This is a genomic window from Pseudorhodoferax sp. LjRoot39 (assembly GCF_964253035.1).
Taxonomy (GTDB): Bacteria; Pseudomonadota; Gammaproteobacteria; order Burkholderiales; family Burkholderiaceae_C; genus Pseudorhodoferax.
Window position 1 is genome coordinate 834,149 of sequence record NZ_CAXUQL020000001.1, and the last position, 54,662, is coordinate 888,810.

56 protein-coding genes, 1 tRNA gene, 1 rRNA gene and 3 pseudogenes (2 of these 61 running past the window's edge) are annotated in these 54,662 nt (G+C 65.6%); 27 read left to right on the top strand and 34 right to left on the bottom strand.

From position 1 onward, the window contains the following. The 6 genes from ACSQ4M_RS03915 to ACSQ4M_RS03940 all read right to left on the bottom strand — a co-directional run. A tRNA-Ile gene (locus tag ACSQ4M_RS03915) sits at positions 1–31 on the bottom strand (it extends 46 nt beyond the left edge of the window). Between the two features lie 99 nt (positions 32–130). Continuing rightward, positions 131–1,661, bottom strand: a 16S ribosomal RNA gene (locus tag ACSQ4M_RS03920). 465 nt (positions 1,662–2,126) lie between these two features. Then, a complete protein-coding gene (locus tag ACSQ4M_RS03925; protein WP_436188359.1) occupies positions 2,127–2,255 on the bottom strand; it encodes a hypothetical protein in 129 nt (42 codons plus the stop codon). Between the two features lie 89 nt (positions 2,256–2,344). Next, on the bottom strand, positions 2,345–3,376 hold the full coding sequence (locus ACSQ4M_RS03930; RefSeq protein WP_436188360.1) for an AraC family transcriptional regulator ligand-binding domain-containing protein: 1,032 nt from the start codon (positions 3,374–3,376) through the stop codon (positions 2,345–2,347). A 5-nt stretch (positions 3,377–3,381) separates the two neighbouring features. After that, a complete protein-coding gene (locus ACSQ4M_RS03935; protein WP_436188361.1) occupies positions 3,382–4,128 on the bottom strand; it encodes an enoyl-CoA hydratase/isomerase family protein in 747 nt (248 codons plus the stop codon). A gap of 31 nt (positions 4,129–4,159) precedes the next feature. Further along, entirely contained in the window at positions 4,160–5,143 is a 984-nt protein-coding gene (locus ACSQ4M_RS03940; RefSeq protein WP_436188362.1) for a Bug family tripartite tricarboxylate transporter substrate binding protein, read from the bottom strand. A 168-nt stretch (positions 5,144–5,311) separates the two neighbouring features. On the opposite strand from ACSQ4M_RS03940, the gene ACSQ4M_RS03945 reads away from it, so the two are divergent. Beyond that, positions 5,312–5,542 (top strand): DUF2061 domain-containing protein, encoded by a 231-nt coding sequence (locus ACSQ4M_RS03945; RefSeq protein ID WP_436188363.1) that lies wholly within the window; start codon positions 5,312–5,314, stop codon positions 5,540–5,542. Here ACSQ4M_RS03945 and ACSQ4M_RS03950 read toward each other — a convergent pair. From ACSQ4M_RS03950 to ACSQ4M_RS03980, 7 genes and pseudogenes are all read right to left on the bottom strand, one after another. Beyond that, complete coding sequence (locus ACSQ4M_RS03950; protein ID WP_436188364.1) at positions 5,511–7,100, bottom strand: class I adenylate-forming enzyme family protein; 1,590 nt, start codon at positions 7,098–7,100, stop codon at positions 5,511–5,513. The genes ACSQ4M_RS03945 and ACSQ4M_RS03950 overlap by 32 nt on opposite strands. Continuing rightward, positions 7,097–7,753, bottom strand: a pseudogene (locus tag ACSQ4M_RS03955) (ATP-binding cassette domain-containing protein). The gene ACSQ4M_RS03950 and the pseudogene ACSQ4M_RS03955 overlap by 4 nt, the downstream one beginning before the upstream one ends. Positions 7,754–7,762: 9 nt before the next feature. Further along, positions 7,763–8,515 carry an ABC transporter ATP-binding protein gene (locus ACSQ4M_RS03960; RefSeq protein WP_436188365.1) on the bottom strand — a complete coding sequence of 251 codons (753 nt, stop codon included), beginning with the start codon at positions 8,513–8,515 and terminating at the stop codon, positions 7,763–7,765. Further along, on the bottom strand, positions 8,512–9,492 hold the full coding sequence (locus tag ACSQ4M_RS03965; protein ID WP_436188366.1) for a branched-chain amino acid ABC transporter permease: 981 nt from the start codon (positions 9,490–9,492) through the stop codon (positions 8,512–8,514). The genes ACSQ4M_RS03960 and ACSQ4M_RS03965 overlap by 4 nt, the downstream gene beginning before the upstream one ends. Further along, positions 9,492–10,388, bottom strand: a complete 897-nt coding sequence (locus ACSQ4M_RS03970; protein ID WP_056667237.1) for a branched-chain amino acid ABC transporter permease — start codon at positions 10,386–10,388, stop codon at positions 9,492–9,494. Before ACSQ4M_RS03970 ends, ACSQ4M_RS03965 begins: the two co-directional genes overlap by 1 nt. 83 nt (positions 10,389–10,471) lie before the next feature. Then, complete coding sequence (locus ACSQ4M_RS03975; protein ID WP_436188367.1) at positions 10,472–11,779, bottom strand: ABC transporter substrate-binding protein; 1,308 nt, start codon at positions 11,777–11,779, stop codon at positions 10,472–10,474. Positions 11,780–11,833: 54 nt separating this feature from the next. Next, positions 11,834–12,673 carry a FadR/GntR family transcriptional regulator gene (locus tag ACSQ4M_RS03980; protein WP_436188368.1) on the bottom strand — a complete coding sequence of 280 codons (840 nt, stop codon included), beginning with the start codon at positions 12,671–12,673 and terminating at the stop codon, positions 11,834–11,836. A 261-nt stretch (positions 12,674–12,934) separates the two neighbouring features. Here ACSQ4M_RS03980 and ACSQ4M_RS03985 point away from each other — a divergent pair, with 261 nt between their 5' ends. From ACSQ4M_RS03985 to ACSQ4M_RS04010, 6 genes are all read left to right on the top strand, one after another. Continuing rightward, positions 12,935–15,271, top strand: coding sequence for an NADP-dependent malic enzyme (locus ACSQ4M_RS03985; protein WP_436188369.1), 2,337 nt, complete (start codon positions 12,935–12,937; stop codon positions 15,269–15,271). A 193-nt stretch (positions 15,272–15,464) separates the two neighbouring features. After that, positions 15,465–15,863 carry a ribonuclease domain-containing protein gene (locus ACSQ4M_RS03990; RefSeq protein ID WP_436188370.1) on the top strand — a complete coding sequence of 133 codons (399 nt, stop codon included), beginning with the start codon at positions 15,465–15,467 and terminating at the stop codon, positions 15,861–15,863. Positions 15,864–15,904: 41 nt separating this feature from the next. Beyond that, a complete protein-coding gene (locus ACSQ4M_RS03995; protein ID WP_369802150.1) occupies positions 15,905–16,327 on the top strand; it encodes a barstar family protein in 423 nt (140 codons plus the stop codon). A gap of 56 nt (positions 16,328–16,383) precedes the next feature. Then, positions 16,384–16,542, top strand: a complete 159-nt coding sequence (locus tag ACSQ4M_RS04000) for a hypothetical protein (protein ID WP_436188371.1) — start codon at positions 16,384–16,386, stop codon at positions 16,540–16,542. A gap of 227 nt (positions 16,543–16,769) precedes the next feature. Continuing rightward, a complete protein-coding gene (locus ACSQ4M_RS04005; protein WP_003056225.1) occupies positions 16,770–17,969 on the top strand; it encodes a tyrosine-type recombinase/integrase in 1,200 nt (399 codons plus the stop codon). Continuing rightward, positions 17,966–19,102 carry a PDDEXK nuclease domain-containing protein gene (locus ACSQ4M_RS04010; RefSeq protein ID WP_003056224.1) on the top strand — a complete coding sequence of 379 codons (1,137 nt, stop codon included), beginning with the start codon at positions 17,966–17,968 and terminating at the stop codon, positions 19,100–19,102. Before ACSQ4M_RS04005 ends, ACSQ4M_RS04010 begins: the two co-directional genes overlap by 4 nt. 45 nt (positions 19,103–19,147) lie before the next feature. On the opposite strand, the gene ACSQ4M_RS04015 is transcribed toward ACSQ4M_RS04010, so the two are convergent. Continuing rightward, on the bottom strand, positions 19,148–19,936 hold the full coding sequence (locus ACSQ4M_RS04015) for a hypothetical protein (protein ID WP_003056223.1): 789 nt from the start codon (positions 19,934–19,936) through the stop codon (positions 19,148–19,150). Between the two features lie 6 nt (positions 19,937–19,942). Beyond that, complete coding sequence (locus tag ACSQ4M_RS04020) at positions 19,943–20,845, bottom strand: WYL domain-containing protein (protein WP_012204593.1); 903 nt, start codon at positions 20,843–20,845, stop codon at positions 19,943–19,945. 89 nt (positions 20,846–20,934) lie between these two features. Here ACSQ4M_RS04020 and ACSQ4M_RS04025 point away from each other — a divergent pair, with 89 nt between their 5' ends. The 5 genes from ACSQ4M_RS04025 (at position 20,935) to ACSQ4M_RS04045 (ending at position 26,565) form a co-directional block, all read left to right on the top strand. After that, complete coding sequence (locus tag ACSQ4M_RS04025; protein WP_003056221.1) at positions 20,935–22,128, top strand: hypothetical protein; 1,194 nt, start codon at positions 20,935–20,937, stop codon at positions 22,126–22,128. Beyond that, positions 22,125–24,380 carry a Mov34/MPN/PAD-1 family protein gene (locus ACSQ4M_RS04030; RefSeq protein ID WP_003056220.1) on the top strand — a complete coding sequence of 752 codons (2,256 nt, stop codon included), beginning with the start codon at positions 22,125–22,127 and terminating at the stop codon, positions 24,378–24,380. Before ACSQ4M_RS04025 ends, ACSQ4M_RS04030 begins: the two co-directional genes overlap by 4 nt. A gap of 45 nt (positions 24,381–24,425) precedes the next feature. Further along, positions 24,426–25,496 (top strand): hypothetical protein, encoded by a 1,071-nt coding sequence (locus tag ACSQ4M_RS04035; RefSeq protein WP_003056219.1) that lies wholly within the window; start codon positions 24,426–24,428, stop codon positions 25,494–25,496. 376 nt (positions 25,497–25,872) lie between these two features. Continuing rightward, complete coding sequence (locus ACSQ4M_RS04040) at positions 25,873–26,223, top strand: DUF2958 domain-containing protein (protein ID WP_003056217.1); 351 nt, start codon at positions 25,873–25,875, stop codon at positions 26,221–26,223. A gap of 63 nt (positions 26,224–26,286) precedes the next feature. Continuing rightward, the gene (locus ACSQ4M_RS04045) at positions 26,287–26,565 is read left to right on the top strand and encodes a hypothetical protein (RefSeq protein ID WP_003056215.1); all 279 of its coding nucleotides are present in this window, start codon (positions 26,287–26,289) and stop codon (positions 26,563–26,565) included. Between the two features lie 142 nt (positions 26,566–26,707). Here ACSQ4M_RS04045 and ACSQ4M_RS04050 read toward each other — a convergent pair whose 3' ends face one another. Together ACSQ4M_RS04050 and ACSQ4M_RS04055 are read right to left on the bottom strand one after the other, a co-directional pair. Continuing rightward, complete coding sequence (locus ACSQ4M_RS04050; protein WP_003056213.1) at positions 26,708–27,007, bottom strand: hypothetical protein; 300 nt, start codon at positions 27,005–27,007, stop codon at positions 26,708–26,710. Positions 27,008–27,154: 147 nt separating this feature from the next. Then, a complete protein-coding gene (locus ACSQ4M_RS04055; RefSeq protein WP_012204589.1) occupies positions 27,155–27,418 on the bottom strand; it encodes a hypothetical protein in 264 nt (87 codons plus the stop codon). Between the two features lie 525 nt (positions 27,419–27,943). Between ACSQ4M_RS04055 and ACSQ4M_RS04060 the strand changes: the two genes are divergently transcribed. Next, complete coding sequence (locus tag ACSQ4M_RS04060) at positions 27,944–28,771, top strand: DUF932 domain-containing protein (RefSeq protein WP_003056211.1); 828 nt, start codon at positions 27,944–27,946, stop codon at positions 28,769–28,771. A 75-nt stretch (positions 28,772–28,846) separates the two neighbouring features. Then, positions 28,847–29,899: pseudogene (locus ACSQ4M_RS04065) on the top strand (ParB/RepB/Spo0J family partition protein); the annotation flags it as partial. Positions 29,900–30,038: 139 nt separating this feature from the next. Here ACSQ4M_RS04065 and ACSQ4M_RS04070 read toward each other — a convergent pair. Genes ACSQ4M_RS04070 through istA form a run of 3 tightly spaced genes read right to left on the bottom strand, consistent with a single transcriptional unit; the run spans position 30,039 to position 32,587 of the window. Then, positions 30,039–30,251, bottom strand: coding sequence for a hypothetical protein (locus tag ACSQ4M_RS04070; protein ID WP_436188372.1), 213 nt, complete (start codon positions 30,249–30,251; stop codon positions 30,039–30,041). Between the two features lie 7 nt (positions 30,252–30,258). Continuing rightward, entirely contained in the window at positions 30,259–31,071 is an 813-nt protein-coding gene (gene istB, locus ACSQ4M_RS04075; protein ID WP_272646333.1) for an IS21-like element helper ATPase IstB, read from the bottom strand. Next, positions 31,064–32,587 carry an IS21 family transposase gene (gene istA / locus ACSQ4M_RS04080; protein WP_436188373.1) on the bottom strand — a complete coding sequence of 508 codons (1,524 nt, stop codon included), beginning with the start codon at positions 32,585–32,587 and terminating at the stop codon, positions 31,064–31,066. Before istA ends, istB begins: the two co-directional genes overlap by 8 nt. 265 nt (positions 32,588–32,852) lie before the next feature. Between istA and ACSQ4M_RS04085 the strand changes: the two genes are divergently transcribed. From ACSQ4M_RS04085 to ACSQ4M_RS04095, 3 genes and pseudogenes are all read left to right on the top strand, one after another. Then, the gene (locus ACSQ4M_RS04085; protein WP_266009013.1) at positions 32,853–33,185 is read left to right on the top strand and encodes a hypothetical protein; all 333 of its coding nucleotides are present in this window, start codon (positions 32,853–32,855) and stop codon (positions 33,183–33,185) included. Between the two features lie 185 nt (positions 33,186–33,370). Next, positions 33,371–34,516 (top strand): annotated as a pseudogene (locus ACSQ4M_RS04090) (chromosome partitioning protein ParB); the annotation flags it as partial. 62 nt (positions 34,517–34,578) lie between these two features. Further along, entirely contained in the window at positions 34,579–34,788 is a 210-nt protein-coding gene (locus ACSQ4M_RS04095) for a hypothetical protein (protein WP_003056207.1), read from the top strand. 130 nt (positions 34,789–34,918) lie between these two features. Here ACSQ4M_RS04095 and ACSQ4M_RS04100 read toward each other — a convergent pair whose 3' ends face one another. Next, positions 34,919–35,437 carry a GNAT family N-acetyltransferase gene (locus tag ACSQ4M_RS04100; RefSeq protein ID WP_011517543.1) on the bottom strand — a complete coding sequence of 173 codons (519 nt, stop codon included), beginning with the start codon at positions 35,435–35,437 and terminating at the stop codon, positions 34,919–34,921. A gap of 821 nt (positions 35,438–36,258) precedes the next feature. Between ACSQ4M_RS04100 and ACSQ4M_RS04105 the strand changes: the two genes are divergently transcribed. Further along, complete coding sequence (locus ACSQ4M_RS04105; RefSeq protein WP_003056203.1) at positions 36,259–36,573, top strand: DUF736 domain-containing protein; 315 nt, start codon at positions 36,259–36,261, stop codon at positions 36,571–36,573. A gap of 353 nt (positions 36,574–36,926) precedes the next feature. Here the strand turns inward: ACSQ4M_RS04105 and ACSQ4M_RS04110 are convergent, their stop codons facing one another. Further along, complete coding sequence (locus ACSQ4M_RS04110) at positions 36,927–37,220, bottom strand: helix-turn-helix domain-containing protein (RefSeq protein ID WP_003056202.1); 294 nt, start codon at positions 37,218–37,220, stop codon at positions 36,927–36,929. Positions 37,221–37,443: 223 nt separating this feature from the next. Here ACSQ4M_RS04110 and ACSQ4M_RS04115 point away from each other — a divergent pair, with 223 nt between their 5' ends. From ACSQ4M_RS04115 to ACSQ4M_RS04155, 9 genes are all read left to right on the top strand, one after another. After that, complete coding sequence (locus ACSQ4M_RS04115) at positions 37,444–37,791, top strand: DUF2958 domain-containing protein (protein WP_003056199.1); 348 nt, start codon at positions 37,444–37,446, stop codon at positions 37,789–37,791. 342 nt (positions 37,792–38,133) lie between these two features. Next, complete coding sequence (locus ACSQ4M_RS04120) at positions 38,134–38,883, top strand: DUF2285 domain-containing protein (protein ID WP_003056196.1); 750 nt, start codon at positions 38,134–38,136, stop codon at positions 38,881–38,883. Positions 38,884–38,966: 83 nt separating this feature from the next. Beyond that, positions 38,967–39,248, top strand: a complete 282-nt coding sequence (locus ACSQ4M_RS04125; protein ID WP_003056193.1) for a helix-turn-helix transcriptional regulator — start codon at positions 38,967–38,969, stop codon at positions 39,246–39,248. A gap of 26 nt (positions 39,249–39,274) precedes the next feature. Beyond that, complete coding sequence (locus ACSQ4M_RS04130) at positions 39,275–40,132, top strand: replication initiator protein A (protein ID WP_023127255.1); 858 nt, start codon at positions 39,275–39,277, stop codon at positions 40,130–40,132. 253 nt (positions 40,133–40,385) lie between these two features. Further along, on the top strand, positions 40,386–41,024 hold the full coding sequence (gene parA / locus ACSQ4M_RS04135; RefSeq protein ID WP_003056189.1) for a ParA family partition ATPase: 639 nt from the start codon (positions 40,386–40,388) through the stop codon (positions 41,022–41,024). Beyond that, entirely contained in the window at positions 41,021–41,284 is a 264-nt protein-coding gene (locus tag ACSQ4M_RS04140) for a hypothetical protein (protein WP_003056186.1), read from the top strand. The genes parA and ACSQ4M_RS04140 overlap by 4 nt, the downstream gene beginning before the upstream one ends. Next, positions 41,281–41,805 (top strand): DUF2840 domain-containing protein, encoded by a 525-nt coding sequence (locus tag ACSQ4M_RS04145; protein WP_003056183.1) that lies wholly within the window; start codon positions 41,281–41,283, stop codon positions 41,803–41,805. Before ACSQ4M_RS04140 ends, ACSQ4M_RS04145 begins: the two co-directional genes overlap by 4 nt. Then, complete coding sequence (locus ACSQ4M_RS04150) at positions 41,802–42,389, top strand: S26 family signal peptidase (RefSeq protein ID WP_003056174.1); 588 nt, start codon at positions 41,802–41,804, stop codon at positions 42,387–42,389. The genes ACSQ4M_RS04145 and ACSQ4M_RS04150 overlap by 4 nt, the downstream gene beginning before the upstream one ends. Positions 42,390–42,837: 448 nt before the next feature. Next, positions 42,838–44,820, top strand: coding sequence for a relaxase/mobilization nuclease domain-containing protein (locus tag ACSQ4M_RS04155; protein ID WP_035884628.1), 1,983 nt, complete (start codon positions 42,838–42,840; stop codon positions 44,818–44,820). On the opposite strand, the gene ACSQ4M_RS04160 is transcribed toward ACSQ4M_RS04155, so the two are convergent. The 12 genes from ACSQ4M_RS04160 to ACSQ4M_RS04215 form a co-directional block, all read right to left on the bottom strand. Continuing rightward, positions 44,813–45,118, bottom strand: coding sequence for a hypothetical protein (locus tag ACSQ4M_RS04160; RefSeq protein WP_017405997.1), 306 nt, complete (start codon positions 45,116–45,118; stop codon positions 44,813–44,815). The two genes, ACSQ4M_RS04155 and ACSQ4M_RS04160, sit on opposite strands and share 8 nt — an antisense overlap. Positions 45,119–45,127: 9 nt before the next feature. Further along, a complete protein-coding gene (locus ACSQ4M_RS04165) occupies positions 45,128–46,123 on the bottom strand; it encodes a branched-chain amino acid ABC transporter permease (RefSeq protein ID WP_227472656.1) in 996 nt (331 codons plus the stop codon). Between the two features lie 11 nt (positions 46,124–46,134). Then, the gene (locus tag ACSQ4M_RS04170) at positions 46,135–47,007 is read right to left on the bottom strand and encodes a branched-chain amino acid ABC transporter permease (protein WP_016452539.1); all 873 of its coding nucleotides are present in this window, start codon (positions 47,005–47,007) and stop codon (positions 46,135–46,137) included. A gap of 20 nt (positions 47,008–47,027) precedes the next feature. After that, positions 47,028–47,744, bottom strand: coding sequence for an ABC transporter ATP-binding protein (locus tag ACSQ4M_RS04175; RefSeq protein ID WP_026062538.1), 717 nt, complete (start codon positions 47,742–47,744; stop codon positions 47,028–47,030). Then, positions 47,741–48,508 (bottom strand): ABC transporter ATP-binding protein, encoded by a 768-nt coding sequence (locus tag ACSQ4M_RS04180; RefSeq protein WP_017405994.1) that lies wholly within the window; start codon positions 48,506–48,508, stop codon positions 47,741–47,743. The genes ACSQ4M_RS04175 and ACSQ4M_RS04180 overlap by 4 nt, the downstream gene beginning before the upstream one ends. Before the next feature lie 16 nt (positions 48,509–48,524). Next, positions 48,525–49,715 (bottom strand): ABC transporter substrate-binding protein, encoded by a 1,191-nt coding sequence (locus ACSQ4M_RS04185; RefSeq protein ID WP_017405993.1) that lies wholly within the window; start codon positions 49,713–49,715, stop codon positions 48,525–48,527. A gap of 60 nt (positions 49,716–49,775) precedes the next feature. Further along, a complete protein-coding gene (locus tag ACSQ4M_RS04190; RefSeq protein ID WP_017405992.1) occupies positions 49,776–50,384 on the bottom strand; it encodes a 2-hydroxychromene-2-carboxylate isomerase in 609 nt (202 codons plus the stop codon). Between the two features lie 45 nt (positions 50,385–50,429). Then, positions 50,430–51,152: a glutathione binding-like protein gene (locus ACSQ4M_RS04195; RefSeq protein ID WP_017405991.1), complete on the bottom strand. Its 723-nt coding sequence runs from the start codon at positions 51,150–51,152 to the stop codon at positions 50,430–50,432. Between the two features lie 147 nt (positions 51,153–51,299). Further along, entirely contained in the window at positions 51,300–52,082 is a 783-nt protein-coding gene (locus ACSQ4M_RS04200) for an SDR family NAD(P)-dependent oxidoreductase (RefSeq protein WP_026062537.1), read from the bottom strand. A gap of 29 nt (positions 52,083–52,111) precedes the next feature. Further along, the gene (locus ACSQ4M_RS04205) at positions 52,112–52,912 is read right to left on the bottom strand and encodes an enoyl-CoA hydratase/isomerase family protein (RefSeq protein WP_017405989.1); all 801 of its coding nucleotides are present in this window, start codon (positions 52,910–52,912) and stop codon (positions 52,112–52,114) included. Continuing rightward, entirely contained in the window at positions 52,909–54,090 is a 1,182-nt protein-coding gene (locus ACSQ4M_RS04210) for a thiolase family protein (RefSeq protein ID WP_017405988.1), read from the bottom strand. Before ACSQ4M_RS04210 ends, ACSQ4M_RS04205 begins: the two co-directional genes overlap by 4 nt. A gap of 44 nt (positions 54,091–54,134) precedes the next feature. Next, positions 54,135–54,662, bottom strand: partial view of a long-chain fatty acid--CoA ligase gene (locus ACSQ4M_RS04215; RefSeq protein ID WP_017405987.1) — the end only. It continues 1,140 nt past the right edge of the window; only the last 528 of its 1,668 coding nucleotides appear in the window; its start codon lies beyond the right edge, outside the window — the gene reads right to left on this strand; it ends in the stop codon at positions 54,135–54,137.

Genomic DNA, 54,662 nt, shown 5'->3' on the forward strand with positions numbered 1-54,662 from the left:
ACGGTGCTCTAACCAACTGAGCTACAGACCCAAGCCGGTCGCGTAAAGCCAGGCATCTCTACCCAACCGTTGGCGACAACCTTCCAACAACCGATAAGTGTGAGCGTTTGAGCTTCGTTGCAGTTTCCAGAAAGGAGGTGATCCAGCCGCACCTTCCGATACGGCTACCTTGTTACGACTTCACCCCAGTCACGAACCCTGCCGTGGTAATCGCCCTCCTTGCGGTTAGGCTAACTACTTCTGGCAGAACCCGCTCCCATGGTGTGACGGGCGGTGTGTACAAGACCCGGGAACGTATTCACCGTGACATTCTGATCCACGATTACTAGCGATTCCGACTTCACGCAGTCGAGTTGCAGACTGCGATCCGGACTACGACTGGTTTTATGGGATTAGCTCCCCCTCGCGGGTTGGCAACCCTTTGTACCAGCCATTGTATGACGTGTGTAGCCCCACCTATAAGGGCCATGAGGACTTGACGTCATCCCCACCTTCCTCCGGTTTATCACCGGCAGTCCCATTAGAGTGCCCTTTCGTAGCAACTAATGGCAAGGGTTGCGCTCGTTGCGGGACTTAACCCAACATCTCACGACACGAGCTGACGACAGCCATGCAGCACCTGTGTTATGGCTCTCTTTCGAGCACTCCTTCATCTCTAAAGGATTCCATACATGTCAAAGGTGGGTAAGGTTTTTCGCGTTGCATCGAATTAAACCACATCATCCACCGCTTGTGCGGGTCCCCGTCAATTCCTTTGAGTTTCAACCTTGCGGCCGTACTCCCCAGGCGGTCAACTTCACGCGTTAGCTTCGTTACTGAGTCAGTTAAGACCCAACAACCAGTTGACATCGTTTAGGGCGTGGACTACCAGGGTATCTAATCCTGTTTGCTCCCCACGCTTTCGTGCATGAGCGTCAGTGCAGGCCCAGGGGATTGCCTTCGCCATCGGTGTTCCTCCGCATATCTACGCATTTCACTGCTACACGCGGAATTCCATCCCCCTCTGCCGCACTCCAGCAATGCAGTCACAAATGCAGTTCCCAGGTTAAGCCCGGGGATTTCACATCTGTCTTGCATTACCGCCTGCGCACGCTTTACGCCCAGTAATTCCGATTAACGCTCGCACCCTACGTATTACCGCGGCTGCTGGCACGTAGTTAGCCGGTGCTTATTCTTACGGTACCGTCATTAGCTCTCTGTATTAGAGAAAACCGTTTCGTTCCGTACAAAAGCAGTTTACAACCCGAAGGCCTTCATCCTGCACGCGGCATTGCTGGATCAGGCTTGCGCCCATTGTCCAAAATTCCCCACTGCTGCCTCCCGTAGGAGTCTGGACCGTGTCTCAGTTCCAGTGTGGCTGGTCGTCCTCTCAGACCAGCTACAGATCGTCGGCTTGGTGAGCCTTTACCCCACCAACTACCTAATCTGATATCGGCCGCTCCAATCGCGCGAGGTCTTGCGATCCCCCGCTTTCATCCATAGATCGTATGCGGTATTAGCACAGCTTTCGCTGCGTTATCCCCCACGACTGGGCACGTTCCGATATATTACTCACCCGTTCGCCACTCGCCACCAGGATTGCTCCCGTGCTGCCGTTCGACTTGCATGTGTAAGGCATGCCGCCAGCGTTCAATCTGAGCCAGGATCAAACTCTATAGTTCGATCTTGTTAACTTCGCTCAATCTCTTGAGCAACTCAATAAAAACGGAATTGAAGTGAATCCACTTCCATTCTCATGAGCATTTGAGTGCATGCACTCGTTCCGAAGAACTTGGCAACTTCACACCAAACGCCCACGCTTATCGGCTGTATGTTTTTAAAGACCTACCGCAGCAACACCAGTCTCTCGACTGACCTGCTTGACTCGCCGTGATCAGCGAAGCCTTAGATTATGACACGTTTTTAAAAGACCGGTCAACTTTTTTCGCTTTTCTTTTTCAACCTGCCAAGCCGCTTGACTGGACAGGCAGATCACAGTGTTTGAAGCAGTGATCAGCGAAGCCCACGACTATACAACAGATTTTTCCTCTTGCAAGCAGATGCGGAAAAATTGCTTCCGCACAGAGTGCGCCGCAACAGACAAGACAAGAGTGCAGGAGTGAGATCCGGCTTGTCCTTCTGCTCCATCACCATCCTCGTTCGAGGCCGTTGTCGAGCATGGGCACACGATCCACGCCCCAGAAGACTTCGCCGCGGATGTCCTGGCGGATGGAGCCGCCCTTGTGCGGCTGGCCCAGGCCCGGCACTCCCTTCATGACGCTGCGCTCGTGGCGGCTTCGGCGGCGCGTTCGACCAAGGCAGGTAGCGACTGGCCAATTGCGCCATGCGGGTTGAGCGCACCGGTTCAAGGCCGCGCGATGTACGCCTGCCGGTACTCGCCGGGCGCCACGCCGGTCCATTGCTTGAAGGCGCGCTGGAAGGTGCTGGACTCCGAGAAGCCCAGCCGCTCGGCGATCTCGGGCAGCGTGAGTTCGGGCCGCGCGAGGTACTCGATGGCCGCGTCGCGGCGCAGGCCTTCCTTGATGCCGCGGTAGCCCCGGCCTTCCTCGTGCAGCCGGCGACGCAGGGTCTGCGGCGTCATCGCGAGTTCACGGCCGATGTCTTCCAGCGAAGGCATCTCGCCGGCCAGGTGGCCGCGCAGGATGCGGCGGATGCGCTCCGTGATGCTGGACGACTCGCGGTAGCGCACCAGCAGGTTGGCAGGAGCGTGCAGCAGGAATTCGGTCAGGCCTTCTTCGGTCTGCACCACGGGCAGTTCGAGCCAGCGCGCATCCACGTACCAGCCCGCGCCGCCCGGCGTCTCACGCACGGGCGCGCGCAGCACTTCCCCGGCGTCGGGAAACTCGGCCGCCACCACGGCCGGGTACTCCAGGCCCAGCAGCGGCAAGCGCCGCGCCACGAGCCAGGAGGCCAGGCCGTAGGCAAAGAAGATGAAGGTGCGCTGCGCATAGGCCAGCGCCAGATCGACCGGCACGCGCGGCGCCACGCTGAGGTGGGCCACGCCGTCCTGCACGACGAGCCGCGGCACCAGGTCGCGCAGCAACAGACGGTAGTGGCGCAGGCCCAGCGCCAGCGCACCACCCAACGTGCGGCCGCCCAGCATCAGGCGGCAGCCCAGCGTGAAGCTGCCCAGCGGCAAGGGCGTGGGGCACAGCCCCCAGAGCTCGTCGCGCAGGGTGTGGCGCAGGCCGGCCAGCAGGCGCGCGTACTGGTCGCGCGTCACGCGGGACAGCGGCGAGCCGAGCAGCGCCGATGAAATGCCGGCGCACGCGAGCAGACCGTCCACATCGACGGCGCGTCGGCGCGCACCGAGAAGCACGCGGTGCACGTGCGCGATGGAGATGGTGTGCTGGGTGAAGCCCGGCGGCGCGGCCATGCGGTTCAGCCGCCGCTGAACTGCGGCGCGCGCTTCGCGGCCCAGGCCGCACGGCCCTCCTGCAGGTCGGCCGAATGCGCGGCGCGCGCAATGTCGCGCTGCAGCGCGTCCCTGTCGAGGGTGCCGCGTGCGATGTGGTTCAGGTGCTTCTTCATGCCGAGCATGGCCAACGGCGCCATGGCCTCCAGGCGCTGCGTCAAGACATCGGCCTCGGCGGCGAGCGCCTCGGGCGCGACCAGCTGGGTCAGGAAGCCGATCGCGCGCATCTCCTCGGCCCCAATGCGCTCGGCCGTCAGGAACAGGCGCTTGGCCTGGTCCAGGCCGAGCCGGCTCACATAGCGCTCCAGCCCGCGCGGATAGAAGTGCAGACCCAGCCGCGCGGCCGGCATGAACATGTCGATTCCCAGCACGCCGAGCCGGAAATCGCAGGCCAGCGCGAGGTCGGTGGCACCACCGTAGACGCCGCCCTGCAGCAGCGCGAGCGTGACCGGGCGCGCGTCTTCGAGGGCGTTCGCCAGTTCCTCGAAGGCCTGGGGCTTCTGCGCGTCCATCTGGCCGATGTCAAAGCCGCTGCAGAAGTAACGGCCCGTGGACGCCAGGCGCAGCACCAGCAACTCGGGCCGAGCGTTGACGGTGGCGATGTGCGCGGCCAGCACGTCCAGGTCCTGCGGCTCCAGCCGGTTGGCCTGCTCGGGGCGGCGCAAGGTGATGGTGGCGCTGGCGCCGGTGATCTCCAGAAGGGGCGTATCCATGGGGCGCGCATGTTCGCACAGTGCCCCCCGGCTACGCGCCCTCGGGCTTGATCTGCGCGCGCGCGATCACCGGCTTCCAGCGCGCCTGCTCGCTCTTGATGAACGCGCCGAACTCCGCTGCGCTGCTGCCCACGGCCAGCGCGGTGTCGGCCGAGAGCTTGTCCTTGACGATGCTGCCCCTGGCCGCACGCACTGCCTCGGCCTCGAGCTTGGCGATGTGGTCGCGCGGCCACTTCGCCGGCGCCAACAGGCCGTACCACTGCGTCATCTCGAAGCCGGGATAGCCCTGTGATGCCACCGTGGGCACATCGGGCAGCTGCGGCAGCCGCTCGGTGGTGCCGGTGGCGATGCAGCGCAGTCGGCCCGCCTTGATGAAAGGCAGCAGCGCGGGCGCGCCGACCGAGGCCGCCTGCAGCCGGCCCGACATCAGGTCGGTCAGCATGGGCCCGGTGCCGCGGTAGGGCACGTGCACGACGAAGGTTCCGCTCACCATCTTGAGGTACTCGAAGGCCAGGTGGCCCGCACTGCCGTTGCCGGCCGAGCCGTAGTTGAGCTGGCCTGGCTTGGTCTTGGCGTAGGCCACGAACTCCTTCAGGTCCCGGGCCGGCAGGTCGGGGTGGACCACGTACAGACTCGGCACCTTGGACACCAGCGTGACGGGCACGAAGTCGCGCGCGGCGTCATACGGCAGCTTGCTGAAGATGTAAGGGTTCACGGCCAAGGTGCCGATATGGCCCAGGATCAGCGTGTGGCCGTCCTCGCTGGCGGCGACCTCCTGCATCGCGATGTTGCCGGCCGCGCCGGGCTTGTTGTCCACGAATACGTTCTGGCCGATGGTCTTGGCCATCTCGCCCGCGACCGAGCGCGCCACGATCTCCGAGCTGCCGCCTGGCGCGAACGGCACGACCAGGCGCAACGGCTTGCTGGGCCAGGCGGGTTGGGCCTGGGCGACCCAAGGCAATGCGGCGCCGAGCGCGAGCAGCTGGCGGCGGGAAGGGTGGACGGTGTGAGGCATGGCGGCATTGCTGGAACAGGGGAGCGACATGGTCGTGCGCCTGCCGGCTCGGCGCGTCGGGGTTTTCCTGGCTTTCTGGCTATGAGCGCTTTAGGCGAAACCGATTGGCGTTGCGAATCGCTCGCATCTACGATCCATGCATCGTCGCTTTTCCCTCAGGAGCCCACCATGGCCGCTTTCGCCCGCAACAACCTCCCGACCTTGAAGAAGACCGGCAGCTACTACGTGATGCACATCCTGGTGGCAGCCGCCGTTGCGTACGCGGTCACGGGCAACCTGCTCATGTCCCTCACACTGAGCCTCTTGGAGCCCACCGTCCAGGCCTTCGCCTTCTTCTTCCACGAGAAGGCCTGGCAGCGCATCGCGCTCAGGCGATCTGCTCCCGCAGCAGCCGCTTGAGCAGCTTGCCACCGGCGTTGCGCGGCAACGGCGTGTCGGACCAGGTGATGGTCTCGGGCACCTTGTAGTCAGTCAGGCGCGCGCGGCAATGGGCGCGCACGGCCTCGTCGTCGCGGGGCAGATCGGGCGCGTAGAGGAAGGCGTGTACGCGCTCGCCCAGCACCGGGCAGGGCCGCCCGACGATGGCGGCCTCGACCACGCCGGGCAGCGCCACCAGGCAGTGCTCGACCTCGACCGAGTAGATCTTGAAGCCACCGCGGTTGAGCATGTCCTTCTTGCGGTCGAACAGGCGCACGAAGCCATCGGCATCGACGCTGCCCAGGTCGCCCGAATGCCAGTAGCCGGCAGTGAAGTTGGCGGCCGTGGCCTCGGGGTTGTCCCAGTAGCCGGGCACGACCATGGGGCCGCCGATCCAGAGCTCGCCGCTCTCGCCGGGCGGCAGTTCGCGGCCCTCGTCGTCCACCACGCGCACCTGGGCGCAGGGCAGGGGGATGCCCACGCTGTCGGCATGTGCACGCGTAAGGCCCGTGGGCATCATGGTGGTGGGCGAAGTGGTCTCGGTCGCGCCGTAGGCGTTGAGCAGCGTGAGGCCGGGCAGGCGCTCGGCCATGGCGTCGATGGCCGAGACCGGCATGGGCGCACCGCCGTAGCCGCCGATGCGCCAGCTGGCGAGCCGCGCCGCGTCGAAGGCCGGCTGCAGCAGGCACAACTGGTACATGGCCGGCACCATGAGCGTGTGTGTCACACGTTCGGCTTCGAGCAGTTGCAGGAAGGCCGGGGCCTTGAACTCGGACAGCATCACCACCGCGCCGCCGACGTGGACCATGGCGGCAATGATGGCGATCAGGCCGGTGACATGGCTGGCCGGCACGGCCAGCGCCGAACGGTCGCCCGCACGCAGGCCCATGCACAGCTCGTAGTGGCGCACCGAGTGCGCGACATTGAGGTGCGTGAGCATGGCGCCCTTGGGGCGGCCCGTGGTGCCCGAGGTGTAGAGGATCAGGGCGGTGTCCTGCTCGCGGACGGGCGCGGCCGCCGTGACCTCGCCGCGCAGCCCGGCCAGCGGCAGCGCGCCAGGAGCTTCGCCGACGACCAGGCGCAGCCGCAGGCTGGGCACCTCGTCGGGCGAGGGAATGCGCTCGGCCAGCGCCGCATCGAACACGATGGCGCAGGCACTGCACTGCTGCAGCATGAAGGCCAGGCCAGGCCGCTGCTCGCGTTCGCCGATGGGCACGGCGATCGCGCCCAGGCGCTGCACGGCGAACAGCACGGACATGAACTCCGGCCGGTTGCCCATGAACAGCACGACGCGTTCGCCGGCTTGCACGCCCTGCGCGGCCAGGCCGCCCGCGATGCGCGCGACCTCGGCGTCGAGCGCTCCGTAGCTCCAGCGCTGGCCGTCGTGGACCACGGCGTCCTGGTCGGGGTGCAGGGCCACGGCGCGCGCCAGCAGCGCATGCATGCTGGGCGGTCGTTCGACAAAGCAGCGCACGACGCGGTCGCCGTAGACGGCCTCCTCGCGCATGGGCGGAAGTTCAACGCTGTGCCAGGTCGTCATGCCGCCACCTCCGCCACCGCGTTCGCTCCGCGCTCGATGACCACCTCCGCATCCACCAGCTTGCGCGAGTGGTTGAGGTCCGACTGCGCGATCAGCACCGACAGCGCACCGCCGCGCAACCCGGCGATGACCTCGCCCAGCCGCATCGACAGCGCGGGCGCCACGCCCTCGAAGGGCTCGTCCAGCAGCAGCAGCCGCGTGCCCACGCCCAGCGCGCGCGCCAGCGCCACCAGCTTCTGCTGGCCGCCCGAGAGCAGCAGCGCGCGCCGCGCACGCATCTCGGCCAGTTCGGGCAGCACGCCGTAGACGAAGTCCAGCCGCGCGCGCGTGTCGCGCAGGCCGGTGGCCCACAGCGGCACGAGGATGTTCTCCTCCACGCTGAGCTCGGGCACCAGGCCGCGGTCTTCGGGCATGTAGCCGATGCCCATGGCCGCGCGCGCGTGGCGCGGCACCGTGGCCAGGTCCTGGCCCTCGAAGCTGATGCGGCCCTACGAGGGCGTGAGGTGACCCATGACCGTGCGCAGCAGCGTGGTCTTGCCCGCGCCATTGCGGCCGATCAGGCCGACCATGGACTGCGCGGGCACGGCCAGCCGCAGGCTGCGCAGCACCTGGACCGAGCCGATGGAGACGTGGACGGAGTCGACGGTGAGCATGGTCTTCTCCTAGTGCAAGGTGCCGGTGACATAGCGGCGCACATCGTCGGCCGCCAGCGCCACGGCCGGCCGGTCGTCGGCGATGATGCGGCCCGCGTAGAAGGCCACCACACGGTGGGCGTAGCGCTCGACGATGTCCATGTCGTGCTCCACGAACAGCACGGTCATGGCCTCCTGGCCCAGCGCGGTCATGATGGTGTCCATCATCGGAAACTTCTCCTCGGCGGCCACGCCGCTGGTGGGCTCGTCCAGCAGCAAGAGGCGCGGCTGGCCGGTCAGCGCCATGGCGATGTCGAGCAGCTTGCGCACGCCACCCGGCAGCTCGGCCACGCGGCGTTCGCGGTGCTCGGTGAGCCCGAAGCGCTGCAGCAGCGCTTCGGCACGCGCCACGGCGTCGGCGCCGCGCGCGGACTGCCAGAACGACAGGCGCCGGCCGTGACAGGCCGTGGCCACAAGCATGTTCTCCAGCACCGAGAGTTCGGCGAATAGCTGCGGGATCTGGAACGAGCGCGCCACGCCCAGGTGGGTGATGGCGCGCGGGTCCAGCCGCGTGATGTCGCGCCCGCCCAGCTCGATGCTGCCGGTGTCGGGCTTGAGGTAGCCCGTCACCATGTTCACGAAGGTGGTCTTGCCGGCGCCATTGCTGCCGATCAGGCTCACGCGCTGGCCGGCCAGGATGTCGATGCTGAGGCTGCTGGCCGCCACCACGGCGCCGAAGCGCTTCTCGATGGCGCGGGCGCGCAAGAGGATGTCCTGGCTCATTTCTTCTTCGTCCACAAAGAGCCGATGCCGCCCGGCAGGAAGCGGATCATCAGCAACAGGAACAGACCCAGCGAGAGCTGCCAGGTGTTGGGAAAGTACAGGTTGGAGAACGAGCGCACCACCTCCAGCAGCGTGGAGGCCACGAACACCGCCAGCACGCTTTGCGAGCCGGCCAGGATGGCGACGAACACGAACTCGCCCGAGGTCGTCCAGTAGCTGAAGTTGGGGTCGATGTGACCCAGCGACATGACGGTCAGCGCGCCGCCGCAGCCGCCCGCGAAGGCCGCCATGCCGAAGTTCAGCGCCACGGCCTGGCGCACCGAGCCGCCCAGGTACTCCACGCGCAGCTCGTTCTCGCGCACGGCCTGGGCGATCAGGCCGCGCGTGGAGTCGAAGTACACGCGCGCCAGCAGCGCCAGCACGCCCGACACCACGACGGTGACGCCGTACAGCGCGTAGGCCACGCGCTCGTCCGACAGGCTCTGGCCCAGCAGCGTGGGCCGGCCCATGTTGAAGCCGTCCGAGCCGCCCAGGCTGTTGGTCTTGACCAGCACGCCGTAGCAGACCATCGAGAGGGCCAGCGTGAGCATCGCGAAGAAGATGCCGCGGTAGCGCGCCAAGAGCGGCGCGAACGGCAGCGCCACCAGCATGGCCGCCAGGCCGCCGACCAGCGTGAGCAACAGCGCGTCGGTGATGCCCAGCTGGTTGAAGCACAGCGCACCGGCATAGCCGCCGACGGAGAACACCAGGCCCTGGCCGAAGGACACCACGCCGCTGCGCATCAGCAGCAGGATGCCCAGCGAGACCAGGCCATGTGAGGCCGCCATGGTCAAGAGGAACACCAGCCAGCGCGGCAGGAAGGCGCCGACGCCGACCAGCGCCACCAGCAGGGCGAGTCCGCCCCAGAGCACGGTGCGGCCACGCGGGTCGCTGGCTGGCCGCGCGGTGGCGGGGATGGGAAGGGCAGCGCTCTTCATCAGATCTTCCTCGCTTGAATCCGCTGGAACAGGCCCTCGGGCCGGAACACCAGCACCAGCGCCATGACCACGTAGATGGCGAACAGCTCCACCTGGGGCGCCAGGTGCACGGCGGCGGCGCGGGCCAGGCCGACGATCAGCGCGCCGATGGCCGCGCCCTCGATGCTGCCCAGCCCGCCGATGATGACCACGGCGAACGAGACGATGATCACGCCGACCGAGATGCCGGGCTGCACCGAGATCAGCGGTGCCGTGAAGGCCCCGCCGATGCAGGCCAGGAAGATGCCGACCGCAAACGCCAGCATGTACACGCGCGAGACGTTGACACCCATGCTGGAGGCCACCTCCTCGCTGTGGATCACGGCCAGCACGATCTTGCCCTGGCGCGTGCGGTTCAGTCCCCACCAAACCGCCACGCCGACCACCACCGCGAGCAGCATCAGCATGAAGTCGTAGCCCACGTAGATCTGCTCGCCGATCTCGATGTTGCCGAACATGGCGTAGGGCTCGGACACGTAGTAGGGGTTGGCGCCCCAGATCAGCTTGGTGATGTCTTCCAGCATCAGGAACAGCGCGTAGGTGACGAGCACCAGCAGCACCTCGTCGCGGCCGTAGAAGAAGCGCAGCAGGCCGCGCTCGGTCAGCGGTGCGACCAGCGCGGCCACGGCGACGGCCGCCAGCAGCATGGCCACCAGCGACCATTCCGGCGCCAGCTTGAGCGTGGCGAACCAGCCGACGAAGCTGGCCGCCGCGTAGGCGCCCAGCGCGTAGAAGCTGCCGTGCGCGATGTTGAGGATCTTGAGCACGCCGAACACGAGCGTGAGCCCGAGCGCGACGATGAACAGCCAGGAGGCATAGCTCAGGCCGTCGACGAGGATGGTGATGGCGGTGGTCATGGCCACTCCGGTGAAAGGGAGACGGGCGCCGGCCAGCCCGCGCTGCGGGCCGGCCGGGGGCGGCAGTCGGCTAGCGCCGACTGTCACTCACACTTGGCGCCGGCCATGCCGCCCTTGATCCAGTCCTCGGACTTCACGCCGGCCGGCGGATTCACGCACTCGGCCGGGAAGCGCTGGATGTCTTCCAGCACGACCATCTTCTTGCCCGCATCAAAGCGCGTCTTGCCGATGGCAGTGGGCTGCGTCGCCTGGTGGCCGTCGCCCAGGGTCATGCGGATGCGGCCACCGGGCGCGTCCCACTCGCTACCCTTGAGCGCTGCGGCCAGTTGCTCGGACGTGGGCTTCTTGCCGCCGTTGGCCGCCATGGCCTTCTCGGCCGCGAGCTTCAGGCCCATCAGTGCCTGGGCCATGCGGTACGGGGCCTGGGCCGGGTAGGTGTTGTAGCCCTTCTCGTACAGGCTCCACCACCAGTCGTTGAGCGGGCTCTTGGGCGCCAGCAGCCCGTAGGCGCCGCGCGCACCCAGGATGGTGCCGTCGGGCATCTTGTCGCCCAGCGGCGTCAGCACGTGGTCGGCGGCCGACAGCACCACCTGCGAACGCTTGAACAGGCCACGCGGGCCGGACTGCAGCACAAAGGCCTGCAGATCGCCGCCCCACAGGCTGGAGTGCGTGACGTCGGCGCGCTTGGAGGTCAGCGCCGAGATTTCGGTGCCGTACTGGCCGGCGCCGAACTTGGGCAGCAGGTCTTCGCCGACCTTGGCCTGCGGGTACAGCTGCGACATGGCGGCCTTGAAGTCGGCGCGCGAGTCGTGGCCCCAGGCGTAGTCCTGGTTGATCAGGTTGTAGCTCTCTGCCTTGATGTTGCGCGCCTTGAGGTAGCGCGCCAGCGCCACGTTGTCCATGGTGCCGTGCGAGGCGGTACGGAACACGTAGCTGTACTTGGCGTCCTCGAACACGCGCGGCGTGCCGCAGTCGTACAGGATCAGGAACTTCTTGAGCTCCTCGGCGACGGGCGCCACGGCCAGGCAGTCGCCCGAGCTCACGTAGCCGACCACGGCGTCGACCTTCTCGCGGTCGTACAGGTTGCGCAGCTCCTGCACCTGCTTGGTGGCGCCGCCGTTCTCATCGACGTAGACAGCCTCGATCTTCATGCCGCCGAAGCCGGGCTTGTTGTAGGGTGCCGGTGCCTCGCCCTTGTTGAAGGCCTCGACCAGCACCTTGGCGCCGTTGACGGCGGGAATGCCGAAGCTCTCGGCCGCCTGGCCCGAGAGGAAGCTGACGATGCCGACCTTGAACGTCTCCTGCGCCTGGGCCGCGGCGGCCAGGGCCGTGAGCGCGAACACGCCGACGAGGCGGGCGCCGCGTGAAACCATCTTCTTCTGAACCTGCATGGCTTGTCTCCTGCTTGTGGTGATGGAACGGGAACGGAAAGGAAGGCAGAGCGCTCAGGGCGGCGGCGCGATGGGGGCGGCCATGTCCAGGCCGGTCATCTCGAAGCCCTTCTTGAAATCGACCATGTGCTTGCGCGTCCACTCGGCCGCAGCGGGGCCGTCGCTGCGCTGCAGCGCGTCCAGGATGCCGCGGTGCGCGGCCAGGTTGCGCGCCTTGGACTGCGGCAGCCGCTGGTGGATCTGCAGCAGCGTGGGGTTGTAGAGCAGGCTGATGGGCTCGCGCGCCAGCATCAGCGGGCGGTTGCGGCTGGCGCGGCCGACCAGGGCATGGAACTCCACGTCGAGTTCGACCAGGCGCTGGTCGTCTTCCAGCGTGTTCGTGTCCTGGGCCTGCAGCGCGGCCGTCGCTTCGGTGTTGCGCGCGAGTTCTTCGAGGTCGGCTGGCTCCGCGTGCTCGGCCGCCAGCTGCGAGGCCAGCGGCTCCAGCGTCACGGCCACCTGCCAGAGTTCGGCGAAGGTGGTCTGCTGCAGCATCAACAGGCGCGCGGTGCGCGGCGCCAGGTCGTACAGGCCGGGCAGGGCGACGAACAGCCGGCGGCCCTCGCGGCGCTGCAGCAGGCCTTCCTGCTCGACTTGGCGGATCGCCTCGCGCACGGTGGAGCGGTGCACGCCGAAGCGCTCGGCCAGGCTTTGCTCGGTCGGCAGCGGCATGCCGGGGCGCAGCTGGCCCGACAGGATGGAGCGCTCGATCTCGACGGACACCTGCTTGTACGCCGGCGCCAGCTGCAGCCGGCTGAACATGGAGGCGTCCTCGCGCAGCCGGGCCGGCGCGCTGCCTCTTCTGTCGGACGCTGCTTCGGCCTCGCGGCGCGGCGCACGGGTGCTGCCAGTCAAGCCAGGTCTCCTCGCTCCGCCGGGGGCGGATTTTGTTTGTCGGACAATCGGATTGTTGGCATTCGCACGCGCGCAAACCAGCGGGTTTTCCCGCGCCGTCGGTGGTCCGATTCGCATCTGAAAAGTCACAACTGCGTGACCCTTGCATGCCGTTCGTGGGCCTTTTTGCGAGGTCTACAATCGCGCTCCCCTTGAACACGTCAGGCGGGTTTTGCCGGGCGAACGAGGTCCGCACAGCTCGCCGCCAGAGGAGACGCCAGCATGGCCAGCCCTTCGAATCCGGTGAGCACCGAAGACAAACGCGCCGAGCTGCGCCGCGCAGCGCTCGAGTACCACGAGTTCCCCACGCCGGGCAAGATCTCGGTCACGGCGACCAAGCAGCTCACCAACCAGCGCGACCTGGCGCTGGCCTATTCGCCCGGCGTGGCCGCGCCCTGCGAGGAGATCGTCAAGGACCCCAACGCCGCCTTCAAGTACACGGCCCGCGGCAACCTCGTGGCCGTGATCTCCAACGGCACGGCCGTGCTGGGCCTGGGCGACATCGGCCCGCTGGCCTCCAAGCCGGTCATGGAAGGCAAGGGCGTGCTGTTCAAGAAGTTCGCCGGCGTCGACGTGTTCGACATCGAGATCGACGAGAAGGATCCGCAAAAGCTGGTCGACGTGATCGCCGCGCTGGAGCCGACCTTCGGCGCCATCAACCTGGAAGACATCAAGGCCCCGGATTGCTTCTTCGTCGAGCGCGAGCTGCGCAAGCGCATGAAGATCCCGGTGTTCCACGACGACCAGCACGGCACGGCCATCACGGTGGCGGCCGCCATGCTGAACGGCCTCAAGGTGGTGGGCAAGGACATCGCCGAGGTCAAGCTCGTGGCCTCGGGCGCTGGCGCCGCGGCGCTGGCCTGCCTGACCCTGCTGCTCAAGGTCGGCCTCAGGCGCGAGAACGTCTGGGTGACCGACCTGGCGGGCGTGGTCTACAAGGGCCGCACCGAGCTCATGGACGAGGACAAGGCCCAGTTCGCGCAGCCGACCGAGCTGCGCACGCTGAACGAGGTGATGGAAGGCGCCGACGTGTTCCTGGGCCTGTCGGCCGGCGGCGTGCTCAAGCCCGCCATGGTCGCCAAGATGGCGCCCCGGCCCGTGATCTTCGCGCTGGCCAACCCGAATCCCGAGATCTCGCCCGAAGACGCACGCTCGGTGCGCGACGACGTGGTCATGGCCACAGGCCGCACCGACTACCCGAACCAGGTCAACAACGTCCTGTGCTTCCCGTACATCTTCCGCGGCGCGCTGGACTGCGGCGCGACCACCATCACCGACGAGATGGAGATCGCCGCGGTGCGCGCCATCGCCGACCTGGCCCAGGCCGAGCAGAGCGAGGTGGTGGCGGCGGCCTACGTCGGAGAGAAGCTCAGCTTCGGCCCCGAGTACCTGATCCCCAAGCCCTTCGACCCGCGCCTGATGATGAAGATCGCGCCGGCCGTGGCCCAGGCGGCGGCCGACTGCGGCGTGGCGTTGCGCCCGATCCAGGACATGGACGCCTACCGCGACCGCCTGCAGAGCTTCGTCTACGCCTCCGGCACGACGATGAAGCCGATCTTCACGGCGGCCAAGAACGCCGCCAAGAAGCGCGTGGCCTACTCCGAAGGCGAGGAAGAGCGCGTGCTGCGCGCGGCCCAGATCGTGGTGGACGAGGGCATCGCCCGGCCCACGCTGATCGGCCGCCCGAGCATCATCGCCCAGCGCATCGAGAAGTTCGGCCTGCGCCTGCGCGAGGAGCTGGACTACGACGTCGTCAACGTCGAGCAGGACCACCGCTACCGCGACTTCTGGCAGACCTACCACCGCATGACCGAGCGCCAGGGCGTGACGCAGCAGGTCGCCAAGATCGAGATGCGCCGGCGCCTGACGCTGATCGGCGCCATGCTGCTGCACAAGGGCGAGGTCGACGGCCTGATCTGCGGCACCTGGGGCACGACGCACAACCATCTGCACTACATCGACCAGGTGATCGGCAAGCGCCCGGGCGGCTGCGACAGCACGCCGCAGGACGTGCCGATCTACGCCTGCATGAACGGGCTCATGCTGCCGGGCCGCCAGGTGTTCCTGGTCGACACGCACGTGAACTACGACCCCACCGCCGAAGAGCTGGCCGAGATCACGACCATGGCGGCCGAAGAAATGATGCGCTTTGGCTTGAAGCCCAAGGCCGCGCTGCTGTCGCATTCGAACTTCGGCACCAGCCAGCACCCGAGCGCCGTCAAGATGCGCCGCACGCTGGAACTGCTGCGCACCCAGGCGCCGTGGCTCGAAGTGGACGGCGAAATGCACGGCGACGTGGCGCTGGACGGCAAGCAGCGCGCGGGCATCATGCCGCACTCCACGCTGGCCGGTGATGCCAACCTGTTGGTGCTGCCCAACATCGACGCGGCCAACATTTCCTACAACCTGCTCAAAACGGCAGCCGGCGGCAACATCGCCATCGGCCCGGTGCTGCTGGGCGCGGCCAAGCCGGTGCACATCCTCACGGCCAGCGCCACCGTGCGCCGCATCGTCAACATGACGGCCCTGACCGTCGCCGACGCGAACGCGCTGCGCTGACGCTCGCGGGCCAAGCAAGCACTAACTTGGTGCAACGCGAAGCCCTTGCAGCCCATGCCTGTTTTTTGGGCATGGGCCTTGCGTTTCCTGGGGCCTTGGGGCACACTAGCGCGCTTCGATCCGGGGGTTAACCCGGAGCCCGCGCACGAATCCGTGCGGTATCCGTGCGGTCTGTGCGCCTTTCTTGTTTCCCATGCTGTCCACGATTTGCCACACCTTCAGCCGTCCGCTTTGGCGCGGCTTGCTGGCGGTGGCGCTGACGACTTGCACTGTTTCGGTGCAGGCGCGGACCTCGGCCGAGGGCGCCACGGTGGCGTTGGACGCCCTGCCGCGGGAAGGCCAGGCGACTTACCAACGGATCCTGCAAGGCGGCCCGTTCCCGTACGAGAAGGACGGGACCGTGTTCTTCAACCGCGAGCGCCAGCTTCCCGTGGAGAAGCGGGGCTACTACCGCGAGTACACGGTGGCCAAGCCGGCAGCACGCAGTCGGGGTGCACGCCGCATCGTTTGCGGGGGCCTGCGCCCGACGACACCGGATGGTTGCTACTACACCAGCGACCACTATGCGAGTTTTCGCAAGATCGCGCCGTGAAGGGCGGGCGATGCTTGTTTTTGTGAGACCGAGGTATTTTGATGACCAACGTTAAAGCGGAGCTGGACCAGCCTCTGCGTACCGTGCGAACCAACATCGTCCAATCGATCCGGGCGTTTCGCGTAGCCGATCTGCAGGAGGCCGCCCAGTCCATGGGCCACCACTTCCTGTACGCCAACCTGGCCAACGCCCAGAGCAAGCAGGACGTGCTCGACCTGATCGCGCAGCAGTTCACCTTCCCGACGCATTTCGGCAAGAACTTCGACGCGCTGTACGACTGCATGACCGACCCGCTGCACAAGTCGGGCCCGCAGCCCGGCTTCATCGTCGTACTGGAGCAGATCCCTGCGAACGCCAAGTTCGACAAGGAAGCGCGCGAGCAGCTGCTGGACATCTTCCGCGACGCCGCCGACTACTGGGGCGACCGCAAGATCCCGTTCCGCTGTTTCTATTCTTTTCTGTAGCCCGTTCCGCACACACCAGCCAAGCGGAACGGGCGAACGAGGCCCAGGGCGATGCCGTGTCCGGCATTGCACTCACGACGACCCCGGTGGCGGCAGCATCTGCCACCACGGAGTCGGGCGAGAAGATGCCGACCGACAAACTGGTCGACGTCTCGCCATTGGCGCTGCGCATGAGCAGCCCCTTCAACGCGGGTTACTGGTTGGCAGCGGCCTGAAGCACCTACCACCGGTTTCGCAAGACGCCCGTCACCGACGGGCGTTTTTCATTTCACCATGACTCCAGCACCGAACTTTGCTGGACTACGCCGAAGCCCGATACAGCAGGTTTATCAATAACTTAGGCGAGTCCAACATATGCCGGTGCTTTCCGAAACCTGACCCGGCTTCCCCTCTGATGGCCCCTACATGGCTCTTGGGAATCGGGTCTTTCCGAGGAGTCATCGTGGCAAAACTCAAGCTCACCAAGTCCGCAGTCGATGCGGCACAACCCCAGGCGCAGGCCGTCGAACTCCGGGACACGCTGGTGCCCGGCTTCCTGTGCAAGGTTACACCAGCGGGCCGCAAGGTGTTCATGCTCCAGTACCGCACGAACGCTGGCGAGCGGCGCAAGCCCGCCCTGGGCCTGTACGGGGAACTGACCGTCGAGCAGGCCCGCTCGCTGGCCCAGGAATGGCTGGCCGAGGTGCGCCGGGGCGGCGACCCCAGCGCGGCCAAGGCCGCCGCCCGTTCAGCCCCCACGGTCAAGGAGCTGTGTACCAAGTTCATGGAGGATTACTCCAAGCAGCGCAACAAGCCCAGCACCCAGCGCGGGTATCAGGCCGTCATCGACCGCTGCATCGTTCCGATGCTGGGCCGTTTGAAGGTCCAGGACGTGAAGCGCCCGGACGTGGCCACGGCGATGAAGAAGATGGCGCACAAGCCGGCCGAGGCCAACCGTGCTTTCAGCGTGATGCGCAAGATGTTCAACCTGGCCGAGGTGTGGGGCCACCGGCCTGACGGCACCAACCCCTGCCGCCACGTCCCGATGTACCCCAACGGCAAGGCCACCCACCTCATCAGCGACGAGGACATGGGCAAGCTGTTTCGGCGACTGGAGCACATCGAAGCCGAGGGTCTGGAGAACTACGTCATCCCGCTGGCGATCCGCCTTCAATTCGAGTTCGCCGGCCGCCGCTCCGAAATCGTGACGCTCCGATGGGATTGGGTGGACCTGGACAACCGCCGCGTGGTCTGGCCGGACAGCAAGACGGGCGGCATGTCCAAGCCCATGAGCGAGGAAGCCTATCGACTGCTCTCGACGGCGCCACGGCAGGAAGGCACTCCCTATGTGCTGCCGTCTCCAAGCCATCCCGGCAAGCACCTGACCACGGGCGAGTATTACGGCGGCTGGAGCCGCGCCCTCAAGGCGGCGGGCGCCACGCACGTCGGCACGCATGGCATCCGCCACCGCTCCGCGACCGACATTGCCAACTCGGGCATCCCGGTCAAGGTCGGCATGGCGCTGACGGCGCACAAGACCGTGGCGATGTTCATGCGCTACGTCCACACCGAGGACGATCCGGTGCGCAAGGCGGCCGAGCTGGTGGCGAACCGGCGCAAGACGATCACCGAGGCGCAGCGGCCTGCGGAGGTGGCTGCATGACCAAGAAGGCGCCTGCGATGGCGGGAGTCGCACCCGCCGCCGTGCCTGCCGGCTACGCCGGCATCCACGGCGGCATCGTGGATCTGCTCGATGCCGCGCGCCAGACGGCAGCGCGCAGCGTCAATGCGCTGATGACGGCCAGCTACTGGGAGATTGGCCGCCGCATCGTGGAGGCCGAGCAACAGGGCAAGCGGCGCGCGGGTTATGGCGAGCAGTTGATCGAGCGGCTGGCAAGCGACCTCACCCAGCAGTTCGGCCGTGGCTTCAGCCGTCAGAACCTGCAGCAGATGCGGTCGTTTTTTCTGACCCGGCCAATTCGCCAGACAGTGTCTGGCGAATCTTCCCCGGAGCCAGTGCGGCCTTGGCGGCTGGACGAGCTGGCGCAGGTCTTCACGCTGCCGTGGTCGGCCTATGTGCGGCTGTTGTCGGTCAAGGACGAGCATGCGCGCCAGTTCTATGAAGCCGAGGCCTTGCGCGGCGGCTGGAGCGTGCGCCAGTTGGATCGGCAGATCGGCAGCCAGTTCTACGAGCGCACGGCGCTGTCGAAAAACAAGGCGGCGATGCTGGCCAAGGGCGCGGTGGCCAAGCCCGAAGATGCCGTCGCGCCCGGCGATGCCATCAAAGACCCCTATGTGCTGGAGTTCCTCGACCTCAAGGACGAGTATTCGGAGTCCGATCTGGAGGCCGCCTTGATCCGGCGGCTGGAAGACTTCCTGCTCGAATTGGGTGAAGGGTTCACCTTCATTGGACGGCAGCGGCGCTTGCGCATCGACCAGACCTGGTATCGGGTGGACTTGCTGCTGTTCCATCGCAAGTTACGCTGCCTGGTCATCATCGACCTGAAGCTGGGGAGTCTGACGCATGCGGACGTAGGCCAGATGCACATGTACTGCAACTATGCCAAGGAACACTGGGCCTATCCCGAGGAGAACCCGCCGGTGGGGCTGATTCTTTGTGCCGACAAGGGGCTCGCCCTGGCGCGGTATGCGCTGGAGGGCTTACCCACCAAGGTCATGGCGGCGAACTACCGGATGGTTCTGCCGGATACCGATGTGCTGCAAAAGGAACTGGAAAGCACGCGGCTCTTGCTAGAGTCTCGCGGAACGATTCGTCCCAAGACGTGGAAGCGGTAGACACACCTGCGGAGCTATACGCCTGTTTGGAGATTGGGCAGAACCTCAGTCTGTAGTCGGTTTTACGGCTTTCTTCCGTGAGGAGGAAGAAGGCAACGACGGCAAACATTCAAACAAACGTTCCGCATAGACGAATCCCATCCGCCTTACTGCGTCCTGATCGAAATACAGTAGCCATGCGGCAAGTAGCGCCAGCGAAATGAGCAATGTCAAGCCTGCGGCAAGCCCTGGATCGGCAAGGTGCACCAAGTCAAATTGGAGAGGTGCTACCTGCAAAATCTTTGCAATCAACAATCCGTAGACGACGCCCATGAGGCACGACAGGATACCGACAGGCTTCATCGCCAGCATGTTGCGATGAAATCCATAGGCGATGTTCTCTTTCAGCAAGAGCTGCTTGTTGGAACGCGTGAGTTCGCGAAGCCGCTTAGTGGCACCGATGTAGATGTCGTCTGCCTTGTCTGGGTTTGCTGATTCTTCTTCTGCCGTTGGCATGGCGATACCCAACTTGGCAGTGATCGCCGTGTGATAACGCTGCTTGCTGACACCATCAAGGAACTTGTCGCGGTGGCGTAGTGCGATGGTCGTGGGCATGCCACCCCATTTTGAGACCAGCATCTCTTCAAGTTTTTTACCACGTCCGCGCGCTACGCTCGCGAGTGCATAGATAGCGCCGCAGCCGCCCAGCAGGCCGATCACACCTGTAAGCACAGGGTGCCGAGCCCCGTAGACGCACAACAGCGGCACCAGCACGGGTAAGGCCACAAGAAGGCCAGGGATAACACGTGCCTTGCGCTCGTAGGGGTCTTTGACCAGTTCAAAAATTGTTGTCATGTGAAGTCAGGCCTGTGCCGCCAAGGCGTCGATATAGGGTTGGATTTCATCGCGGTTTTTCAGCGTGATCTGCTGTGCGAGGGGGTCTGGTGCTTCCTTGGTATGCAAACCCAAACGTCTCAGCGTGTAGTACAGAAACGCTTGGCGGCATGGAAGTTTGACCTCTCCATCTTCCATGCCGTAGTCCAACTCTAAGACTCGTTTCTTGGCTGCAGGCAAATCGGGATGCGGTGCAAGTACCAGCGTCAATACAGTTTGCCAATGCGAATCTTGGTTGGAGTCCACTTGGGTCGCCTCGAAGCCATCGATGCGCAGGATTCGAGCAAGGACGAAATCGCTGAAGCGCTGGCGCTTGTGGCAAAACGCGCGCATGTGCCAGCGAAAACCGTCATTGCCAAGGGCGTGGGGAGACAGCAAGCGAACCGATTCATCCAACGACGTCATGGACTGGTAGCTCACCAGAATGGATTCCTGCTGGCGGATTGCGCGCACCACTGCTTCGACGGTCTGCTCATTGATCGTGCGCCAAGGGGACGGGGCCCAATCTGTCTCCGGCGCGGAGCCGATGAAGCTGGCCGTCGGCTCGACAATTCCCATCTTTGTCGCTAGCAGTTCTGCTAGATAGCGTTGCGCCGAGCTTCGTTGGTAAAGCGGGTGAAAACTCTGCGCTGCCGTGTAGGTCTTGGAGCTGCGGTCGTAAGTCAGGTTGCTCGGCGCCAACTCCATGTACTTGGAAATGTCCAGCGATGCCTGCGGGACCGAAATACCAAAGTGCTCGGTGAGATCCATCCGGTTGATGCGCCGCTCCCAGCGCAGACGGAAATCGATGAATTGAAGTCTGCTCTCCAGCCCCCAACTTAGCCCCTTAGGCTCAGCAGGTTCGGCGGCAGGAAAGGAAGGTTTTTGCATCAGTCACGCCTAAAAAGTAGACGGATATAAAAAATCGTCGTACATTAACTATACGCGATCATCCTTCGGTCGTCTACCCGGAGACCCCAGTGCCTACAACCATCACGTTTTTTCCCGTCGACAACGGGGACATGACCCTCATCAAGTTCGGCGATCTCGACGCGACGACTCTGCTGATCGACGTAAACATCAGGCAAGACGCCGACGACCCTGACGGGGAGGCGCGCGATGTCGCCAAGGATTTGCGCGAACGACTGAAGAAGGATGAGAACGGCAGGCCGTATGTCGATGCGTTCCTGCTGAGCCACCCGGATCAAGACCATTGCCGAGGGTTGAAGCGACACTTCTACCTAGGGCCACTCGACAAGTACCCGGACGACAAGAAGGACGACAAGGACAAGAAAATCGTGATCCGCGAGATGTGGTCGTCCCCGATCGTGTTTCGACGCGCCAGCAAGACGCACACCTTGAGCGACGACGCCAAGGCATTCAACACGGAGGCGCGTCGGCGCGTGCAACTGAACCGTGACAAGAATTTCGCCGTCGGGAACGGTGACCGCATTCAGATCATGGGCGAGGACATCGACGGAAAAACCGATGATCTCACTTCGATTGTGCGGAAGGTGGACACGCGCTTTTCAACGATCAATGGCAAGAGTTCCGCATTCTTTTCTGCGTTTCTTTTGGCTCCACTGGACGCCCAGGATGACGAGGAAGAGGAAGAGTGCCTGGTCAAGAACCAGTCCAGCGTTATTCTGAACATCACGTTGGCGGCTGACGCGCAGACGCCGGATGGTGCGAAATTCCTTACTGGTGGCGATGCTGAGGTGTTCATCTGGAACCGCCAGTGGCAACGCCACAAGGCTGAAGCAGATGTGCTTGAGTACGACATCATGCAGGCGCCTCATCATTGTTCCTGGCATTCGCTGTCCTATGACAGCTGGTCCGACTACCGTGAAAAAGCCAAGCTCGATGCTGATGCTCGCAAGGCGCTTTCGCAGACCCGTGACGGCGCCGTCATCGTCGCCAGCTGCAAGCCGATTGCAGATGATGACAGCGATCCGCCCTGCATCCGTGCGAAGCGTGAGTACGTGACGATCGTGGACGAAGCAAAAGGCGAGTTCTACTGCACAGGCGAGTACCCCAGCGAAAAGTCCGTGGAACCGCTCGTTTTCACCGTAACCGCTCAGGGTGTGCAACCTCCCTCGAAGAAGGAGTCCGGATCGAAGGCCGCTGCCGTGGTGACCTCTGCGCGCACCCCCATGCCGCACGGAGCATCATGACGGGCACCATCGCAGACGCACTGCATCAACTTCAGCGGCATCGAGGCCTTATCCGCGTTGGCGAGCCAAGGACAACTGGTGCATCGACGGAGATTGAAGTCGATGTTGCGGTCCAACTGCCGAACAGGTCTCGGCGCAATGGTATCTCTGAGACCGGAGTGCGCACCGTCGAGACGTGCGTGCTGGTATTCGGTAGTGACTGGCCCCTGTCTGCACCCGAGCCCTTCTTACGTGCGGACTTCCCGCTCAACTTGCCGCACATCAACCCCCATCGCCAAGGCGAGTTAGTCTCGCCGTGCCTATTCGAAGGGTCGTTGAACGAGCTGCTGCATCGGTTTGGCCTGGACGCCGTTGTCGATCAGTTGATCGACTGGCTGCACAAGGCCGCGGCCGGAACACTCCTGGACCTGGAGCAGGGGTGGGAACCAACGCGCCGAGACAGCTGTCCTTCGACCGTTGTATTCAGTGCCGAGAAGGTCGCGGCCGCCGCTCCCGCTGACGGCACGATTCTGGTGGTTCCCGCAGGCTACGTGACGATCGATGGCGGTCTGTACGCCATCATCAACGCCGAACTGACCGCACAAGTCGATCCTGTGTTTTATCAGGATGTTCACAACGACAAGCTGGGCAAATGGGGGAACGGCCATGCCGCGGCCTTCATCGCGCGCGCTCCGATGACCGACGGCCTCCCGCATGTGATCGGACGCTATCAACCAGAGACAGTTGTCGATCTCGCGACGCTGCTCGATCGAGCAGCGGAGCTTGGTATTGATCGCGACGCTTTGGCCCAGGAAGTGGACGGTTATTTCGGACGCTCAATCCTGGATATGCGACAGGACTCGCATGGCTGGGTGCATGGTTTGTACGCGATTGTGATTCTGGCTGTGCAAAGGCCAGCGTCGCTTGTGGGCTCGCCAGGGAGGAGTGTCGAGGTATTGCCCTATGTGGTGCGCTATGAACTCAACGCTCAATCGCTCCTGGAGCGTAACGCCACGGTTCACCCGGCCTTTCACGCGCATGCGTTGTCTCCTGAACTGCTGGCAAGGACGTCCGGCATTCCATACGCAGCCACATCACAGCCGCTGGTCGTGCTCGGCTGCGGAAGCGTGGGATCGAAAGTCGCGATGCAACTGGGGCGAGCGGGCTTTGGTTCGATGACTTTCGTCGACAACGAACCCATGTCGCCTCACAACGCCGCGCGGCATGCACTCATTGAGCGGGCATCAGTTCTGGTTCCGCCTCGGAAGTCGGCGCTGATGAAGACAGCCTTTGAATCGCTGTCGCATCTTCAATCGCGAGCGTTCGACACCGACGCAGTGACTCTTTTGGTCGATCCGGAACAGTTTGCGGCAACCGTTCCGCAGGATGCGGCCCTCATCGTGGATGCGACGGCGTCACTTCAGGTGCTGGCTGCAGAAACACAATCGGCAGCGTTGGATCAATCCCCAGCCCGATTGGCACGGATCGCGATGTATGGTCAGGGGCGCTGTGTGGCGGTATTGCTCGAAGGAGCTGGCCGTGCCGGCCGAGTTGACGACCTCACGGCGTTCTTGTTCGAGTGCTGCCGGTTTGCACCGGAACTGCGTGCGTCGATTGCCGGCGAGACGTCTGAGCCGACTCGGATTTTCGTGGGTGACAACTGTCGTTCGCTGACGATGCCTATGTCTGACGCCGTTGTTTCGCGGTCGACGTCACTGGCCGGCCTGCAACTGGAACGATGGCTCGTTGATGGGCTTCCGAAGGAAGCGACGCTTTGCGCCGGAATCTCAGATGCCGAAGGCCTTGGAATGGCATGGACCCGCGCCAGCCTTGGCCCGACCACTGCGCTTGAAGTCGCAGACGATGGTGGCTGGAACATTCGGGTCCTGTCCCCAGTTGCGCAAGCAATCCATGCTGATGCGCTGCGCTGGGGTGCTCTGGAAACAGGCGGCGCCTTGATCGGCCGCATCTCGTTTGAAAATCGAACCATCACCATTGCAGGCCTTGTTGAGGCACCGCCTGACAGTGTTCGAGAGGCCGCCCGCTTCGTCCTCGGAACCAACGGGCTTGTTCAAAATTTGCGCGCCGCAAACGCGGCCTCTTTGGGGTATCTCGCCTTTATAGGAACGTGGCACAGCCACCCGAAAGGCGGCGCACATTCGGGTATCGACCGAAATACATTGCGCGGCATCGCCGAGGATGCTGGCGGCCTTCCGGCCGTGTCGTTGGTATGGACTCCGACAGGACTCACGTGTGCGGTGGATCGCTGGTAGGTGCAAAGCCACCGGCACTTTGTTGGCATAAAACAAGAGGGATGTATGGCTGACTACTTCGAGATCGACTTTCTTGGCGTCGAAACAGCGAAAAGCGGGGACGCGATCACGCTGCGCTACTCGGTGAATGGCACCGAGGGCGTGCACGTTGTTGACGGTGGGTATCTGGATACGGGTGATCAGATAGTCGAGCATCTGAAGACGTACTATGGAACAACAGTCATCGACCATGTGATCCTCACGCACCCAGATCGCGATCACGCCAACGGACTACGAAAAGTCCTGGAGCAATGCACGGTCAGGAATCTTTGGATCAACCGGCCGTGGATATACGCGGACCAGTTGATCGATCGCTTTGAGACCTATGAATCGGTTGAAGCCCTGCGACGGAAGTTGCGCTCAATCTACGATGCCACGGCAATTCTTGAGGATATTGCGGTGGAGAAGGGAATTCCAATCCATGCCCCCCTTCAGGGGCAGAGCATCGGTCCGTTCGCGGTCATGGCACCTACCCTGGGGCGCTACTTGGACCTGATCGTGGACTCCGCGAAGACACCGGAAGCTGTCGAAGAAAGTGCTTTTGATAGCGCGCTGAGCAGCATATTCCGGGCAGTGAAGGCCGCGACCGCCTACATCAAGTCCCTGTGGGGCGAGGAATATTTCCCGCCTGAGCCGACCAGTCGTGAGAATGAAATGAGTGTGGTGCAGTCGGCTGTCTTGAACGGTCATCGCGTCATGCTTACTGGCGATGCCGGGCGTGAAGCACTGCAGGAGGTGATCGACTACGCACCTTTCGTGGGACTCGCGCTGCCAGGTATTCGGTATTTCCAAGTGCCCCATCACGGCGGGCGACACAACGTTTCGACCGAAGTCTTGGATCAACTGCTCGGCCCACGGTTGAACAGTATGCCGGACAAGCACCATTGGAATGCCATATGCAGTTCTGCCAAGGCGGATGAGGATCATCCGCGGAAGTCGGTGATTCGCGCCGTATTGCACCGGGGTGGGCACTGGGCGGCAACTGAAAGCCAGAACATACGCATCGGGGCAGGCATCACCCGCGATGGCTGGGTGCCGATTCCCCAGGCGGCGTATCCGGAAGATCAAGAAAATTGACAGCGCCTGAAGGCCAGCACCACTTTTCAACTGCCTGCTGGCAACTTGGCCTGCATCCCGACGTTCCTTCGTCGGGCTCATGGGCTGCGCCCCGAGCTTCGTGCCGAATCGCAGTCATCCGGCTTCAAGCCCGGACGCTCTGATCTGGACTGACGCTTCGGACCTGCGCGCTACGCTTGTCAATACCGGGGTGGCTGCGTGGTGAGGTGTGGCGGCTTGCTGTTCCCTTCATCGTGCCACGGCGTGCTCGCCGTCAATGACTGCGCACCTTCGGCGCTTGCGGCCTGGCGGCCGTCTTCGATCTTTGACTGCTTGCGCTGCGCCGTGCCCTGCAAGGGCTGGGCAATTCCGCCCGGTAACCTTACAGGAGTTCACCATGAACCACGCATTCATCACGGACGAGCAGCGCATCGTGCTGCTGGCCAACGGCCGCGAATCCTTGGAGAACCCGGACTTCGATCCGGCCCCAGTGGTCAAGCTGTTCACGCCGGATGCCGGCGCGACCTGGCTGCTGACCGAGATTGATCCCGATGACCACGATCACGCCTTCGGTCTTTGCGACCTGGGCCTAGGGATGCCGGAAATCGGCTGGGTCAGTCTTTCCGAACTGGCGACCGTGCGCGGGCGGCTGGGCTTGCCGGTAGAGCGGGATCTGCACTTTCGTGCCGAGAAGCGGCTGAGCGCCTATGCGCGCGATGCGCGGCTGGCGGGGCGTGTCGTTGTCTGACCTGGTTCTGGGGCGCCGCAAGGCGCTCCTGAGCGTTCTCAATCATTTCAGGAGGTCAAGGCCATGAGCAGCCACCACGACTACATCCTCGAAATCACGGCAGAGCATGATGCGTTCAAGCCGTTCCCACCGGAGAACGGCCAGCCCTTGCGCTTTGCGCTCGGCGACGCGGTGATCTATACCAACGAGTTTGGCGCACAGTTCCGGTGCCGCGTCACCGGGTTTTATCGTCCCAGCGGACTTTCGGGCCTGTACGCGCGCGGTGCGCGCTACCTGCTGGACTCGTCATCGCCGTGGATGCCGGTGTCGGAAGCCAGCCTGCGCCCCGACGACCCGGCCTGATGCCTTCGCGCCCCTGGCGGGGCGCTGCGCGCTGCGCTTGCCTCCAGGGGAAAGCCCTGCGGGCTATCCCCGCCGCGCAGGCTTGGCGCCCCTCTCGCGCAGCGAACCGGCTGGTGCCGGATCGCTCCCTTCATGCCGGACATTACGATGGCACTTCGGGCGTGGGTGTGTCGGGTTCGTAGTCGCCCAGCCACTCGAAGAGACGTTCGATATCGCAGTCCAGCTGGTTCAGCGTGGCCTGGGCCATTGCGTACCAGGTGGTGCCGTCGTCCGTTTCTTCGGAGGCGGACAGCAGGACGTTGAGCTGTGCGCGCCGTCCCAGCAGGCGCTGCATCTCGTTGCCTACCGTCTTGCGGTCGGTGGTCCAGATGAGGGTCGGCAGAAAGATGCCAGGCCCTTCTGCTCCAGGCGCAGGCGTTCCGGGTTGCATGGGATCGCTCATGGTGGTTCTCCAGAAGGTGGAGATTCCACGGTAGGCATTGGCCCGTGACCGGGCCACTCGAAATTCGCGCTATTTCGGGGGGATTTCGGGATCAGCGCCGATCGGCCGTGGCGCAGTCATGCGGGCGGGCTGCCTTTGAGCCGGTGCTTACCAGGGCTTCCAGCGCCGCTGGGGTGTTTGCGGCACGGCGCCGAGCAATTGGATCGGCGGCAGTGCATGGGGCGCATTGTTCCTGGGGAAGCGCCGGCGCACTTCGCATTCCAGTTCGTGCGCGAGGCCGCGTGCGTCCTTCTCGCCGCGCAGTGCCCGTTGCCGCCAGTCTCGGGCCTGGGCCATCAGTTCATCGTCTTGTAGGGCTCGTATGTCCATGCCATTGCCATTTTGCCGATGGCTGGGTGGGTAGCTGTCCACGGGGATTTCATTGAAGTCATGTGGGCGTCCCCGGCCACCTGGGAGATGGCCGGTCGCGCTCTCGTGCTAGCGCATCGAGCCGCCTGCGGCGTCTCGCCCCCTTCGGGCTTCGATCGTTCCCTCACTCCGTTCGGCTGACGCCTCCGGCCCGGCTTCCAGCTTCGAGCCTGCGCGCTTCGCTTGCCGTGCGGTCGGCTTGTGGGATGGCCGTTGCCATGTCCAGTCCTCTTCCCTGACTTCATCACCTTGTCCGCGACTGTAGCCCGCGGCCGTGTGCCGTCAAGGCGCGCAGGGCCGTGTCCTCGGCTGCGCCTGCGGGCCGCCCCCACCCTGCGCTTGTTTCCTTGACGGCCCCCGTCCGCGCGCTCCCTTTCGTCGCGGGCGATGAACTCAGGAAAGACGGTGGCAACAGGGCCAACCGGGTTCCTCGCGCCGACCGCACCGAACAGCCGAAAGGCTGGGCTTCGAATCTTGGAATCCGGTGTGCGGTTTTCTTCAACAGCCTTTTTGTTCAGGAGAAAGACCATGCAACTCGCATCCCGCTTCGCTTCCCATTCCCCCGCATTGCGCAGCGACTCCCCGCTGTCCGATGACCAGATCCGCCGCGTGGCCCCGTCCATCTTCGCGGATGCCCCCCATGAAAGCCGCTCCGAGCGGTACAGCTACATCCCCACCGCCGCCGTGCTGACCGAGCTTCGCAAAGAGGGGTTTCAGCCCTTCATGGTGTGCCAGACCCGCGTTCGCAACGAGGGCCGGCGCGAGCACACGAAACACATGCTGCGCCTGCGCCACGCCAACCAGATCAACGCCCGCGAAGCCAACGAAATCATCCTGCTGAACTCGCACGACGGCACGAGCAGCTATCAATTACTGGGTGGCATGTTCCGCTTCGTTTGCAGCAATGGCCTTGTCTGCGGCGACACCGTGGGCGATGTGCGCGTGCCCCACAAGGGCGACGTGGCGGGCCATGTCATCGAGGGCGCCTATCAGGTGCTGAGCGGCTTCGAGCATGCGCAGGAATCGCGCGAATCCATGCAGGCCATCACGCTGGATGCCGGGGAATCGGAAGTGTTCGCCCGCGCCGCGCTGGCCCTCAAGTACGACGACCCAACCAAGCCCGCGCCCGTCACGGAATCGCAAATCCTGATGCCGCGCCGCTTCGACGACCGCCGCCCCGACCTGTGGAGCGTGTTCAACCGCACGCAGGAGAACCTGACCAAGGGCGGATTGCATGGCCGCGCCGCCAATGGCCGCAGACAGCAGACCCGCCCCGTGCAGGGCATTGATTCGGACATTCGCCTGAACCGCGCCCTGTGGCTGCTGGCCGATGGCATGCGCGCCCTCAAGGCCTGACCCCCTCTGACGTGTTCCCCGCCGGAGGGGCGGTTTCCCCTCCATTCCCTTGTTTCACTTGATTGGAGATTCACCATGAACGCCGTTACTTACACCGAAGCTCAAGCCCTCGACAGCCGCGCAAACGTGCTGCAAGCCGCCGACCCGAGCAAGCACATGATTCTGGTTCCGCTGTCGCGGCTGGTGCTGCGCCCCACGGGCCGCAACGTGCGCAAGACCGTCCCGCGCATGTCCATCCCCGAGCTGGCCGCGAGCATTCAGCGCGTGGGCCTGCTGCAAAACCTGATCGTGATTCCCGCCGCCGATGACCTGCATTACGAGGTGGTGGCAGGTGGCCGACGCTTTGCGGCCCTCAAGCTGCTGGCAAAGAAGCACCGTATCGCCAAGGATTGGGACGTGCCTTGCCTGCAGGTGGCCGATGGCACGGCCCGCACCGCCAGCCTGACCGAGAACGTGCAGCGCGAAGCCATGCACCCAGCAGACCAGTTTGAAGCCTTCGCCGCGCTGGTGGCCGAAGGCCGACCGATTGAGGACATTGCGGCGGATTTCTCCGTTACGCCGCTGGTGGTGCAGCGCCGCTTGAAGCTCGCCAATGTCTCGCCGCGTTTGATGGAGGACTACCGGGCCGATGCCGTGAGCCTCGATCAGCTGATGGCGCTCTCCATCACCGACGACCACGCCGCGCAGGAATGCGCGTTCTACGATGCGCCGCAATGGCAGCGCCAACCCTCGCACTTGCGCGAACGTCTGACGGAGCGCGAGATTGACGCCTACCGGCATCCGCTGGTGCGCTTCGTCGGGCTGGACACCTACGAGCAGGCGGGCGGCGGCATCCGCCGCGACCTGTTCGCGGAGGGCGATGCAGGCGTGTACCTGACCGACGCCGCGCTGCTGGAACGACTGGCGCAAGACAAGCTGGCGGGCATCGCCGCAGAGGTGAAGGCCGAGGGCTGGGCTTGGGCTGATGCCACGCCGGGCGTGACCCATGCCGATCTGCACGCCTTCCAGCGTGCGCCGAGGGAGCGCCGCGAGCCGAACAAGCGCGAAGCACAGCGCATCGAGAGGCTGCAAGCCAAGATGCAGGAGGTGGCCGAAGCCATTGATGCCGCGACGGACGCCGACGACGAGGTGTTGCCGCTGGTGTAAATCCGACTCTATACGCTGGTGAGGAGTCGGATTTGATCGCAGACGCCAGCATGTCACTGGCGGCATAGGCAGATGTTGGGTTTGGGGCGACCGATGCTGCCGAGCAGCGCTGTGGCAGCGCTCAGAACGGTGCGTCAGGATCGAACTCGGGCGGCGAGCCTGCGGGCATGACTTGCTCGCGCCAGGCCTGCTGCATCTGCGGGCCGTAGCGCAGCCACAGCGCCTCGCGCATGGCCTGCAGGCATTCGGCGACCGCGAGTGCCTGCTCGGGCGTCCAGTGGGCTGGCACGACCATCCCAGAGGCCACTGTGGATGATGGCGAACGTCTGCTCATGGTCTGCTCATGAGCGGTGCTTGGGTGATCGCGCGGTGCTGGCCTTGGCGGACTTGGCTGCCCGCTCGGCCAGGCGCTGTGCCTCGCGCTCCTGGGCTTCTTTGGCGCGGTAGGACTGGCCGTCGATGCGCACCACCTCGGCACGGTGCATCAACCGGTCGATCAACGAGACCACGCAGGCGGCATTGGGGAAGACCTCGCCCCAGTCGACGAAGGCTCGGTTCGTAGTCACCACCGTACTCTTGCATTGGTAGCGCCGACTGACCAGCTCGAACAGCAGGTCCGCGTGCCGATTCGAGTACGACAGGTAGCCCACCTCGTCGATGAGCAACACGTCTGGGGCGGCGTAGTGGCGCAGCTTGCGGCGCAGACCCGAGTCGCTGTCGATGGCGGCCAGCTCGCCCAGCAACTGCCCGGCCGTGGTGAACAGCGCCGTGTAGCCGGCCAGCACCGCCTGGTAGCCGATGTTGCACGCGCACATGGTCTTGCCCACCCCGTTGGGGCCGACCAGGACGACGTTGCTGGCATCCTTGACGAAGGCCAGGGTCATCAGCTCTTCGACGGCACTGCGGTCGATGCTCTTGGGCCAGGCCCAGTCGAAGTCGACCAGCGGCTTGAAGCGGCCGATGTGGGCGTCGCGCAGCCGCCGCTCCAGGCTGCGGCGGCTGCGCTCGGCGGCCTCCCAGGCAAGCATCTGCGCCACCCAACTGGCTTGCTCGGGCTGAGCCATCACCTCGCCCCAGTGTTCAAGCAGGCCATGCAGGCGCAACGAGGCGGCCTGCTCACGCAGAGCGGCCTGTGGTGTCGTGAGGCTATTCATCGGATTCCTCCGGTGCGGTGGTGGGCTGTCGGTCGATCTGCTCGTCACTCTGCCGGTCATAGGAGCGCAGGTCATGGGTGCGCACCGGCGCGTCGCGCTTGGCCACGTGCTCGGGCAACACAAGGGCCACCGGTGGTGGCTCGCCGCTGATCACCCGGGCACGCTCTAGCGCTGCGCGCACGGCGTTGGGGTGTGCAACGTCGCGCTCGAGGGCCTCGATGATGGCCGTCTGCAGGGCGCTGGCGCCCCAGCGCTGCAGCAGGCGCATCAACGCCGCAGTGATCGAGCCCAGGTTCTCGCCGCGCTCGCCGGCACGCCGCAGCAATACCGCGCTGGCCGGGGCGGCCTGGGCCAAGCCATCGCAGGCCCGGTGACCTCGCGCCGCATGCTTGGCTGCGTGCAGGCGCTCGATATGGGCGTGATCCTCGATCTGGGCGTGGCTGTCCCAGCAGCGCTGGTGGCGGGCCAGCTCGGTGACACCGTCGAGCACGCGCACCCAATGCTCGTCGGCCAGCACCGTCAGCGTGCGCTGAACATGGGTGTGCGGCACCGAGTAGTCGTTGGTGTCGAAGCGAACGTAGGGCGTCTTGCCCACCCGCACGGCCAAGTGCTCGCCCAGGGCGAAGGCCTGCTGCGGCAGGGTCAGCAGATGGCGGCCCTCGGCCTGGAAGGCCTCGCGCACGCTCAGCCGGGTGTCCTCGGGCCAGCGGCGGTTGGCGGCCACGCCCAAGCACCAGGCCCGGGCCTGCGCGTTGAGGTCGCTCAGATCCGTGAACTCCCGTCCGGCGAAGAAGCTATCGCGGATGAAACGGATGCTCCTCTCCACGCGACCCTTCTCATTGCCGCGCGCCACCGCGACCGGCCGCGGCTGGAAGCGGTAATGGCGGGCCAACGCCAGCAACGCTGGGTTGAAGCGGATCGCCTCGCCCGCTCGCTCGAGCACCGCGCTCTTGAGGTTGTCATACAGGACGACCCGGCTGCAGCCGTTGAACGCGGCGAAGGCCTCGACATGGCCACGCAGGAAGCTGTCCATCCGAGCGTCCAGGAAGAAACGCAGGAAGATCTGGCGCGAGTGGCTGAGCACCATGACGAACGCCATCAGGGGGCGCCGGGCACGGCCGATCTGCAGGTGGCCGAAGTGGCCCCAATCGCATTGCGCCTGCTCGCCGGACAGCGTACGCAGGCGCAGGTAAGCCTCGGCGGGCGGACGCGGACGCAGGCCTGCCACGAGCGCTCGGAAGTGGGACGTACTTCCCACGTAGCCGCGCTCGGTGACCATGGCGTGCAGCCGCGCTGCGGTCAGCGTGGGGTACTTCTCCAGCGTGGCCAGCAAGAATGGCCGGTACGGGTCGATGCGCTGCGAGCGCAATGGGGTCGTCGGCGGCTGCGCGGGTGACCCCAGCGCGCCGTCGGCCGCGAGCACGCGGCGAACGACATCGCCATGCACGTGAAGTTGCCGGGCGATGGTGCCGATGCGCCACTTCTCGACGGTGTACAGACGCAGGATCTGCGCCACCAAGTCAGGGGAAGTGGTCATGGCGCGCCCCAGAGCGCCGGCTGCGCGGGCGATGACGCAGGAAGTCCTGGCGCACCCAGTCGGACAGTGGTCGTGCGCAGCGGCGGCACAACCAGCATGGGGCCGCGGCTGTCGAGTTGCCGGCAACCCTGGACGCGGTGCAAGCCGCCATGCCTGCTGGCGTTGCTGCTGGGGTGGTGTCGGATGTGCATGCGACCAGTGAAGCCGCTGCAGGCCCAGGCGGGCAACCCTGGTGCGTCACGTTATGTTCGCTGTCACCGCCGTCATCGCCAGCACCATGACGCTGGCGCCAGCGCCGAGAACGCTCGGCGTGGGCGAGCCGGCCTTGCCAAGATCGTTGGTAACGGCATGCGCTCTCGCGCCGGGCGGCGTCGCGCGCCAGGCGCCGGCATGCCCGGCCACAGTAGCGGTTGCCGCGGTCACAGTGACTGCACAGGACGACCTGAGCAAGACACCGCGCGCACAGAAACAGGCGAGCGGGATGATCCATGCGCACCTCGGCGAACCGAAGGTGCTGGACGGAATCGCCCGAAGCGGGCCACACTTATGTGGCACCGCCTTCATCGGCACGGTGTAGGGCGCGGTACGGTCGTCTGGCTTCCCGGCACGAGGGACCGTCACCGCGCCCACCTTCTTCGGCATGAGCGTTGTTGTATCCCGAACGCCTCATCAGCGCAGTCCCGTCCTGGAGACTGCTGTCCTGCAGCCACACACCGCCTACGACCTGCCTAGGCAGCGTCGGCATCCCGCCGACGGTATGGGCCTCGCCTGGCTAGCCGCCCTGCAGGGCGGCTAGCCAGGCGCCACGTCGTCTTCACGAGCTCAATCAACCCTGGATCAATTCCGACACCTCATCAGCGAATAGATGCGGTTCCAGAGCAGCGTTCACACGAGGACAAGGCCGATGCGCTGCAAGAGGAAGGCGAGCGGCTGGGCGAGCAGTTGCAGGCGCTGGAAGACGGCTTGCAGGGGTACGGCGCGAACGTGAAGGCCGCAGCCGGGGCCATCGTCACCATCGGCCGCAACGGCGAGGTGGTGATTCATCGCGGACTGCTGCGCGAGGCCGAGGCCAAGGCACTGCGCACACTGGAGAAGCTGCGCCAAGGGTTCAGCGACCCAGATGCCGCGAACGATGACGAAGGCGAGGACGACGAGCCGCCCAAGGCAGCAGCGATTTCCGACCGACTGGCCCAGCGCCTGAGCGCCCATCGCACCGCCGCGCTGCAAATCGAGGTGGCCCGGCATCCGCAGGTGGCGGTGGCCGCGCTGGTGCATGGCATGGTGCAGACCGTCTTGCAGGGCCGCTACTACGGGCGCGACCTGCCGCTGGGCGTGAGCCTGAAAGTCCAAGACCGGCTGGACGGCATGGCCCCGGACTGGCCCGAGTCACCCGCCGCCGTGGCGCTGCGTGAATTGCAGCAGGCGTGGAGCGGCAAGCTGCCCGAGGACAGCGCCGAACTGTTTGCCGCGCTGCTGGCGATGGAGCAAGGCGAACTGGTCAAGCTGCTGGCCGTGTGCGTGGCTTCCACGGTGGACGTGGTGACGCCTCGCGCCACACCGCACCAGCCCGGCGAGGAACTGGCGCAGGCCGTGGGCCTCGACATGGCCGCATGGTGGCAGCCGACCGCCGAGGGGTATTTCAAGCACGTTCCGAAGGCGGCAGTTCTGCAAGCCGTGGGCGAGTACGCGCCCGATCAGGTTTCCCGGCTGGCGAAGCTGAAGAAGGCCGACATTGCCAGCGAAGCCGAGCGGCTGGCCGATGGCGCGGGTTGGATGCCTGCCATCTTTAAGGTCGAAGGCCCGCAGCAGGCAGTGAAGGAAAGCGCGCAGGAGGCAGGCCCGGAGCAGGACGCCCCGGAGGATGCCGAGGCAATGGCGGATGAACCCGCCGAGGCGCTGGCCGCTTGACCCACGCCGAAGGCAAGCGCCCCGGCTTCGACCGGGGCGCTTCGCTGCAAGGAGAAGCCCCCATGACCCGCACCACCACCAACCGCCCGCGCATGGCGGCGGTCTATGCACCCGGCACGGTGCGCGCCCGCCGCTGGCACGGCGATGGCGACGTGCGCGGCTACCGACCGCCCTCGGGCTGGTCGGCCCGCGCTGACCTCACCGACATACATCCCATCACGGGCCGCGCCTTGCCGCGTGCCGTGTGGTGGATCATCGAAACGAAGGAATGATCATCGTCAGCACCGCGCCCAGGCCGTTCCGCCCTGGGCGCGGTGAAACGCATAATCCGGGCGCGGCGGTGGCCGCGCCCGGTGTTGAAGCCGAATAGCCGGGGCATTACGCCGCCGCCTTCACTGGCACTCAGGCGGCGGCGTTGAAGGCATCGCTGTACTGCGCGATGCCTTCGGGCACTGGCCCATGGAAGGCCAGTGCGAGAAAATAGCCGGGCGGCACGCCCGGCAGTTGCAGGCCCGCATGGGCCTGGAAGCCAAAGCGCCCGTAGTACGCGGGCTCTCCGAGCAGCACACAGCCTTCGGCCTGCATGGCCCGCAGTTCAGACAGCGCCTGTTCCATCAGGCGCGAGCCGATGCCGTGCCCCTGCCTCTGCGGCAGGACGGAGATCGGCCCCAGGCCGCACCAGCCTTTGGCCTTGTGGCCGTGGTCGTTGGTGATAGTCACCGGCGACAGAGCCACATGGCCGACGACCTGGCCGTGTTCTTCGGCCACGATGGAAAGCGTCAGTTCGCTAGCGTCGCGCAATGCACGCACGATGAATTGCTCCGTGTGGCTGGTGTGCGGCGCATCGGCGAAGGCGGCAATGGTCACGGCCTCGATAGCGGCAATGTCGTTCGTGGTTTCGTGTCGTAGCTGGATGGTCATGGTGTTCTGCGTTCCCTGCTCAAAATATAGAACGGCCTGGGCGTGTCGGCGCGTAGCGCCGCCGGGCTTTCGGGCTGCGCCCCGTGCCGACTTCGCTGTCACGGCCATTCGGCTTCAATCCACTCACGCCTTCGCGCCTGCGGCGCTGCGCGCTGCGCTTGCCTCCGGGGGATCGGCGCAAGGCCCATCCCCGCCGCGCGAGCTTGGCGCCCCTCGATGCCGCCGAACCGTCGATGCCGGATCGGCCCGGCCAGCGCCCCGCCGCAATGGACGGAGCTGGCGAACACGCTGGTGCTTGCTGCGGCAGGTTGTGCGAATGCGTGCCGTCCTCAACGCTGGCGGTTCTCGCCCATCACGTCACGAAGGACGGTTCACGGACATCCCGCCCGGCATCGCTATGGAGCTTCCACGCCACGCCTCAAGACCGGCGCCGCAAGGTGCGGCCGGGGCGTTCTCGCTTGTCGTCGGGTGGTTGACCTGGCCCGCGTCAGTGGGCGAGCCGGTGCTGCCTTCGTGCGGGGATGCCGAGCCGGCCCTGCCTCCTTTCGATGCGGTTCGGCCCAAGGCGTCCTTGTGTTGTTGTGAATCCTAGCGGTGGCGCGGCTGCGCCTCGGGCTTCATGGCTGCAACCGTCCGGCGAAAACAATTTCCCCTGCTTTGTCACTGCGTTCGGCGCATTCCTCGCGGGACAAATTCTTTTCGCCTCCCGGCTCTCCACTGCGTTGCGACCGCAAGCGGTGCAGCCCGCCCGTCCTCCGCCGGCCGGATCACAACAAGGACGCGATGGGCGCGAACCTTGTTCCACCAAAAGGAGTTTCATCATGGCCAACATCGGCACCTTCACCGCAGACAAAGACGGCTTCACCGGCACGCTTCGCACCCTGACGCTCAACGTCAAGGTCAAGCTGGTGCCCAACGACAAGGGGGACAACGAGAAGGCCCCGGACTTCCGCCTGCAGGCCGCCAGCCACGACATCGGCGCGGCGTGGAAGAAGACCAGCGAGGCCGGGCGGGAGTACATCTCCGTGACCCTCGACGATCCTTCGTTCCCGGCCACGGTCTATGCCCGCCTGATCGAAGGAGAGAACGGCACGCACGACCTGATCTGGTCGCGCAGCAAGCCCCAGGCGGCCTGACGGCCGCCAGCGCCCCGCCCACTGCGGCGGGGCGCTGTACTGCTTGGATCAGCAGACTGGAAGGCTTGGCTCTCCCAGCTTCGTGATGGTGGTGGTCGGGCAGCATCACCATGACTTCGTGTTGCCAGGGCGAATGCAGGGCGATTCGGCGCACTGCGCCGACCGGGCTTTGCGGGCTGCGCCCCATGCCGACTTCGCCGTCATGGCCATTCGGCTTCAATCCCTATCGCAGCTGCGCGCTTCGCTTGCCTCCGGGGGAAAACCCTGCGGCCTCTCCCCGCCGCGCGATGCTTGGCGCCCCTGAAGTCCCCGAACCGGCTGCACCGGATCGGCCACGCCAGCGCGGTCGCACGCTATGGCGTGTCACTCTTCTTCGCCACAGTCTCCAACTCCTGGCGCACCTGCGCCAGCAGCTGATCGACCTGCTGCAGGTCGTCGCCGGCATAGGCCAGCGTCAGCAGCGTGAGCGGGTGCACCTCCATGACCTCGCACAGCTCGGCCAGCTTGTTCAAGGTGGGGCTTTTGAGGTCGCGTTCCAGCGTGCTCATGTAGGTGCGGCTGGACACGTCCGAGAACGCTTCCTGGCTCAAACCACGTGCTTTCCTGATGGTCTTTAGTGCCTCCGACAATGTATGTTTCGCTGCCAACCCTGGATCTCCGCAAAATCCAAGATGACATCCGATTGAGCCCTATAGGGCTACAATCTATAGTGTTCAACTATGCCCGCCTGCCGCTTTCGTGCTTTTACGGAAATCCGTATCTGCAGCTTCTCACAGAAGCACAAAACCGCATCCGTGCCTTTCCACAAACCCGCCGATGCGGTTTTGCGCTTTCACGCTTCGGCGGTTTTGTGCGAATGAGGTGACGCCCATGAACCAACTCATGACCGAGGACGAGCGCAAGCAACTGCTGGAACACGGCCGGGTCCGGGCCGCTGGCCGGGCCATCGACCCGCTGCCCGTGGTGCGGTTGTTCACGCCGGACGCACACGCCACTTGGCTGCTGGTGTCGCTTGACCCCGCTGACGGCGATACGGCCCATGGCCTGATCGACTTGGGGATCAGCATGCCTGAGCTGGGCGAGATCAAGCTGTCCGACCTCGCATCCATCGTCGGGCCGAGCAAACAGCCCGTGATGCGAGATCGGTATTTCCGGGCGGTGCGCCCGTTGTCGGAGTACCTGCGGCTGGCCCAGGAGAACGGTTCCGTCCTCGATTGAGCCGTTCGCGCCCCGGCCAAGCCGGGCGCATTGAGACTATTTCGGTCTTGCTCCAGACCTGTCAGGTCTTAGTCGGCACTGTTGCACCAATCGGGTGCCACCTTGGCATAAACAGCCATGACGCCAGCCGTGCCATCGGGCACGGTGGATAGCGCAGGAGGCGCGCATTTCCTCGCGCGCCACCGTCGCATTCAGACGATCCACGCAATCCATCGGATGCTTTTCGTCTTGACACGCAAGTTACTAATCTACCAGCTTATTCACGATTGGATGCTAGTTCGATGCGGTGACGTTTGCGTGTGAAACCGGTGACGGCGGTCCTGCTCTACGGGAGCTTGCGTCATGGCCGAACCGCACCACCTTGCGCACTGGTATCCGACCGCCGCCTACCTCTACGTGCTGTGCCTGGACACACTGGCGCTGGCCTGGGAGTACCTGCGCCGCCATCCCGATTACCGGCTTGACTGGCTGCACCGTGCGCGCCGCCCCGATGCTGCGCATCGCTGGGGCTTGCGTCTGCTGGAAGACCCGGCCCTGGATGCGCGTGACGCGCATCCAGCCTGGCTCCCCGGCCATGGGGCCGTGGCGCAGCTCTACCCTGATGCCGACCCGCCACCGGATGCCGAGCCGTTCGCGTTTTGGCGCATCCCTGGCCACAAGCAACTGCTCCACGACGGCAAGGGCCTGGCGCTGATCGCGCGCAGTCCCGGCCATTGCCTGCGCTTCGTGCTGGCACCTGGCCTGGAGGACGGCATGGCCGTGGCCCATGCCTACCGTGGCCGTGGGGCCACCCACGTGCCTGACACGCCTGCGCCGATGGCTCGCCCCCGACCGCCCCCATCCGCGTTGCTGGAGCTGCACACCCTGCAGGCGCTCGACGCCACCCTCGCGGGTGCGTCCTTGCGTGACGTGGCCGAGGGCTTGTTCGGCGTGGACGCCGCGGCCGGTTGGTACAGCGACGGCGGCCTGCGCTCCAAGGTGCGCCGCCTGGTGCGGCGCGGCGATGCGTTGATGCGCGGCGGCTATCGCCGCCTAGCACAACTGCCTCCGCTTGAGAAGGGTCGTTTTGAAGAGGGCGCAAAACGACCCTGAGCACGAGGGCTTCGTTTTCTGAGACTGCCTCCATCCGGTTGCGCTGTGTGGCCGGAGCTTTGAAAGCTATGGAGGTTCTCACCATGCGTCCTGCTCCCTTGCGGCCTGCTGCCGCTCCCATTGCTTCCGCTGCGCAGCCGCAGCGCTATCTCACCAACGACGAAGCCGCCGACTACCTGCGGCTGTCGCCGCGCACGCTGGAAAAGCAGCGCGTGCTGGGAGGCGGTCCCAAGTTCCGCAAGTTCGGCCGCCGCGTCATGTACGCCGTGGCCGACCTCGACGCCTGGGCTACGGATCGCAGCTTCGAGAGCACGTCCGATCCTGAGTACGCCGAGCACCATGCGGCGGACAGCCGTGCGCGCTGATCGCTGGCGCGCGGGTGGCCTTCGCCATGTCCAGCCCTGCGCTGCCGTCCCGGCAGCGGCCCCTGCCGGAGCGCGAACAGCTCGACCTGTTCCGCGCCCTGCCGGGCGACATGGCGCCGCGCGACAGCCAGGACCTGATGGCCTTTCCGTTCTTCTCGCTGGCGAAGTCACGGCGCACGGCGCCGATCGACTTCCAGGCCAGCGGCGTGACGATCCGCGTGGAGGGGACGCAGGAGCATGGCATCGCGACGATTTGGGACGCGGACGTGCTCATTTGGGCGGCCTCGCAGATCGTGGAAGCGCGCGACGCGGGCTTGCGCCCGTCGCGGCTGATGCAGGCCACACCCTACGAGATCCTGCGCTTCATCGGGCGCGGTACGTCGCTGCGCGACTACCAGCGCCTCAAGGCGGCCTTGGATCGCTTGCAGTCCACCACGGTGGCCACGTCGATCCGCGAGACCACGGGGAGGCGGCTACACCGCTTCTCGTGGATCAACGAGTGGAAGGAACTCGCCGATGCCAAAGGCACACCCTTGGGGCTGGAACTGATCCTGCCGGACTGGTTCTACGCCGGCGTCATGGACGCCGCCTTGGTGCTGACCATCGACACTGCGTATTTCCGGCTCACGGGCGGGATCGAGCGATGGCTGTACCGCCTAGTGCGCAAGCACGGCGGGCGACAGCCTGGCGGCTGGCAGTTCGACTTCCAGCACCTGTACCGCAAGTCGGGCAGCGTGGCGCGGTACTACGACTTCGCCGCCGACCTGCGAGCACTGGTGGCGCGGCAAGCCCTTCCGGGCTACCAGTTGGGCATCGAGTACGTCTCGGGCATTGCCTCGCCGCTGCTGACGTTCCGGCCCGTGCCGTCCACGGCACGGGGATAACTGCTGCGCAGCCTGTGGACGGACTCGTGCTATCAGGCAACAGAGGTATCGTGCTATCAGGCAACGAATCCTCGTGCTATCAGGCAACAAAACCGGCCGCAAAGCTAATACTGGCGCGGGTTTCGGCCTCTCCTAACTTCCCTAACTTAAATACTCTAACTGGTAGTAGCAGCGCCGCGCCTCGGTGGACAACCGCCACAGGACGCGAAGCGCAGCGGCAACAGGCGGGCTTTCCGACACGGAGGGTCCGGTCATGATCGTCGCGCTGCTCAACCAGAAAGGCGGCGTGGGCAAGACCACGCTCGCCACCCACATCGCCGGCGAGCTGGCGATGCGCGGGCAGTCGGTCATCCTGCTGGATGCCGATCCACAGGGCTCCGCGCTGGACTGGACACAGCGCCGCAGCCAGCAAGGTTTGCCAAGGCTATTTAGCGCCGTGGGCCTCGCACGCGAAACGCTGCACCAGGAAGCGCCAGAACTCGCCAGGCGGGCCGATCACGTCGTCATCGACGGGCCACCCAGGATCGCTGCCTTGGCGCGCTCCGCGCTGCTGGCGGCCGAGCGGGTGCTGATCCCGGTGCAGCCCAGCCCCTACGACCTGTGGGCCAGCGCCGAGATGGTGGCGCTGATCCGTGAGGCGCAGGTGTTCCGGCCTGCGCTGCGCGCGGCCTTCGTCATCAACCGGCGCGTGAGCACCACCGTGATCGGACGCGAGGCCCGCGGCGCGCTGGCCGAGCAGCCGCTTCCTGCGCTGCGCGCGGAAGTGCATCAGCGCATCGTGTTCGCCGACAGCGTGGCCGCCGGCCGGCTTGCACGCGAGACGGCGCCAGACAGCGCCGCCGCGCGCGAAATCACCGCGCTGGTCGATGAACTGCTGCGGTGGCCGTCATGAGCACTCCTGCCAGCAAGCGCACGGGCAAGCGCATCGGCATCGGCGCTCGCCCGCCCGCGAATCCGCACGCCGAGGCGTGGATTCGCCAGGGCAGTGCCGATGACCTCCAGAAAGGCGACCTCTACACGGCCCGCCTGACCCTCGACATCACGCCCGCCATGCGGGCGCGCATCAAGGTATCGGCCTTCACGCAAGGCGTGACGGTGGCCGATCTGTTGCGCGCGCTGCTGGAGCGGGAATTCCCGGAGAAGTCCTCATGAACACACCCGCCTCGACGGCTTCGGCACCGCCGTCCATCCCGCCTGTCGGCGTGGCCGACGGCGTACCGCTGACGCGCGTTGCGCTCGCATACATCGACCAACGCTTCGACCTCTACCTGCGCTTCGGTGATCCTGCCCGCATCATCCGGTTCGACCGCTGGCGCCGCTGCGCGGTGTTCACGCCGAATGCGGTTCTCTGCCGCATCCGCTGGCAGGCCAACGACTACGGCACGATCCGCTGGCAGCTCATGGTGATGCAGGCGTGCATGCCGATGGATGGCGCGCAGCGCATCTCCGGCGTGCAACCCGGCGCGCGCCTCTTGCTGCACGCCGAGGGTGAGCAATCGGTGCGTGCCGTGCTGGCGCGCATCGACGCCATCGAGGCGCTGGGCATCACGCCTGTCGGCGTCTCGCCCGCGTACTGGCGCACGCTCGCCAACCGGCTCGCAGCGCACTTGCCGCTGCCCGAATACACCGCCGAGCGGCACGCCGCCTGGCTGGCCGGGAGGGCGCTGCCATGACCGCAGTTTCCACTTCCGGCACCGCGCCGCACCCTCGCTTGCGCGTGCGCGCTCGCCTCGTGCTGGCGGGCCTGTCCGCCTGCGGCCTCGCTGCGCTGGCCTGGGCGTCCTTCGTGCATCCGCTGCCACGCCTGACCTACAACCCGTCCGACAGCGTGGAGGTCGGCTGGTATCGCATCGATCCGCTCGACCATCGCACCAGCTCGCCACCACGTCCGTTGTCGGTAGGCAGCATCGTGCTGGTGCCGCTGCCTGCCGAGGCTGCCGCGCTCGCTGCGCAGCGCGGCTACCTGCCGACGCGCATTCCTCTGCTCAAGCGCGTGGGCGCGGTGGCGCCGCAAGAGGTGTGCATCGCTGACGGCAAAGTCCACATCGACGGCGTGCCTTCAGCCGCCGTGCTGTCTGCCGATCGCTGGGGCCGGCCGCTGCCATCCTGGCAGCAATGCCACCGCTTGCGGCATGGCGAGCTGTTCCTCCTCAGTGTGACCAATCCGGCGTCGTTCGATAGCCGGTATTTCGGGCCGGTCAGCGCAGCTTCCGTGATCGGCGTTGCGCGCCCCGTCTGGCTGGAGTCGCGCCCATGATGGCCACCGATTCGCTGCGCATCATCGTGCTATCGGGCGTGTCGTTCTGCTGGCCGTTGTCATGTCGTCGCGCGTGCAGTGCGAGCGCATCCGCGCTGCACTTCGCGCTGCCTCCGGCGCAGCCGTCCCACGTGCAGGCGTCTTGCCTCGAACACGGCTGGCCTGCGGCCATTGCCGTGTTCGCCGGTGCGCTGGCTGCTGGTGCAGCCTTGCCACCGGGCCGCAGTTGCCGGGATCGAGAACCTGGGGGACAGGGGGAGGCAAATGCGGAAGGCAAGACAAAAGGACGCGGCACCGGGCCGCGTCGAAAGCCTGTCTGCACGTGGGGGCGGCGCGGCACGCAGCGGCTTCGCCGCCGTGCTGCTTGTGGCGCGTGGCCCGCGTCGATATGGGCTTGTCCGCGTGCTTCGCACGACGGACTACGCCCCAGCTTTCAGGGAGAGAAGTCATGATCAACCGCCGCGACGACGATTTCCGCATCCGCCCCAGCGCTCCAAAAAACCGCGGCCAGGGCTTCGTTTCCAAGGTGCTCCAGCAGGCCGGCAAGGCCAGTGGCGGCAAGTCCTCGGTGCGCCGTCCGGCATCGGCCATCGGCGGCAAGGCCACCGGCCAGCGGCCCGGCTCACGCCTGGGGCGCGGCCATACGGCGGCGCGGTTTGCGGGCGCGAAGCTCACGCCCATGTCGCGGCGTGTGACTATCAAAACCTTGCTGGTCAACCAGCAGCGGGCCAGCCCGCAATCGCTCGCCAAGCACCTGCGCTACATCGAGCGCGATGGTGTGGGCCGTGATGGCGAGCCAGGCCGGGCCTATGGGCCGCAGACCGACGAAGCCGATCTGGATGCTTTCAAGGAACGCTGCGCCGACGACCGGCACCATTTCCGCTTCATCGTCTCGCCCGAGGACGGGGCCGAACTGGACGACCTGCGCACCTACACGCGGCATCTGATGAACCGCATGGAAGCTGACTTGGGCACGCGGCTGGATTGGGTGGCGGTGGATCACTGGAACACCGACAACCCCCACACGCATTTGATCGTGCGCGGGCGCGACGACACCGGCAAAGACCTCATCATCGCCGGCGACTACATCGCTGATGGATTCCGCCATCGTGCCGCTGAACTGGCGACCGAATGGCTGGGGCCGCGCACCGAACTGGAGATCCAGCAGACCTTGCAACGCGAGGTGGAGCAGGAGCGGTGGACGAGCCTGGATCGCACGCTGCAACGCGAGGCCGGCGAAGACGGCCGGGTGCAGATCGAACGCTTCAACGAACCGAAGCTGCAACGCCAACGCCTGCTGCTGATCGGCCGCCTGCAACGCTTGCAGCGCCTGGGACTGGCCGACGAGGCGCAGCCGGGCACCTGGGCCGTCCATGCCGATGCCGAGAAGACCTTGCGCGCCCTGGGCGAGCGTGGCGACATCATCCGCACCATGCAGCGTGCCATGCGCGGCGAGCCGCGCGAACTGGCGGTGTTCGAGCCGGGCGACGATAGCCGAACCATTCTCGGCCGCGTGGCCGCGAAGGGGCTGGCCGACGAGCTGCGCGACCGCGGCTATCTGGTCATCGACGGGGTGGACGGCAAGGCCCACTACGTCGCGCTCAACACCCGCGACGAGCTGGCGAACTATCCCACCGGCGCCGTGGTGGAGGTGAAGGGATCGGCCGACGTGCGCGCGGCTGACAAGAACATCGCCGTGCTGGCGAGCGATGGCCTGTACCGCACCGACCACCACCTTGCTATCGCGCAGGGCCAGGCCGTACCGGGCCGCGATCCGCAGGAAGTCGTCGCGGCCCACGTCCGGCGCTTGGAAGCCCTGCGCCGGGCAGGCATCGTGGAGCGCGTGGCCGAAGGGCTATGGAAGGTGCCGGGCGACCTGCCCGATCAGGGCCGTCGCTACGACGCGCAGCGCCTGGGCGGCGTGGCCGTGGAGCTGAAATCGCACCTGCCCATCGAGCGGCAGGCCCGCGTGATCGGGGCCACCTGGCTTGACCAGCAGTTGATCGGCGGTGGCTCTGGCCTGGGCGACCTGGGCTTTGGCGGCGAGGCCAAGCAGGCAATGCAACAGCGCACCGACTTCCTGGCCGAACAGGGGCTGGCCGAGCGGCGCGGCCAACGCGTCATCCTGGCGCGCAATCTGCTGGCAATGCTGCGCAGCCGGGATGTAGCGCATGCCGCGAAGGACTTGGCCGCCGAAACTGGCCTGGAGCACCGGCCCGTGGCCGATGGCCAGCGCGTGGCGGGTATCTACCGCCGCAGCGTCATGCTGGCCAGCGGGCGCTACGCCATGCTCGATGATGGCATGGGGTTCAGCCTGGTGCCATGGAGGCCTGTCATCGAACAACGACTCGGTATGCCGATTTCTGCGCAGGTACATGACGGCCGCGTATCCTGGCAAATCCGACGGCAACAGGGCTTATCTGTTATCTGAAGCCAGCAGCATATCGAGCACCCACTGCAAGGATGCGTCTACAAGCGTTCTCGATGTTGACGACCGGAATGCGCCCGATGCCCATGCCGCGCAGCGCCACCTGTCCGGGGATCAGCACCTGGTCGGCCATGACACCAGCAGCGGCGTTGCCCATGTCGGCGGCCTGCAGCTGGGACGGGGTGATGCCTGCATCGGCAATGGCTTCGCCAATCGCCTCGGCGGCGAGCGATTTGAGACCGCAGTCAATGTGCTTGCCGAAACGGGTCATGCCCGTGCCAGCGACGAAGACGGGCTGCATGGAAAGCGTCTAAGACTGGGCGGATGAGGAATTTGCACGCCTGCGCCAGAGGCTGGTGATCCAGCCGCTCAAGCCATTAGGGGCCAGGAAGACCACCGCGAGCAGTGCGAAGCCGAAGATCATCCACGGCGCGGATTGCGACACGCTCTCGGCCAGGTTGGGCGTGAGCACGATGAAGGCAGCCCCCAGGAAGGCGCCCCACAGGCTGCGCACCCCGCCCACGAAGCTGCCCACCAGCAGGGACACCGAGAGCAGGAAGGGAAAGTTCTCGGGCGCGACGAACTGGCCCGCCACCACGCTCAGGGCACCGGCCAGGCCGGTGAACGCCGCGCTGAGGCCGAACATCTGCGTGCGCAGGGCGGTGATGTCGAGTCCGCCCGCCGCCGCCGCGAGCGGCTGGTCGCGCGAGGCGTCCACCAGGCGGCCGAACTGCGAGCCGAGAATCCGCCGCGCCAGCAGGAAGGCGCAGAGCGCGCAGGCCGCAACGCAGGCCATGATGGCCCAGTCCGCCCGGTCGGCCAGCACCCCTGGGAACACAGGTTTTTCCAGGACGATCCCCGCCACGCCACCGGTCAGCCACTCGATCTTTTTCCACTTGAGCGCCTGCGGTGTCACCACCGCCACCGCGAAGGTGGACAGCGCCAGATAAAGCATGGGCAGCCGCAGCGCCGGGAAGCCGAAGAGGAAACCCGCCACGAAGCACAACAGCGCCGCCACCGGCACGCCCACGTAGAACGGCCAGCCCAGGTGATGCGAGAGCACCGCCGCGGTATAGGCACCGATGGCGAAGAAGGCGCTGTGGCCGAGCGAGATCTGGCCCGTGTAGCCGGTGAGCAGGTTCAGGCCCATGATGGCGATGCCATAGATCAGCACCTGCGTCATCACGTACAACGGATAACTTTGCCAACTAAAGGACCAGGCCAGCAGCGCGAGCCCGACCACCGAGGCCGTCCAGCGCAACCAGGTGGGCGATGCCACCGGGCGGATGTTGAGTGGGGCGCTCATGGTACTCATGCTCACACCCTCACCTGGGCCGTCTTGCCGAAGATACCGGCGGGCCGCAAGACCAGCATCGCGATGATCAACAGCATGATGCAGGTCAGTTTCAGGTCGTTGCCGACCACGTAGGCGCCCAGCAGGTTCTCCAGTACCCCGACGGCGAAGCCCCCGGCCACGGCGCCCACAGGGCTGGCGATGCCGCCCAGCAGCGCGCCCGCCAGTGCGTAGATCAGCGGCCCCATCATCATCGACGGCTCCAGGAACACGATGGGCGCGGCCATCAGCCCCGCCACGGCACCGGCCACCGCTGCAAGACCCCAGCCCACGGCCAGCACCTTGTTGGTGCTGATGCCCGACAGTTCCGCCGACGGCGCGTTCACCGCCACCGCACGCATCGCCAGGCCGAACCGGGTGAAGCGGAAGAACGCGAATACCGCCGCCAGTTCGGCCAGGGTGACGAGCAGAACGCCGACCTCGTGGGCCGACAGATAGGGTTCGGCACGGCTGAGGACTCCACCGAACGGCGTGGCGAACTCCAGCATCTCATGCCCGAACAGCCAGCCGACCAGGCTGTTCAAGATGATGAGCAGCGCGATGCTGGCCGCCACGACCGAGAGCACCGGCTTGTGCCGCAGGGGCTGGAAGATGACCCGCTCCAGCGCCAGCCCGAGCAGGAAGGAACCCACGACCACAACGGCGAAGGCCACCCACCATGATGCGCCCGCCTGAACCAACGCCCAGCTCATATAGGTGGAGAACATCGCCAGTTCGCCCTGCGCGAAGTTGACGGACGAAGTGCAGCGATAGATGAGCACGAGCGCGATGGCGAGGCTGGCATAGATGCCGCCCGCCGCCAGGCCCGAAGCTATCTGGTGAAGGAATGCTTGCATGGTGATGAACCTCTTTTTGATCAGTGGCCGAGGTAGCTGCGGCGCACGGCGTCGTCTTCGCGCAGCTCGGCTGCGGTGCCCTGGGCAGTGACGCGCCCGCTTTCGAGCACATAGGCCCGGTTGACTAGGTTCAGCGCGACCTGGGCGTTCTGCTCCACGATGAGCGCCGTGAGGTGCTCGGTTTCGCGCAACTGGTGCAGGAGTTCGTAGATCTCCTGCGTCACGCGCGGCGCGATGCCGAACGAAGGCTCGTCCAGCAGCAGCATCTTGGGGCGCATCATCAGCGCGCGCGCGATGGCCAGCATCTGCTGCTCGCCGCCGCTGAGCGTGCCCGCCGCTTGCTTCGCGCGGCTGGACAGCTTGGGAAACAGCGTCTGCATCCGGGCGATGTCCTGCTCGATGCCGTCCTTGTCGCGGCGGTGGATGGCGCCCACGCGCAGGTTCTCCAGCACCGTCAGGTCGCCAAAGGTGCCGCGCCCTTCGGGCACGTGGGCGATGCCCAGCGAGGCGATGGCGGGCGCGGCCATGTCGATGATGTCCTGGCCCTCGAAGCGCAGCGTGCCCTTGGCAGTCACCTGCTGGTGGCTGATGGCGCGCAGGATGGAGGTCTTGCCCGCGCCGTTGGCGCCGAGCAGCGCCACCATCTCGCCGGCCTGCACGTGCAGGTCGATGCCATGCACCACCGCCGTTCGGCCGTAGGCCACCGCGAGGTTGCGGATTTCAAGCCGTTGGGTCACAGCACACCTCCCAGATAGGCATCGAGCACGGCGTCGTTGTTGGCCACTTCCTCGGGCGAGCCCTGGGCGAGCTTGCGGCCAAAGCTCAGTACCGCGAGGTCGGAGCAGGTCTTCATCACGAAGCGCATGTTGTGCTCCACGACCACCATGGTCAGCTTCAATTCCTCGTGCAGGCGCAGCAGCACGTCGCGCAGTTCATCGACCTCGCCAGCGGTGAGGCCAGCGGCGGGCTCGTCGAGCAGCAGCAGCTTGGGCCGCGTCACCAGCGCCCGCGCGATTTCCACGCGGTGCTGGATGCCCACTGGCAGTTCCGCCACGCCCCGGTCGGCATAGTCAGACAGCCGCAGCGTGGCCAGGGCCGCGTCAGCCGAGTGCGCGATTTCTTCCTCGGCGGCACGGACGGCGCGCGAGCGCAGCGCGGCACCCAGCATCGACACCGGCAGCCGCGCGTGCGCACCCACCATCACGTTTTCGCGCACCGTGAGCGAGGGGTAGAGCGCCACGTTCTGGAAGGTGCGGCTCAGACCCAGCCGTGCCACGCCGTGGCGCGGCAGGCGCGTCAACTCGGCCTGGCCGAAGCGCACGCTGCCGTGGGTGGGCCGGTACAGGCCGCTGATGCAGTTGAAGCAGGTCGTCTTGCCAGCGCCGTTCGGCCCGATCAGGCCGAAGATGCAGCCCTCGGGCACGTCCATCGAGAAGGCGTCCAGCGCGACGACACCGCCGAAGCGGATCGTCAGGTCGCGTACGGAAAGAATGGGTTCCATCGCTGCGCTCGCCCCGTCAGGACGGCATCACCTTCCAGCTCGTGCCGTCGAACTGCTGGATGCGCATGTCCGGTATCGGGTGAGGGCGGGCGTCGCTGGTCTTGACACGCAGGCCCGGCAGCATCATGGGCAAATCCATGTCCAGGCGGCGCGACTGCCGCATGATGTTCTCGCGCGAGAGGTCGTTGCCGCACTGCTTGAGCAACTGCACTGTCACTTGCCCAAGGCAGGCACCGAGCACGGTGAGGTATTCCTTGGCCGCGCCTTTGTTGTATTTGTCCATGAAGGCATGCCAGGCCAGGACACCAGGGTCGTTCTTCCAGGTCGGATCGCTCGGATCCTTGAGGAACGCGGCGCTCATGATGCCCTTGACCTTGTCCAGCCCCACCGGAGTCAGCACCGCGGGCACCGAAGATGCGCTCGGGTTGATGTAGATGGCCGGGCGCCAGCCGATGTCGTGGGTCTTGCGCAGCGACTGGAGGGTGGCTTTGGGCGAACCCCACGCCACCAGCACGTCCGCGCCCGAGGCATGCATGGAGACGATCTGCGAGTCCACCGTCGGATCCGACACCTCATGCGACTCTTCGCTGATGAGCTTCTTCCCGGCGGCAGCCAGAACCTCCTTCACGCCACGCAGCACATCCTTGCCGGCGTCGTCGTTCTGGTAGAACATGGCGATCTTCGCGTTGGGCCGCGTCTGCAGGATGTGCCTGGCCAGGATGCGCCCTTCGTCGGTGTACAGGGGCAGCCAGCCCATGCTCCAGGGGAACTTAGCCGCATCATCCAGCCACGTGGCGGAGCCGGACGAAACGAAGAGTTGCGGTACTTTGGCGTTGTTGAGATAGCTGCGCGACGCCAGCCCAGTGGACGAGCCTATCTGCGCCGCGAGAAAAGCCACCTGATCGCGCTCCACCAGGCGGCGCGATTGCTCCAGGGTTTTCGGCGGGCTGTAGCCATCGTCGGCCAGCACCAGCTTGAGCTGGCGCCCATTCACGCCGCCCTCGGCGTTGACCAGGTCAAACCATGCAGACATGGTCTTGCCGACGATGCCATAGCCTGCGGCCGGGCCGCTGAGCGGTCCGGTCGAGCCGATCTTGATCTCGCGATCCGTCACGCCCGGGGTGCCCGCGCCCTGCGCGCGGACCAGGCCAGAAACGCCGGTCAGCATGGCGCCGGAAAGCATGGTGATGAATTGTCTTTTTTGCATGGTGTCTCCTGTGGTGGTGGTGAGATGAATGGATGGATGGGTGAACCCTGGCCTGCGGCATCAGGCCGCCTTCCCTTGCAAGCGCAGCACGGCTTCGCGGATCAGCGGCATGCGGTCGTTGCCGAAATACATGTCCGTCTTGTCCACGAAGATGGTCGGTGAGCCAAAGCCGCCGCGCGCGACCACCTCATCGGTGTTGGCCCTGAGCTGGTCTTTGATCGCCTGCTCGCCGATGCCTGCAAAGAATTGGGCGGGCTCGATGCCAACGCGCTGGCACACCTGCGCCAGCACCGCGTCCTGCGAGATGTCCTGGTCGTCGCCCCAATAGGCTTCAAATATGGCGCGGGCAAACGGCGCCATGTCGTTGCCGAGCCAGATGCAGCCGCGCATCGCCTTCACGCTGTTGACGGGAAACACCGTCGGCGGCATCTTGATCGCAAGCCCCGTCGAGCGGGCCCAATCCGCTAGGTCCTTTTTCAGGTAGCGGGCCTTCTGCGGCACCGGCGTCTCGCGCGAGGCATAGACGGTGGGATTGATGGTGTTGAAGATGCCGCCGACCAGGATCGGCCGCCATGTGATCTCAACGTCAAGCTCCTTGGCGAGCGGCTGGATGTTATGAAAGGCGAGATAAGTCCAGGGGCTGGAGCAGTCGAAGAAGAATTCGATCATGGTGTTTCCTGTGTTTTTGGGGCGTCACTGGATTCCGGAATCGCGCTACTCGCGCCCCGGAATGGCGCTCCGTTCCGCCAGCTCCCTGGCCTTGTGGCCGAACATGTTCTTTCTCGCTTCGTCGTCCAGCGGCTCTTGCTCGAATTTGCCGACCGCCAGCCCCGCTTGCACCTGGGGCCGGCCGCGCACGCTGGCGTACCAGCGCTTGAGGTGGGGAAAGTCGTCGAGCGTGAAGCCTTGGGCCTTGTGGGTCATGGTCCAGGGAAAGCAAGCGATGTCGGCGATGCCGTACTCGGTGCCAGCGACATAGGCGCCGGTCTTGCCGAGCTGGGTATCGAGCACGCGATACAGCCGTGCCGCTTCGTCGCGGTAACGCTCAATCGCGTAGGCGATCTTTTCCTGCGCATACAGCGCAAAGTGACCATGCTGGCCGAGCATGGGCCCCAGTCCGCTCACCTGCCACATCACCCATTGCATGGTTTGGGTGAAGCCGCGCAGATCCGTGGGCAGGAAGCGGTTGGTTTTCTGGGCCAGATAGACCAGGATGGCGCCGGTCTCGAACACCGAAAGCGGGCCGCCGCCGTCGAGCGGCGCATGGTCCACTATGGCCGGAATGCGGTTGTTCGGGCTGATCGCCAGAAATTCCGGCCTGAATTGCTCGCCAGCGCGGATGTTGACCGGAGTCACCGTATAGGGAAGTCCGAGTTCCTCCAGCAGGATGGAGATCTTCCAGCCGTTGGGTGTCGGTGCGTAATGCAGGTCAATCATGGCGAATGACGCTCCTGCCGAGCTGCGGATCGACATCACGCCATGACTTGCAGGCACCCGTGGCCGACCCCCTGACATTCCAGGCTCCCGTTGCGTGGCTTTCTCGGGTTGACGACATCATGCGCAGCTCTTCGAGGGTTCAAGGCGTCAGCGCGGCGCCATGCGGAGGGCCCCATCCACGCGGATGGACTCAGCGTTCATGTAGCCGCAAGTGACCAGAAACTCGACGGCCTGCGCGAATTCATCGGGGTCGCCCAAACGCTTGGGAAAGGGCACGCTGGCCGCCAGCGCCTGCTTGACGTTGTCCGGCAGGGCCAGCAGCAAGGGGGTGCCGAAGATCCCCGGCAGGATGGTGTTGACGCGAACGCCTTCGTCCATCAGGTCGCGTGCGATCGGCAAGGTCATGCCCATGACGGCGGCCTTGCTGGCGGCATAGCTGGCCTGGCCGACCTGGCCGTCCACCGCAGCGGCCGAAGCGGTGTTGACCACGACGCCGCGGTCGCCGTCGGCCAGCGGTTCCAGCGCCAGCATGCCCGCCGTCGATTTGGCAATGCAGCGGAACGTGCCCACCAGGTTGATCTGCACGATGCGGTTGAAGCGATCCACCGCACTCGGGCGGATCTCGCCCGTTTTCCGGTCGCGACTGACGGTCTTGACGGCGTCGGCCGTGCCGGCGCAGTTGACCAGAATGCGTTCCTGCCCGATCGCGGCACGGGCTTTGGCGAAGGCCGCGTCCACCTGCTCCTCGGACGTCACGTCCACGTTGCAGTAAACACCGCCAAGCTCGCTGGCCAACGCCTGGCCGACGGCTTCGTTCATGTCGAAGATGGCGACCTTGACGCCATGGCTGGCCAAACGCCGGGCCGTGGCGGCCCCCAGGCCGGAAGCCCCCCCGGTGATGACGGCAGAAATGTCGGAATTGAGTTGCATGGTTTTTCCTTGAAGATGACAGACAGGCGTTATTGGCCGGTGAATTTGGGGGTGCGCTTGCCCAGGAATGCCGCTTGCCCTTCGAGGTTGTCGGCCGAACGCAAAGCGACAACGAAATTGCGCTTCTCATGCTCCAGGCCCTGCGCGAGCGGGGTTTCAAAGCTGGCCAGGGCCGCATCTTTCGCCAGCGCCACGGCCAGCGGCGAATTGGCCGCAATCCGGCAGGCCATCGCCAGCGCCGTCGGCAGGGCCTGGCCATCAGCCGTCACTTCGGCGACGATGCCAACGTCGCATGCCTTGCGGGCGTCCATGAAATCGCCGGTCAGCAGCAGCGCCATGGCCTTGGACTTGCCGATGGCGTGAACCAGGCGCTGGGTGCCGCCGGCACCGGGAATGGCGCCCAGCTTGACTTCCGGCACGCCGAACTTGGCGGACTCGCCAGCAATCACGATGTCGCAGGCCAGCGCCAGTTCCATGCCGCCGCCCAGCGCGACCTTTTCCACCGCCGCGATGACGGGCTTGGGGAAGCGCCCCAGCGCCGCAAAAAAGTCCCAGCCCGTTGCCGAGCGGTCGCCCAGCAGCGGCGCGGCACGCAGCACTTCAAAGGCCGTGATGTCGGCGCCCGCGCAAAACACGTCCTCGGCGCCGGTGATGATGACGGCTCGCACGGCATCGTCGTCGCGCAGTTGCGCAAGCTGCGCGCGCAGGCCATCGAATACCGCGCGGTTCAGGCTGTTCTTCGCACGCGGGCGGTTGATGGTCAGGGTGACGACGGCGCCGTCACGGCTCACGAGCACTTCACTGGCTTCGCTCATGGTGGCCCCGCTCATGCAAGCCGCTCGATGATGGTGGTGTTGGCCGTGCCCGAAGCCTCGCAGATGGTCTGCAGGCCATAGCGGCCGCCCCGGCGCTCCAGTTCATACAGCAGGTCGGTGAGCATGCGCGCGCCGGTGGAGCCCAGCGGATGGCCGATGGCCATCGAGCCGCCATTGACGTTGAGGCGGTCGTCCGGGATGCCGAACTCCTGCTGGAACATCAGCGGTACGCCGCCGAAAGCCTCGTTGACCTCGAACAGGTCGATGTCGTTGATGGTCAGGCCCGATTCCTTCAGTGCCTTGCGGGTGGAGTCGAGCACGGCGGTGAACTGGATCACCGGGTCGGCGGCGGCCACTGCCGTGCTGACGAAGCGCGCACGCGGCTTCAGGCCATGCTTCTTGGCATAGGCGCGGCTGGCGATCAGCAGCGCGGCGGCACCATCGCTGACCTGCGACGAGTTGCCGGCGGTGGTGGTGCCGTTGGCGGCAAACACGGCTTTCAGCGTGGCCATCTTTTCGGGGTCGGGGTTGGCGCGCACGCCCTCGTCGGCGGCGACGACCGGACTGTTCGGGTCGGCCGGGTCCTCGGTCAGATGCACCAGTTGGTCCTTGATGCGACCGGCCTGAATCGCCTCGGTGGCGCGCTTATGGCTCCGCACTGCGGAGGCATCCAGGGTTTCACGCGTGAGGCCGAAGCGCGTGTTCAGCAACTCCGACGAAACGCCTTGCGGTATCAGCGGGTTGTCCTGGTAGCGCGCCAGTTCGCGCGGGCTGTATTGCGAACCGAGCGGCGCGCCGGGCTTGAACGACGGCGGCAGTGGCGCCTGCGACATCGACTCCACCCCCCCGCCGATGGCCAACTGGTAGGCACCCGCCTGGATGCCATGCACGGCAAAACTCACCGCCTGCTGGCCCGAGCCGCATTGCCGATCGACCGTCACCGCCGGCACGGATTCGGGCAGCCCCGCCGCCAATACGGCATGTCGGCCCAGGTTGCCGTGCTGCTGGTCCCACTGCAGCACGCAGCCGATGATCACGTCGTCCAGATCGGCGGGGTTGACGCCGGACCGCTCGACCAACTGGCGCAGCGTCTCGGCCATCAGATCGACGGGATGCCACTTGTGCAGGCGCCCGCCGCGCTTGCCCACGGGGGTGCGCAGCGCACCGACGATAACGGGTTCATGGTCATTCATCTGGTTCTCCTGTGTAAGAAACTGGGTGTCACGCAAAGTGGCGTTCAGGCGGCGTAGCGCTCTGCCTGCTCGACGCGGATGCGCTTCTTGTCGATCTTGCCGACGCTGGTCTTGGGGATGGTCTCGACGAACAGGATCTGATCCGGCAACTGCCACTTTGCGAAGGCGCTGGTCAGGTGTTCCTGCAATTGCTCCTGGGTCGCCTGCTGGCCGGGCCTCAGCACCACCAGGGCCAGCGGCCGCTCCTGCCACTTCGGATGCGGAACCCCGACCACCGCGGCGTCGCGCACGGCCGGGTGGCCCATGAGCAGGTTTTCCATGTCGATGGAAGAGATCCATTCGCCACCGCTCTTGATCACGTCCTTGATGCGGTCGGTAACCTTGAGGTAGCCGTTCTCGTCCACCGTGCCGACATCGCCCGAGCGCCACCAGCCGCCCTCCAGGAAGCGATCGCCCGAATCGGGCATGTCGTGGTAACTGGTCGTGATCCAGGGGCCGCGCAGGCAAATCTCGCCGGCCGACTGGCCGTCGTGCGGCAGATCCTGGTCGTTGGCATCGAGGATGCGGATGTC

Bases quoted from the DNA above. Each gene is read 5' to 3' on its own strand.
- ACSQ4M_RS04155 (WP_035884628.1), top strand. From the start codon at position 42,838: ATGATCAACCGCCGCGACGACGATTTCCGCATCCGCCCCAGCGCTCCA.
- ACSQ4M_RS04040 (WP_003056217.1), top strand. From the start codon at position 25,873: ATGAACCACGCATTCATCACGGACGAGCAGCGCATCGTGCTGCTGGCC.
- ACSQ4M_RS04100 (WP_011517543.1), bottom strand. From the start codon at position 35,437: ATGACCATCCAGCTACGACACGAAACCACGAACGACATTGCCGCTATC.
- parA (WP_003056189.1), top strand. From the start codon at position 40,386: ATGATCGTCGCGCTGCTCAACCAGAAAGGCGGCGTGGGCAAGACCACG.
- ACSQ4M_RS03995 (WP_369802150.1), top strand. From the start codon at position 15,905: ATGACCAACGTTAAAGCGGAGCTGGACCAGCCTCTGCGTACCGTGCGA.
- ACSQ4M_RS04145 (WP_003056183.1), top strand. From the start codon at position 41,281: ATGAACACACCCGCCTCGACGGCTTCGGCACCGCCGTCCATCCCGCCT.
- ACSQ4M_RS03975 (WP_436188367.1), bottom strand. From the start codon at position 11,779: ATGCAGGTTCAGAAGAAGATGGTTTCACGCGGCGCCCGCCTCGTCGGC.
- ACSQ4M_RS04010 (WP_003056224.1), top strand. From the start codon at position 17,966: ATGACCAAGAAGGCGCCTGCGATGGCGGGAGTCGCACCCGCCGCCGTG.
- ACSQ4M_RS04170 (WP_016452539.1), bottom strand. From the start codon at position 47,007: ATGCAAGCATTCCTTCACCAGATAGCTTCGGGCCTGGCGGCGGGCGGC.
- ACSQ4M_RS04095 (WP_003056207.1), top strand. From the start codon at position 34,579: ATGACCCGCACCACCACCAACCGCCCGCGCATGGCGGCGGTCTATGCA.
- ACSQ4M_RS04070 (WP_436188372.1), bottom strand. From the start codon at position 30,251: ATGAGCAGACGTTCGCCATCATCCACAGTGGCCTCTGGGATGGTCGTG.
- ACSQ4M_RS04125 (WP_003056193.1), top strand. From the start codon at position 38,967: ATGCGTCCTGCTCCCTTGCGGCCTGCTGCCGCTCCCATTGCTTCCGCT.
- ACSQ4M_RS03960 (WP_436188365.1), bottom strand. From the start codon at position 8,515: ATGAGCCAGGACATCCTCTTGCGCGCCCGCGCCATCGAGAAGCGCTTC.
- ACSQ4M_RS04160 (WP_017405997.1), bottom strand. From the start codon at position 45,118: ATGCAGCCCGTCTTCGTCGCTGGCACGGGCATGACCCGTTTCGGCAAG.
- ACSQ4M_RS03930 (WP_436188360.1), bottom strand. From the start codon at position 3,376: ATGGCCGCGCCGCCGGGCTTCACCCAGCACACCATCTCCATCGCGCAC.
- ACSQ4M_RS03925 (WP_436188359.1), bottom strand. From the start codon at position 2,255: ATGAAGGGAGTGCCGGGCCTGGGCCAGCCGCACAAGGGCGGCTCCATC.
- istB (WP_272646333.1), bottom strand. From the start codon at position 31,071: ATGAATAGCCTCACGACACCACAGGCCGCTCTGCGTGAGCAGGCCGCC.
- ACSQ4M_RS04140 (WP_003056186.1), top strand. From the start codon at position 41,021: ATGAGCACTCCTGCCAGCAAGCGCACGGGCAAGCGCATCGGCATCGGC.
- ACSQ4M_RS04115 (WP_003056199.1), top strand. From the start codon at position 37,444: ATGAACCAACTCATGACCGAGGACGAGCGCAAGCAACTGCTGGAACAC.
- ACSQ4M_RS04015 (WP_003056223.1), bottom strand. From the start codon at position 19,936: ATGACAACAATTTTTGAACTGGTCAAAGACCCCTACGAGCGCAAGGCA.
- ACSQ4M_RS03965 (WP_436188366.1), bottom strand. From the start codon at position 9,492: ATGAAGAGCGCTGCCCTTCCCATCCCCGCCACCGCGCGGCCAGCCAGC.
- ACSQ4M_RS04035 (WP_003056219.1), top strand. From the start codon at position 24,426: ATGGCTGACTACTTCGAGATCGACTTTCTTGGCGTCGAAACAGCGAAA.
- ACSQ4M_RS03935 (WP_436188361.1), bottom strand. From the start codon at position 4,128: ATGGATACGCCCCTTCTGGAGATCACCGGCGCCAGCGCCACCATCACC.
- ACSQ4M_RS04030 (WP_003056220.1), top strand. From the start codon at position 22,125: ATGACGGGCACCATCGCAGACGCACTGCATCAACTTCAGCGGCATCGA.
- ACSQ4M_RS04150 (WP_003056174.1), top strand. From the start codon at position 41,802: ATGACCGCAGTTTCCACTTCCGGCACCGCGCCGCACCCTCGCTTGCGC.
- ACSQ4M_RS04190 (WP_017405992.1), bottom strand. From the start codon at position 50,384: ATGATCGAATTCTTCTTCGACTGCTCCAGCCCCTGGACTTATCTCGCC.
- ACSQ4M_RS04105 (WP_003056203.1), top strand. From the start codon at position 36,259: ATGGCCAACATCGGCACCTTCACCGCAGACAAAGACGGCTTCACCGGC.
- ACSQ4M_RS03985 (WP_436188369.1), top strand. From the start codon at position 12,935: ATGGCCAGCCCTTCGAATCCGGTGAGCACCGAAGACAAACGCGCCGAG.
- ACSQ4M_RS03990 (WP_436188370.1), top strand. From the start codon at position 15,465: ATGCTGTCCACGATTTGCCACACCTTCAGCCGTCCGCTTTGGCGCGGC.
- ACSQ4M_RS03970 (WP_056667237.1), bottom strand. From the start codon at position 10,388: ATGACCACCGCCATCACCATCCTCGTCGACGGCCTGAGCTATGCCTCC.
- ACSQ4M_RS03940 (WP_436188362.1), bottom strand. From the start codon at position 5,143: ATGCCTCACACCGTCCACCCTTCCCGCCGCCAGCTGCTCGCGCTCGGC.
- ACSQ4M_RS04185 (WP_017405993.1), bottom strand. From the start codon at position 49,715: ATGCAAAAAAGACAATTCATCACCATGCTTTCCGGCGCCATGCTGACC.
- ACSQ4M_RS04120 (WP_003056196.1), top strand. From the start codon at position 38,134: ATGGCCGAACCGCACCACCTTGCGCACTGGTATCCGACCGCCGCCTAC.
- ACSQ4M_RS04165 (WP_227472656.1), bottom strand. From the start codon at position 46,123: ATGAGCGCCCCACTCAACATCCGCCCGGTGGCATCGCCCACCTGGTTG.
- ACSQ4M_RS04205 (WP_017405989.1), bottom strand. From the start codon at position 52,912: ATGAGCGGGGCCACCATGAGCGAAGCCAGTGAAGTGCTCGTGAGCCGT.
- ACSQ4M_RS04180 (WP_017405994.1), bottom strand. From the start codon at position 48,508: ATGGAACCCATTCTTTCCGTACGCGACCTGACGATCCGCTTCGGCGGT.
- ACSQ4M_RS04130 (WP_023127255.1), top strand. From the start codon at position 39,275: ATGTCCAGCCCTGCGCTGCCGTCCCGGCAGCGGCCCCTGCCGGAGCGC.
- ACSQ4M_RS03950 (WP_436188364.1), bottom strand. From the start codon at position 7,100: ATGACGACCTGGCACAGCGTTGAACTTCCGCCCATGCGCGAGGAGGCC.
- ACSQ4M_RS03945 (WP_436188363.1), top strand. From the start codon at position 5,312: ATGGCCGCTTTCGCCCGCAACAACCTCCCGACCTTGAAGAAGACCGGC.
- ACSQ4M_RS04200 (WP_026062537.1), bottom strand. From the start codon at position 52,082: ATGCAACTCAATTCCGACATTTCTGCCGTCATCACCGGGGGGGCTTCC.
- ACSQ4M_RS04050 (WP_003056213.1), bottom strand. From the start codon at position 27,007: ATGAGCGATCCCATGCAACCCGGAACGCCTGCGCCTGGAGCAGAAGGG.
- ACSQ4M_RS04020 (WP_012204593.1), bottom strand. From the start codon at position 20,845: ATGCAAAAACCTTCCTTTCCTGCCGCCGAACCTGCTGAGCCTAAGGGG.
- ACSQ4M_RS04045 (WP_003056215.1), top strand. From the start codon at position 26,287: ATGAGCAGCCACCACGACTACATCCTCGAAATCACGGCAGAGCATGAT.
- ACSQ4M_RS04195 (WP_017405991.1), bottom strand. From the start codon at position 51,152: ATGATTGACCTGCATTACGCACCGACACCCAACGGCTGGAAGATCTCC.
- ACSQ4M_RS04210 (WP_017405988.1), bottom strand. From the start codon at position 54,090: ATGAATGACCATGAACCCGTTATCGTCGGTGCGCTGCGCACCCCCGTG.
- ACSQ4M_RS04085 (WP_266009013.1), top strand. From the start codon at position 32,853: ATGTTCGCTGTCACCGCCGTCATCGCCAGCACCATGACGCTGGCGCCA.
- ACSQ4M_RS04060 (WP_003056211.1), top strand. From the start codon at position 27,944: ATGCAACTCGCATCCCGCTTCGCTTCCCATTCCCCCGCATTGCGCAGC.